46 protein-coding genes (1 of these 46 running past the window's edge) are annotated in these 57,671 nt (G+C 39.8%); 20 read left to right on the forward strand and 26 right to left on the reverse strand.

All coding sequences use genetic code 11. From position 1 onward, the window contains the following. Window positions 1-1,409: 1,409 nt before the first annotated feature. Complete coding sequence (gene nhaA / locus CBW18_RS18500; protein ID WP_088302870.1) at window positions 1,410-2,606, forward strand: Na+/H+ antiporter NhaA; 1,197 nt, start codon at window positions 1,410-1,412, stop codon at window positions 2,604-2,606. Between the two features lie 630 nt (window positions 2,607-3,236). On the opposite strand, the gene CBW18_RS18505 is transcribed toward nhaA, so the two are convergent. Further along, the gene (locus tag CBW18_RS18505) at window positions 3,237-4,541 is read right to left on the reverse strand and encodes a hypothetical protein (RefSeq protein WP_088302871.1); all 1,305 of its coding nucleotides are present in this window, start codon (window positions 4,539-4,541) and stop codon (window positions 3,237-3,239) included. 318 nt (window positions 4,542-4,859) lie between these two features. Between CBW18_RS18505 and CBW18_RS18510 the strand changes: the two genes are divergently transcribed. Next, a complete protein-coding gene (locus CBW18_RS18510) occupies window positions 4,860-5,084 on the forward strand; it encodes a helix-turn-helix domain-containing protein (RefSeq protein ID WP_088302872.1) in 225 nt (74 codons plus the stop codon). A 222-nt stretch (window positions 5,085-5,306) separates the two neighbouring features. Here CBW18_RS18510 and CBW18_RS18515 read toward each other — a convergent pair whose 3' ends face one another. The 3 genes from CBW18_RS18515 to CBW18_RS18525 all read right to left on the reverse strand — a co-directional run bounded on the left by CBW18_RS18515 (window position 5,307) and on the right by CBW18_RS18525 (window position 9,770). Continuing rightward, window positions 5,307-5,708, reverse strand: coding sequence for a protein NO VEIN domain-containing protein (locus CBW18_RS18515; RefSeq protein WP_088302873.1), 402 nt, complete (start codon window positions 5,706-5,708; stop codon window positions 5,307-5,309). A 68-nt stretch (window positions 5,709-5,776) separates the two neighbouring features. Further along, window positions 5,777-9,136, reverse strand: a complete 3,360-nt coding sequence (locus CBW18_RS18520; protein ID WP_088302874.1) for a helicase-related protein — start codon at window positions 9,134-9,136, stop codon at window positions 5,777-5,779. 28 nt (window positions 9,137-9,164) lie between these two features. Further along, on the reverse strand, window positions 9,165-9,770 hold the full coding sequence (locus tag CBW18_RS18525) for a master DNA invertase Mpi family serine-type recombinase (RefSeq protein ID WP_088302875.1): 606 nt from the start codon (window positions 9,768-9,770) through the stop codon (window positions 9,165-9,167). A gap of 289 nt (window positions 9,771-10,059) precedes the next feature. On the opposite strand from CBW18_RS18525, the gene CBW18_RS18530 reads away from it, so the two are divergent. Then, on the forward strand, window positions 10,060-10,695 hold the full coding sequence (locus CBW18_RS18530) for a TaqI-like C-terminal specificity domain-containing protein (protein ID WP_256387672.1): 636 nt from the start codon (window positions 10,060-10,062) through the stop codon (window positions 10,693-10,695). Here the strand turns inward: CBW18_RS18530 and CBW18_RS21595 are convergent. Continuing rightward, window positions 10,670-14,251 (reverse strand): Eco57I restriction-modification methylase domain-containing protein, encoded by a 3,582-nt coding sequence (locus tag CBW18_RS21595; protein WP_216359269.1) that lies wholly within the window; start codon window positions 14,249-14,251, stop codon window positions 10,670-10,672. The two genes, CBW18_RS18530 and CBW18_RS21595, sit on opposite strands and share 26 nt — an antisense overlap. Window positions 14,252-15,110: 859 nt before the next feature. On the opposite strand from CBW18_RS21595, the gene CBW18_RS18545 reads away from it, so the two are divergent. Next, a complete protein-coding gene (locus tag CBW18_RS18545) occupies window positions 15,111-15,854 on the forward strand; it encodes a hypothetical protein (RefSeq protein ID WP_088302877.1) in 744 nt (247 codons plus the stop codon). Between the two features lie 678 nt (window positions 15,855-16,532). Further along, window positions 16,533-17,045 carry a hypothetical protein gene (locus CBW18_RS18550; RefSeq protein WP_088302878.1) on the forward strand — a complete coding sequence of 171 codons (513 nt, stop codon included), beginning with the start codon at window positions 16,533-16,535 and terminating at the stop codon, window positions 17,043-17,045. Window positions 17,046-17,159: 114 nt separating this feature from the next. Here the strand turns inward: CBW18_RS18550 and CBW18_RS18555 are convergent, their stop codons facing one another. The 5 genes from CBW18_RS18555 to CBW18_RS18575 all read right to left on the reverse strand — a co-directional run bounded on the left by CBW18_RS18555 (window position 17,160) and on the right by CBW18_RS18575 (window position 21,447). Beyond that, window positions 17,160-18,746 (reverse strand): hypothetical protein, encoded by a 1,587-nt coding sequence (locus CBW18_RS18555; protein ID WP_088302879.1) that lies wholly within the window; start codon window positions 18,744-18,746, stop codon window positions 17,160-17,162. A gap of 2 nt (window positions 18,747-18,748) precedes the next feature. Then, window positions 18,749-19,405, reverse strand: a complete 657-nt coding sequence (locus CBW18_RS18560) for a suppressor of fused domain protein (RefSeq protein ID WP_088302880.1) — start codon at window positions 19,403-19,405, stop codon at window positions 18,749-18,751. A gap of 98 nt (window positions 19,406-19,503) precedes the next feature. Continuing rightward, entirely contained in the window at window positions 19,504-20,493 is a 990-nt protein-coding gene (locus CBW18_RS21600; RefSeq protein ID WP_216359270.1) for a hypothetical protein, read from the reverse strand. Window positions 20,494-20,538: 45 nt separating this feature from the next. Continuing rightward, the gene (locus CBW18_RS18570) at window positions 20,539-21,084 is read right to left on the reverse strand and encodes a hypothetical protein (RefSeq protein ID WP_088302881.1); all 546 of its coding nucleotides are present in this window, start codon (window positions 21,082-21,084) and stop codon (window positions 20,539-20,541) included. A 12-nt stretch (window positions 21,085-21,096) separates the two neighbouring features. After that, the gene (locus CBW18_RS18575) at window positions 21,097-21,447 is read right to left on the reverse strand and encodes an import component protein (RefSeq protein ID WP_088302882.1); all 351 of its coding nucleotides are present in this window, start codon (window positions 21,445-21,447) and stop codon (window positions 21,097-21,099) included. A gap of 203 nt (window positions 21,448-21,650) precedes the next feature. Here CBW18_RS18575 and CBW18_RS18580 point away from each other — a divergent pair, with 203 nt between their 5' ends. Then, entirely contained in the window at window positions 21,651-23,513 is a 1,863-nt protein-coding gene (locus CBW18_RS18580) for a LuxR C-terminal-related transcriptional regulator (RefSeq protein WP_088302883.1), read from the forward strand. A 232-nt stretch (window positions 23,514-23,745) separates the two neighbouring features. On the opposite strand, the gene CBW18_RS18585 is transcribed toward CBW18_RS18580, so the two are convergent. Genes CBW18_RS18585 through CBW18_RS18605 form a run of 5 tightly spaced genes read right to left on the reverse strand, consistent with a single transcriptional unit; the run spans window position 23,746 to window position 30,850 of the window. Beyond that, window positions 23,746-25,308 (reverse strand): malate:quinone oxidoreductase, encoded by a 1,563-nt coding sequence (locus tag CBW18_RS18585; protein ID WP_088302953.1) that lies wholly within the window; start codon window positions 25,306-25,308, stop codon window positions 23,746-23,748. Between the two features lie 33 nt (window positions 25,309-25,341). After that, the gene (locus tag CBW18_RS18590) at window positions 25,342-26,529 is read right to left on the reverse strand and encodes a cation:dicarboxylate symporter family transporter (RefSeq protein WP_172406577.1); all 1,188 of its coding nucleotides are present in this window, start codon (window positions 26,527-26,529) and stop codon (window positions 25,342-25,344) included. A gap of 34 nt (window positions 26,530-26,563) precedes the next feature. Further along, the gene (gene pckA / locus CBW18_RS18595; RefSeq protein WP_088302885.1) at window positions 26,564-28,156 is read right to left on the reverse strand and encodes a phosphoenolpyruvate carboxykinase (ATP); all 1,593 of its coding nucleotides are present in this window, start codon (window positions 28,154-28,156) and stop codon (window positions 26,564-26,566) included. Between the two features lie 10 nt (window positions 28,157-28,166). Continuing rightward, window positions 28,167-29,462 (reverse strand): cation:dicarboxylate symporter family transporter, encoded by a 1,296-nt coding sequence (locus tag CBW18_RS18600; protein ID WP_088302886.1) that lies wholly within the window; start codon window positions 29,460-29,462, stop codon window positions 28,167-28,169. Between the two features lie 14 nt (window positions 29,463-29,476). Further along, window positions 29,477-30,850 (reverse strand): hypothetical protein, encoded by a 1,374-nt coding sequence (locus tag CBW18_RS18605; protein ID WP_140418712.1) that lies wholly within the window; start codon window positions 30,848-30,850, stop codon window positions 29,477-29,479. A gap of 152 nt (window positions 30,851-31,002) precedes the next feature. On the opposite strand from CBW18_RS18605, the gene CBW18_RS18610 reads away from it, so the two are divergent. The 3 genes from CBW18_RS18610 (at window position 31,003) to CBW18_RS18620 (ending at window position 34,171) form a co-directional block, all read left to right on the forward strand. Beyond that, window positions 31,003-32,097: a sensor histidine kinase gene (locus CBW18_RS18610; RefSeq protein WP_088302888.1), complete on the forward strand. Its 1,095-nt coding sequence runs from the start codon at window positions 31,003-31,005 to the stop codon at window positions 32,095-32,097. Beyond that, window positions 32,094-32,771 carry a LytTR family DNA-binding domain-containing protein gene (locus CBW18_RS18615; protein ID WP_088302889.1) on the forward strand — a complete coding sequence of 226 codons (678 nt, stop codon included), beginning with the start codon at window positions 32,094-32,096 and terminating at the stop codon, window positions 32,769-32,771. Before CBW18_RS18610 ends, CBW18_RS18615 begins: the two co-directional genes overlap by 4 nt. A gap of 287 nt (window positions 32,772-33,058) precedes the next feature. Beyond that, window positions 33,059-34,171, forward strand: coding sequence for a polysaccharide lyase family 1 protein (locus CBW18_RS18620; protein WP_088302890.1), 1,113 nt, complete (start codon window positions 33,059-33,061; stop codon window positions 34,169-34,171). A gap of 107 nt (window positions 34,172-34,278) precedes the next feature. On the opposite strand, the gene holA is transcribed toward CBW18_RS18620, so the two are convergent. Further along, window positions 34,279-35,301: a DNA polymerase III subunit delta gene (gene holA / locus CBW18_RS18625; protein ID WP_088302891.1), complete on the reverse strand. Its 1,023-nt coding sequence runs from the start codon at window positions 35,299-35,301 to the stop codon at window positions 34,279-34,281. Between the two features lie 190 nt (window positions 35,302-35,491). On the opposite strand from holA, the gene CBW18_RS18630 reads away from it, so the two are divergent. Beyond that, a complete protein-coding gene (locus tag CBW18_RS18630) occupies window positions 35,492-35,950 on the forward strand; it encodes a type I restriction enzyme HsdR N-terminal domain-containing protein (protein ID WP_088302892.1) in 459 nt (152 codons plus the stop codon). A gap of 201 nt (window positions 35,951-36,151) precedes the next feature. Here the strand turns inward: CBW18_RS18630 and CBW18_RS18635 are convergent, their stop codons facing one another. From CBW18_RS18635 to CBW18_RS18655, 5 genes are all read right to left on the reverse strand, one after another. Then, entirely contained in the window at window positions 36,152-37,351 is a 1,200-nt protein-coding gene (locus CBW18_RS18635; RefSeq protein WP_088302893.1) for a Gfo/Idh/MocA family protein, read from the reverse strand. Further along, window positions 37,351-38,715 (reverse strand): DUF1080 domain-containing protein, encoded by a 1,365-nt coding sequence (locus CBW18_RS18640; RefSeq protein ID WP_088302894.1) that lies wholly within the window; start codon window positions 38,713-38,715, stop codon window positions 37,351-37,353. Before CBW18_RS18640 ends, CBW18_RS18635 begins: the two co-directional genes overlap by 1 nt. A gap of 100 nt (window positions 38,716-38,815) precedes the next feature. After that, window positions 38,816-40,171, reverse strand: a complete 1,356-nt coding sequence (locus CBW18_RS18645; protein ID WP_088302895.1) for a Gfo/Idh/MocA family protein — start codon at window positions 40,169-40,171, stop codon at window positions 38,816-38,818. 31 nt (window positions 40,172-40,202) lie between these two features. Continuing rightward, a complete protein-coding gene (locus CBW18_RS18650; RefSeq protein ID WP_172406578.1) occupies window positions 40,203-41,066 on the reverse strand; it encodes a sugar phosphate isomerase/epimerase in 864 nt (287 codons plus the stop codon). A gap of 274 nt (window positions 41,067-41,340) precedes the next feature. Continuing rightward, window positions 41,341-44,031 (reverse strand): valine--tRNA ligase, encoded by a 2,691-nt coding sequence (locus tag CBW18_RS18655; RefSeq protein ID WP_088302897.1) that lies wholly within the window; start codon window positions 44,029-44,031, stop codon window positions 41,341-41,343. Window positions 44,032-44,265: 234 nt separating this feature from the next. Here CBW18_RS18655 and CBW18_RS18660 point away from each other — a divergent pair, with 234 nt between their 5' ends. Further along, window positions 44,266-44,475, forward strand: a complete 210-nt coding sequence (locus tag CBW18_RS18660; RefSeq protein ID WP_088302898.1) for a DUF6434 domain-containing protein — start codon at window positions 44,266-44,268, stop codon at window positions 44,473-44,475. A 69-nt stretch (window positions 44,476-44,544) separates the two neighbouring features. On the opposite strand, the gene CBW18_RS18665 is transcribed toward CBW18_RS18660, so the two are convergent. From CBW18_RS18665 to CBW18_RS18675, 3 genes are all read right to left on the reverse strand, one after another. Further along, a complete protein-coding gene (locus CBW18_RS18665) occupies window positions 44,545-45,177 on the reverse strand; it encodes a Uma2 family endonuclease (RefSeq protein ID WP_088302899.1) in 633 nt (210 codons plus the stop codon). Window positions 45,178-45,257: 80 nt separating this feature from the next. After that, window positions 45,258-45,890 carry a Uma2 family endonuclease gene (locus CBW18_RS18670; RefSeq protein WP_088302900.1) on the reverse strand — a complete coding sequence of 211 codons (633 nt, stop codon included), beginning with the start codon at window positions 45,888-45,890 and terminating at the stop codon, window positions 45,258-45,260. Between the two features lie 28 nt (window positions 45,891-45,918). Further along, the gene (locus CBW18_RS18675) at window positions 45,919-47,901 is read right to left on the reverse strand and encodes a heavy metal translocating P-type ATPase (protein ID WP_172406579.1); all 1,983 of its coding nucleotides are present in this window, start codon (window positions 47,899-47,901) and stop codon (window positions 45,919-45,921) included. Window positions 47,902-48,279: 378 nt separating this feature from the next. On the opposite strand from CBW18_RS18675, the gene CBW18_RS18680 reads away from it, so the two are divergent. Then, window positions 48,280-50,316 (forward strand): M13 family metallopeptidase, encoded by a 2,037-nt coding sequence (locus CBW18_RS18680; RefSeq protein WP_088302901.1) that lies wholly within the window; start codon window positions 48,280-48,282, stop codon window positions 50,314-50,316. A gap of 210 nt (window positions 50,317-50,526) precedes the next feature. Continuing rightward, window positions 50,527-51,318 carry a DUF2625 family protein gene (locus tag CBW18_RS18685; protein WP_172406580.1) on the forward strand — a complete coding sequence of 264 codons (792 nt, stop codon included), beginning with the start codon at window positions 50,527-50,529 and terminating at the stop codon, window positions 51,316-51,318. Between the two features lie 118 nt (window positions 51,319-51,436). Here the strand turns inward: CBW18_RS18685 and CBW18_RS18690 are convergent, their stop codons facing one another. Beyond that, a complete protein-coding gene (locus CBW18_RS18690) occupies window positions 51,437-51,775 on the reverse strand; it encodes an MmcQ/YjbR family DNA-binding protein (protein WP_088302902.1) in 339 nt (112 codons plus the stop codon). A gap of 178 nt (window positions 51,776-51,953) precedes the next feature. Here CBW18_RS18690 and mnmD point away from each other — a divergent pair, with 178 nt between their 5' ends. The 7 genes from mnmD (at window position 51,954) to CBW18_RS18725 (ending at window position 57,353) form a co-directional block, all read left to right on the forward strand. Next, complete coding sequence (gene mnmD, locus CBW18_RS18695; RefSeq protein WP_088302903.1) at window positions 51,954-52,616, forward strand: tRNA (5-methylaminomethyl-2-thiouridine)(34)-methyltransferase MnmD; 663 nt, start codon at window positions 51,954-51,956, stop codon at window positions 52,614-52,616. Window positions 52,617-52,681: 65 nt separating this feature from the next. Beyond that, window positions 52,682-53,629 carry an aldo/keto reductase gene (locus CBW18_RS18700; protein ID WP_088302904.1) on the forward strand — a complete coding sequence of 316 codons (948 nt, stop codon included), beginning with the start codon at window positions 52,682-52,684 and terminating at the stop codon, window positions 53,627-53,629. An 81-nt stretch (window positions 53,630-53,710) separates the two neighbouring features. Then, complete coding sequence (locus CBW18_RS18705; protein ID WP_088302905.1) at window positions 53,711-54,820, forward strand: AI-2E family transporter; 1,110 nt, start codon at window positions 53,711-53,713, stop codon at window positions 54,818-54,820. A 17-nt stretch (window positions 54,821-54,837) separates the two neighbouring features. Continuing rightward, window positions 54,838-55,287 carry a hypothetical protein gene (locus CBW18_RS18710; RefSeq protein ID WP_088302906.1) on the forward strand — a complete coding sequence of 150 codons (450 nt, stop codon included), beginning with the start codon at window positions 54,838-54,840 and terminating at the stop codon, window positions 55,285-55,287. Between the two features lie 8 nt (window positions 55,288-55,295). Beyond that, window positions 55,296-56,102, forward strand: a complete 807-nt coding sequence (mazG, locus tag CBW18_RS18715; RefSeq protein WP_088302907.1) for a nucleoside triphosphate pyrophosphohydrolase — start codon at window positions 55,296-55,298, stop codon at window positions 56,100-56,102. A 2-nt stretch (window positions 56,103-56,104) separates the two neighbouring features. Then, window positions 56,105-56,512: a hypothetical protein gene (locus CBW18_RS18720; protein WP_088302908.1), complete on the forward strand. Its 408-nt coding sequence runs from the start codon at window positions 56,105-56,107 to the stop codon at window positions 56,510-56,512. Window positions 56,513-56,540: 28 nt separating this feature from the next. Further along, window positions 56,541-57,353 (forward strand): alpha/beta hydrolase, encoded by an 813-nt coding sequence (locus CBW18_RS18725; RefSeq protein ID WP_088302909.1) that lies wholly within the window; start codon window positions 56,541-56,543, stop codon window positions 57,351-57,353. A gap of 12 nt (window positions 57,354-57,365) precedes the next feature. Here CBW18_RS18725 and CBW18_RS18730 read toward each other — a convergent pair whose 3' ends face one another. Next, window positions 57,366-57,671: the 3' portion of a YchJ family protein gene (locus CBW18_RS18730; protein WP_253249084.1), read on the reverse strand. The gene runs 75 nt beyond the window's last position; 306 of the gene's 381 nt are visible here — the last part of the coding sequence; its start codon lies beyond the right edge, outside the window — the gene reads right to left on this strand; its stop codon occupies window positions 57,366-57,368.

Below are 57,671 nucleotides of genomic sequence, written 5' to 3' on the forward strand. Positions count from 1 at the left end.
TGATTTTGAAGTGAATATCCGGGTAAATATTGGCAAGAAGCCATAATGCGCCAGGCTGCATAAACCCTGAAACAAGTTCAGAATGACGACCGAATAAAGCCGCAGATCTAAGTATCTGTGGCTTTTTGTTTTATATCAATACCACAATATAACCCCTATCCGCACCTTTCTCACCAGAACCAATTATCGCACCTGCAATATGCTCTACACAATCTGCACCCCGCTACCGGCCTGGGAGATGATGGAAGGAGAAGCCGTTGAAATTTTTGCACCTCCGTTCAAATGACCCCACTGCCCAAGGTAGCGCACACGGCTCCCTCGAAATTAATCTTTATGACAAAACAAAATCGAGTCCTTGTGCTACCGCCATTAAAATTTCGACGCGCTAATCCGACATCAGGTCCAAGCCTTGATTGTTTGCTTCTTTGTTATCAAGAACAAAGAAGAAGAGCCCCTCGGCGGCGGTGAGCCGAAGCAAGCCAGAGCTTAGGGCAAAATAAAAAAGTACAGCAGAATAGTGAAAGCATTAAGGTTCCCGCCTGCGTGGGAATGACGGCCGTGTTAGAAATATTTTTAAAGGTTAAGTACAAAGATCTCTCCACTGCGGTCGAGATGACGATTGATCTCAAGTGAAATTAAGGGTAATATCCCTCTGCACCCTGCTATCCGGCCTGGGAGATGATGGAAGGAGAAGCCGTTGAAATTTTTGCACCTCCGTTCAAATGCCCCCACTGCCCAAGGTAGCGCAAACGGCTCCCTCGAAATTAATCTTATGACAAAAAAAATCGAGTCCTTGTGCTACCGCCATTAAAATTTCGACGCGCTAATCCGACATCAGGTCCAAGCCTTGATTGTTTGCTTCTTTGTTATCAAGAACAAAGAAGAAGAGCCCCTCGGCGGCGGTGAGCCGAAGCAAGCCAGAGCATGGGGCAAACTTCTTAGATGATGAGTAAACACGAACAAATGAGAAGCATTAACAAATCCTTCGTACTTCAGTAGGAAAGATTGCTTCGCCGGCTGAAAAAGCCGCCTCGCAATGACGATTAACGAATCATCTGCATCCCGCTATAGTCACCACGCTATCTGCACCCTGCTACCGGCCTGGGAGATTTTCGTAGGAAAAAGCACGAAAATCTATGCACTTCCCCTCATTACCCCACATCCCAAGGCAGAATCAAGCTTGTGCGCTGGGATAAGAAAGGGTAAAAGCCTAGAGGCTGCCGCAATCAAGATTTTCGTAGCTTTTTACAAGAAAGGATCCAAGCCTTGATTTTTTGTTACTTTTTCATCAAGGAAAAAGTAAAAGCCCCTCGGTGGCTAACCGAGGCAAGCCAGAGCATGGGGAAAAATAAAAAAGTACAGCAGCTTAGCAAACGCTTTACTATTATTATTTCACTATTTTTACCCCTATGGCAAAACTCATCAACTTCCAGGCATTTCAGCGTTTCTTCCGCTCCGGACAAGTAGGTGGTTTTTTATTGCTGATCTGCGTCGCCATCTCCTTACTCCTGGCCAATACCAACTCAAAAGAAAGTTTGGAAAGCTTTTTAGCCACCACAATCGGTTTTGGTGCTGTCAACTACAGCATCCTCGCCTGGATTAACGATGCCTTAATGGCCATCTTCTTTTTACTGGTTGGTTTAGAAATCAAACGCGAACTGCTGGAAGGCGAACTTTCTTCCGTGAAAAGTGCAGCATTACCCGTTATTGCCGCCTTAGGCGGCATGCTGGTTCCCGCACTGATTTATACCATCTTTAACACAGGCACCGAAACTGCCGGTGGCTGGGGCATCCCCATGGCAACCGACATTGCCTTTGCCCTCGCCATTATCGCGATACTTGGTAAAAGCATACCCGCCAGTTTAAAAATATTCCTGGCGGCCTTAGCCATTGTGGATGATCTCGGTGCCATCCTGGTCATCGCCATCTTTTACACCAATCAAATCCATTTTGAATACCTCGCCATGGCGGGTGGCGTTTTAATTCTACTCAGTTTAATGAATTATTTCGGCGTGAAGAATCTTTTCTTTTATTTAATCCCAGGGATATTTCTCTGGTATTTCATCCACCACTCCGGCATCCACGCCACCATTGCAGGGGTATTACTGGCTTTTACCATCCCCACTAACGAAACGGATAATGAATCACCGTTGGAGAAACTGGAACATGCTTTAACCGTCCCTGTAAACTACCTCATCATGCCGGTTTTCGCCCTGGCGAATACCAATATCACGTTCCGGAAAGAAATGCTGACCGGACTGGTTTCGCCTCTTGGTCTGGGCATCATCATCGGTTTATTTGCAGGAAAAACCATTGGTGTCACCTTTTTCAGCTGGCTGGCCGTGAAACTGAAATGGGCCGGTTTACCCACCGGCGCCGGCTGGAAACACATCTTAGGTTTGGGTATGCTCGCCGGAATCGGTTTTACCATGTCGATCTTTATTGCCCTGCTGTCTTTTAGCAATGCGCTGCATGTTTCAGAAGCTAAGTTTGCGATATTAACGGCTTCGGTTTTATCAGGTGTGGTAGGTTTTGTGTTTTTGAAATCGGTTAAAGCCCAGGAATTAACTATAGAAGGCAGTTTAACCACAGAGGACACAAAGTAAAACACAGAGAGGCACAGAGCCCTATCCACCTATCGACCCTTTACCCTAAGGGAATAGAAATCAAAGAGAATCTCCTCATAACCACCCCCACCCCTCCTAAATTAGGAGGGGAGTTTCCCTCATAGTTTCAAAGGGATCAATCCATGGATGCTCCCTCTACTCCTCGCAATCTGCACCCTGCTATCCGGCCTCGCAGATTTTCGCCGGAAAAAGCACGGAAAGCTTTGTACTCACCCTCATACCCCACAGCACAAGGCAGGATCAAAGCGGGAGCGGTGGAATAAAGCAAGGGCTAAGAGCCTCGATGCTGCCGCAAATAAGATTTCCGTAGCTTTTTACAAGAATTGCGCAGCAATCTTTTATACCTATAAAAACAATATGACCACATAAAAAACGGATGCAAGCCTTTCAGTTATGCCTTTGTGTTTGTTATTTTTAATGGCAGGCATGCTTTCGCTGCGCTCAGGTTTGTTACTTTTGGATCAAGCCAAAAGTAAGAGCCCCTCGGCGGCGGTGGACCTGTACCGATTTTTCATCGGTAGCCGAGGCAAGCCCGAGTTTGAGCCAAAACACAAGCGCTTTAAGGTTCCCGCCTGCGCGGGAATGACGATAGTATTAGTAATGGCCCCCTTACCCCCTCTTCACCTCATACCACCGCTCCACCCCCTCTACAAACCCCTCAAAAAAATCCTGATAATACCCTTTCAACACCTGCACCCTAAAATTTAACCTGCTAAAAAACCAAACCAGTTTATAATCCATTTCGGCCTCAAGCAAATACCATAAATACGGTTTACCCCTATCGCAAACCAAAAACAAGCTAGGCTGATCGGTATTCAGATGCAGCAATTTCCCTTTCACCTTAAGCTTCAGTTCCAGTTCGTAATAATCGCCCTCGTCTTTTAATACAAAACTTAAAACAGGTACCTCCATCGAAAATTCAACCAGTTTCATATCCCGCATTACCGGTTTGCCCGTAACATTACGCATGCTATAAGTGTAGAGGTAGTGTGTAAAGCGTTGCAGCATCAATAGCGGCAAAGCCTTGTTCCATAATTTTAAAAGCGCCAGCTGGTTAGCATCATTAAGTTTATGGTTTTCGGCTACTTTTTCGGGCAGGTGGGCATTAACGTTAAAGCGGATAGCAGCTAGCTCTTTCATGGCGAAGCAAATGCTGTTCAGCTCCTCCTGTTCTGGCGAGAGGCTTATGCCATCCACATCGTGCGGATTTAACACGAAACGTTTAAAAGATTTAACCGTTTTAAGGTAAGCCGTGGCCGCGAAAACATAGGGAATTAAAAAAGGATAATGGTTGCTGTGGAAATTCCGCAGATCGGTATTGGCAAAACAATAGCCAATGCTAACTGGTGCCAAACGTGCCATAACTTGTTTATTCAATAACCTCTCCCGCGGTACTACCGCACGTTCGGTAACATCCGGCAAATCATCACCAGGCCTAAACAAACCGCTAAACTTTTTCTTCAATACAATGGTAAAACCGCCCGGTTTCTTCACCACATCTACATATCCCGACCGCTTGTTGCCCAAAGCAAAACAGGCCGGCCAGTAATATTCCTGAAAATCGCAGTAACCATTCCGCATCATGGCCCGCAAAGTAAGGTAAGCATAACGCCCCAGGTAGCTTTCATCCGTATCAACACTACAGCTTACCAACAGGTTATCGTATTCTACCGCGATGTAAACCCTTGCTTCTTCCCCTCCCAATTTGCCATGAACGGTTAACAAACCCTGATCAAAAGAAAGCGATGTGCTGGCCAACGGCTCAGGCTTTTTACCTACGCTAAATGTATTATGTAATCTGCTAGCGATCTGCTCCAGCACCGCTAACCTTAACACCCTGCTCCCCTTTTCAAAAGGCAGTTCGTAAAACCGCGAAAGCGGTTTCCCTGAAATGGTAATGGATTTAGCTTTCATACTCGTATGGTTTTACGAGTCTTGTTGGGCAGAACAGCCCTAAACAATAAATGTGGGACTGCTACCATGGTTACAATAAAGCTCTGACCCCTTACGCTAACATGGATTTACAGCAGCCCCACATCTATTTCGATGCACAAATATATACATCTACACATAGATATGGGCATTAATCTGCTGTCTTGCGTTAGCGGGGTCAGAGATGCAACCACAAGACTTTTATTAATACCTAATTACAATACCTAAATATAGAAATTTATTTCTGTTGTTACAAGATCTTATAACAAAAAATGTATTTTATTTTAGTGTATTTATTGAATGAATGAAGAAAGGGATAGAAAACGTTTAAAAACGTTTGGACAGAACTTAAGGACAATAAGAGAAAAACTAAATTTAAGCCAAGATCAGGTAGTGGCGAATTGTGACTTGACGAAAGGAAACCTAAGTAATATAGAGAATGGAAATAAAGATTTTACATTTACAACGCTTTTAGAAATAGCAAAAGGATTAGGAATACCCCCAAAAGAGTTATTGGATTTTTAGCAATTTTAAATGTATTTAATAAAATGATTGAAACAAAAGATCTATTTTATATTATAGGAATCTCGTCGACAATGCTTATTGGCTTGTTCAATTATTTTATCTCAATTAAAAACCGTAGAAATAGCTTAAGAGAGCACGTTTATAGTTCGAAAATTGAGAATAGAATGTTCAAGAAATAAATATAATAATAAATGCCCGATCAGAAATGATTGGGTTTTACTGTTAAAGCATTCTCACCTCATCTTCCGATACAAAATATACTTGTATACCAAGTTTATCCATAGATTTCTTAATGTATAACATCATTGGCTCATGATTCATAGGGAACGCCATTGCGAATTGAGCATCTTGATGCTCTGGTTTATCCATCGATCTTAGCGTTGTAAATAATGCAACTGCTCCGTGAGACCATATTTGATTACCTGTAAAATATTTCCCATAACGTTTAGAATTTTCATTGGCGCTGGTTTCACCTTTAACCTCTACATAAAATTTCTTGCCGTTCGGTGCAATAGCAGTAATATCAAAACCTTTTTGTTTTGTAGTTAATGATGATATTTCTGTGTAATTATTTTTATTTAAATAGGTTACAAATAATTTAGTGATATGATTTTCTGTTAGCATTATTAGGGTTTATAAGTTAAATAGTATTGGATTTCAATTGTATTAAAAAAAATGCAACATAAAAAATCTTATGCGCAATAATTTTCAACAGAAATGATTACTTCATTGTGGTACTTATCTACTCGTTTTAAAATAATCTCTAAATAATCTGCACCTAAATGATTTTTTAACCAATACACCTCATCGGTAAATGCTTTTAACTCTTTTTCAGAAGAACCTTTTGCTAAAGGCTTTCGAGCTAATCTTCCTATCGAGCGAGTAGACAAAGTTCTATATTTTCTTAAGTCTGTCAACAATATCTTTATAAAGTCTATTAGGCTTTCTTCATAACCGTTTAACAATTTTAAAGATATTTTTAAATTGTCTAAAGCTCTTTGCTCTAAAGATATTTGAGTTGTTCTTCCCTTTGCTTGGGGTTTGTGATTTTTTATTTTTTCATAATTCATCCAAAACTGACCCGACAGATTTAACCGTGGCTCTTCAAATTCGCAAACAACATTTCTTAATAAATCTTCAAATATAATATCCTGAATTTCACTATTTACATCCTCTTTAGTCTCAATAATTTGAGCAAATAAACTCAAACCTTTTTTTCTTAGTACGTTGAGTTGATAACTATCGAATTGCTTCGCAGATTTAACACGAGCAGGTAGCTGGTCTATCTTAGTAATAATTTCTGGGTATTTTTCAGCAATGTCTCTATATTGATTTCTAACTAAAGTTGCAACATTTAATTCTCCCTCGTCATCTGGATTTTGATTAATCTTTTTGAATAAACCAGAGGCATTTGGCTCTTCAAATTCATCGAACATTTTGGCATCTTCACCCAAAGAGTTGTGAATTAGAAACATTTTTTGTTCTGCAATTTCTCTCGACTTCACAATATCTGCCCCGGTTATAGTTGGAAAAAAGTTATAGATATATAATTTATCAAATACTTTTGTACCAATACGATTAATACGTCCAACTCGCTGAATAACTCTTGTTGGGTTCCAAGGAATGTCATAATTGATAATTACACCTGCTCTATTTAAGTTAAACCCCTCTGATAATTTATCTGAAGTAATGATTAGATCAAAGTTATTAGTTTGTTTGGCTTTGTACTGGGCATTAAAGTCTGAATTCAAATTGGTAGCTAATTCTTTCGAAACTTTACCGTCGCAGACCAACATTCTATTACCAAACTCTTTCCTGAAATACGGCTCTAAATGTTTAATGGTATCCACATATTCAGAGAATAGTATCACTTTTCTATTTGGATCTTTTGCTAAAATTTCTTTTATTTCTCTAGTAACTTCCGATCTTTTTGGATCATGCTCTACAATGTTTAAAACCTCTAGTTTGGCTTTTATTTCTTCAAAAATGACAATGTCGCTATCTATATCCGCAAAGAACTCGTCTTTAAGTTCAAATTCATCAATTTGATAGACAGTTGTATTTTTTGGAGTTTTCTTTCTTAAATCGCCGATAGCAAATTTCGTTAAATGCGCTTCAATCTCCTCTTCAGTATATTTGTAAATATCTTCGATAAAAGCTCTATCTAAAATGTATTGATTTCCTGATTTATTGATAAAATCCCTAACCAAAATATGAACATTTAAAAATCTATCAATTGATTTACTGAATGCGCCAAAGGAGCTTTCGAAACGCTTAACCAACAAACGTCTCATAAAATCGAATAAATTTCGCTGTTGTTGGTAAGCCCTATTTCCCTTTTCATCGAGCTTTTCTTCGTCGTCAACTTGTTTCTCGTAAGCAAATGGCTGATAAATTGCACCCTTAAATCTACCTTCCTCTGCAAAATACTCGCTAACAACAGCATCATAAAAAGTATTTTGAGCTGGTGAAAGTTCATAGAATAATTCTATCGGATCTTCTACCTTAGAAAGTTCCCTAACTTCTTCTGCATAAATATAATCCTGTTTTAAATCTAATCTATTACGTCTAATCACTACAGATGATATGATTTGCTTAATCTGATTAGCTAAGGTTTTTGTGGCATTACGTACTTTCTGAATATCAATAGGCAAATGTTCATCAATAATCACTTTGTAAAGGAGTTCCGCCTTACGTCTTTTTTCTGGGTTAACAGAATTGTAATTTTTTGTAATAATAGAAAACTGCTTAAAACGATAATTGAAATTACTAAATAGTGCTTCTAAATTATCTTCAACCGTAATGCCCGATTTACCTGGGATTATGAATAATTTCAATAAAGAGAATATATCTGCAGGCGAGTTATTAAATGGTGTTGCAGTCAATAGAATAACAATTCTATTACGGCATATGTTCAGCAATGCCTCATAATCTGCAGTATCTTGATTTCTAAAATAATGTGCCTCATCTATAATTAGCACGTCGATACCGTTGTTATCTATCGTTTCAGCAATTTCTTCTAAACGACCTCTACTTTGAACATCCCAGTCGTACAGCTTAAATTTCTCTATATATTCCCACCATCCTGTATGGTAAATTTTATCTCCGATTAAACCTGGAGGGCAAATAACCATTCCTCTTTTACCAATATTTTTTGCAATTAACGATGCAATAACAGATTTACCTAAGCCTACCACATCGGCTACTATAACACCATTGTATTCTTGAATGATGGTTAAAGCTTGGTTTACGGCATCTGTTTGATAAGCATAATTTTTAAAGCCAATATTTTCCAACAGATTTTCTATCTCTGGCTTAATCTGCTTTTGCAATTGCAAATCGAGGTAAGTTTTCAAGATTAATACATAAGCTTCGAAAGGTGTAACCGGTGCTACTTGGGTTTTGTGCTTAACAAACTCAATTAAAAAAGTTTTGCGTTCTTCCTCTTCAGAGATTGGAACTGCCTTTTCCCATAATTCATCGAAATAGGTTTCAGCTTCTATAAAACCATAATCTTTAATTTCTACATTAAATTCTTCTTGGCCTGATAGACCTGCCCTAGTTAAATTGCTACTACCGGTAACAAATTGCCCGTCCATATCTTGCAGTTCTGCTTGGTCTTGATTTAAACGGAACAAGTATAATTTTGCGTGATTAGGATTTTGAGTTTTTTTAATAATTAACCTACCCCCATCAATCATTTGCAAAAAGAACTCTACCTGTGTGTAAAGCTCTTCACTATCCATTTCTTCATTATTTAAAGCAAAGCCTAATGAAGTGATGAAATTTTGAAATTGTTCATCGCCAGATAATTGTTCATCATCATCAGCAAACTCCAATGCTTTATGTAAATGCTGGCATACTTGTAAACCCACCAAAAGTTTTAGTGTAAGTTTATTGTTTTTCCTTAAACTTTCGAAAAGCTCTTTCCACCCAGAAAAATAAAAAAAACCTACCAAAAATTTAAGCTCTTCACTAATGCCAATTAGTGTATTCAAACGACCTTTTAGTGTTTTTTGCCCCTTATTATTGGTTATAAAATTGTTTGCCATATTTAAATTAGTTACTAAGCTAAAACTTTTAAATCGCGATTTTTAATTTACTATCAACAAAACTTTTAACCGTAAGGCGATGGACATTCAAAATGCGTCCTATTGCACTAAAGGAAACCTTTTTATTTAGCAATTCTTGTATTTTTTTCTCATGTCCCGTTAGCTTAGTCTTAATGGACTTTCGGCCTTTTGGGCGACCAAGAATGACTCCTTCTGCTTTTTTTCTAGCTAAAGCTTCTTTGGTACGTTGAGAAATTAAATTACGTTCTATTTCGGCTGAAAGACCAAAAGCAAATGCGAGAACTTTTGAACTTATATCACTACCTAGGCGATAATTGTCTTTTATTGTCCAAACCTGAATATCCCTATTCATGCATTCATTAAGGACTCCCATAATCATCAATAGATTCCTGCCTAAGCGAGATAGCTCAGAGCAGATTAGCACATCATCATTTTTCATTTTTTTAAGAAGTTTACCAAGTTTCCGATCTTCAACATTTTTAGATCCTGAGATGGTTTCCTCTATCCATTTATTAACGACGATCGCTTGTTTATTGCAAAATTGATTGATTTCGTAACGTTGGTTTTCAACTGTTTGCTTGTCTGTACTTACTCTAATGTAACCGTAAATCATGTTATTTCCTTTTAAATTATTCTTCAGTTTCTTAATGGATCGGGTAAGTCGTATGAGTTAAACTTTATCGTAGATTTAGCTGTAAAGTCAACTATAATTTTGAATAAAATTCAATATTTTTAATTTAAAAATTCAAAAGGCTATTATTCCAATAAAAAAATAAAAAGTGCAGCACTTCATTTCTAAGTACTTTACTAAAAAGTAGGTTATCCATTATATTTTTTACAATTAATTATTCATGTAAAAGTAAGTAGATTACGGCCTAAAATATGACTAAAAAATACGACCTATTTTACGTGGCAGAGACATTAAAAGATATGGTTATGATTTCGATGATTTATGGTTAATTAATGCTCACAATGGTGTTAAAGAAAAGAACTTAAAACGCATAGAGATAACTAATTACCCATCTATTAAGAAACATTTAGATTTATATTACAAGCAGTTGGAAAAACGTGCAGATAAAGGAGATACTTTATATAATTTACGCAATTGTGCTTATATGGAGGATTTTTCTAAACAAAAAATTATGTATCCAAATATGACAAAATTTTTGCCGTTTTATTTAGATAATAAAGGCTTTGTACAGAATGACAAAGCCTTTATGATAACGGGAAAAAATATAGCGTATCTTACAGCATTCTTAAATTCATCCCTTTTTAAATATTGTTTCTTAGATAATTTCCCTGAATTACAGGGTGGAACTAGGGAAGTAAGGAAAATATTTCTAGATAAGATTCCAGTTATTCAAGTTTCAGAAAAAGTCAATTTTGAGTACGAAAAGTTAGTTTTGACAGTACAACAATTGAAAAAGAAACAATTGCCTACAAGAGAAATTGAAATTGAGATTGATAAAAAAATTTTCGAATTATATTCTTTGACTGAAGAAGAAAAAAACACTATTGGGTTCGTTGAGATTCAATAAAAGAACATTCGTCAGTATCAAGATTGTATAAATTATAAACTATTCGATCAATTTCTAAAACTAAATCGGAAGAAATATCATCGCTATTATTCAATAAAGTATCAACAATTTGGTTAATCAAGTTTTCATCAATAGAATTAGGAATAGGTATTTTTAGAGGCTCAATTGCTTGAACACTTATCAGTAGATCTCCTGTTCCTGTTTGAGGAGCATCTTTCATTAAATATCTTCCCATTTTAGAGTTTAATACAGCAACTAAGTATTTGATGTGTTTTCCTGTAGCGAAACATGTACTATCTAAAGCCATTATGCCTGTGTCATCGTAGGAAAAACGTAAAATGGAACCGATTCGTTTCCATACGATTTTTTGTTTAGAAAAATCCTCCCAATAACTTATCGAATCTTGCGTTTCAAACCATTGATTATTAGTCTTTTTTCTTGCACCTTTATCCCCAGTTTGCTTTAGTCTATCATATCCAAAACTTATAAGATGTTGCCTTACAGCGGGATAAAGTTCAATGTTTATTTTTAAGCTTGGAAATGTCGTAATAAGGTACAAATTGTCAAATTCGTGGGAATATCGTTTAATATCACGCCCTCTTAATAATGGTCGTATAATTTCAGCAGATTTTGGATCTTCTGCAATCAATTCGTCTTTCTTCTTTCCATTAATAATGAAAGCCTCATTATAACCTGTTAATATTCCACGGTAAATGTTAATGTCCCAGTTTTTCAATGGGACTCCCACAGCTTCGATTTTTGCCTTAATCTTCTGTTCAATACCACTTAGGATTACCCAACTATCACTACTGGAAAAATCGCACAATGTTGAGTTTTGTCGAAAATAAACACTTAAATTATTTAAAACTTTTTCTCTGATTACGCACGCTCTTGTTTGTTGTTTATTTTTTTCCTTCGAAAACAGAAGAATGTTAGTATCAACTGTTGCCGACTCGAATATCTTTTGTCCTGCAAAATCAACTAAGAGAATAGGGTTTGTATTGTTGGCGAAAAATTCACGTGTACTCTCTCCATATCCTGCACGCATCCATTTGTTAGAAGTAATAAAACATAGAAATCCTTTATTTCTTAATAGTTGCCAACCTCTCTCATAAAAAATTGAATAAATATCTCCCGTTTTTACAAAGGTTTTATATCCCAAATTTTCTAACATTTTAGACAATTTCCCTTCATTCTTTTGTAGTTGTACATACGGAGGATTACCAATAACTAAATCAAATCCATTGTCCAGTCCAAACATCCATTCTAAATCGAAAAATGGTGAGCTGGAGTTTTGGTCATAGGGGTTCCATTTGGCAATGGTTTCAATTTCCTTTTCAGCAACAACATTTACAGCTTTATTCTGCTCTTTGACTATTTGTGCTTGTAGGATTTTAATATCAGCATCAATCTTGTTTCGTTCTTGTAAATTTTTATCAACCTTAAAAATACTAGGATTTTTAAGGTTGCTATCAAACAATCCTACTTGACTATGCTTGGTTGTATCATCTACCCAAAGTTCGCCTTCAAAATTTTTGCGTTTATTTTGTAATTGCACAATTTGAATCTCTATCTGTGTAATTAAAACGGCATTCCGCTTACCTGCATTTCCAGAGACATAGTTTTTAATTTCGTCTCTCAACTTTTCATCAGCAACTCGAAGTGCCTTCTTATCTTTAGCAGATTTAGCATAAAAATGGTCTTTCCTAACCTCCCAAAGTTTGGTTTTCATCGCCTCTAGAACACTATCGTTTAGACTTAGCAAATTTTTGTTGTCAGTTGCCAAACCAATTAACGTGTTTGCCGATACAAATTTGGTTTCTAAATTGGGCAGGGTAAGAATACCATAATTATCTGCCCTTCTAGTTAAGTCAATCTCTCCTTCCTCAACGATAAGCGATATAAAGAAGCGCAGTTTGCTAATTTGTACGGCAATAGTTTGTATATCTACACCGTAAATACATTCTTCTATTAAATGAAGTTTTAAATCGTAAACAGATTTTTCTTTATGGCAGGCCAATTTCTCCAGCACTTCTACCATGCGGTTTAAAATACCCATTGGGAAAGCACCAGAACCACAGGCGGGATCTAATATTTTTATCTCTTTTAGTTTTGAAGAGATTTCTTCGCAAAGCGAACTGTTTTGGAAAAAATGGGTTGGTATTTCCTCTTCGGTAAATAATCCCCTTATAACCTCATCCTTTAAATTAGGGAATGCATCGAGCAGGTAAGATATTAGGCTTTCATCAACCATATAGCTCACAATTTCTCTTGGCGTATAAAATGAACCTGATTGTTTGCGAGCGGTTTCCTTTGTTTCAGGGTTAAATGCGCCTAATAAATTTTCGAAAACGTTACCTAGTAATTCTGGTTCTAAAGCTACCTGTACTTCATTTGGTGCATTTTCTTCTACGGTAAAGTTATAACGTTCTAAAAGTGGGATGATACCTTTACTTTCATCAAAAAAAACACAATTTGGTATAAATGCCCTATGCTTAAAATTGCCATTAGCAGATCTTGTTGCGTTCTTACTAAAGCCGTCTAACACTTGGTTAATACCATTCATTTTTACGGTTTTATCCAAGCACTCAAATAAACCACCGTTAAGAAAAGGGACTTCATTAAAAAGTGCTAGCACCTGGTTTTCAGAAATGCTAAACATTTCAGCATAACGGTACAAAGTTTTGATGTCACGCTCTTTTTCAAGTTTTGAGAAAGCCCTTCCATCAATTTCTTTATTTAATGTTGCAAAAAACAGGTTTTGTAAAATGGCATTGTAGTAATTTCCAACCGTTTTACTGTTGGGATCAAAATCTGTTAAGTATGTTTTTAATTTTTCGTAGTCAAATAAGTTGTTTGGAACAAGTTTTTTCTGTTTGATGAACCACACAAATAACAGACGGGTAATTAGGCGAATAATTTGCTCTTCAAGTTTAATACGGTCATCATCGCTAGTTTCTGTATTGTTAGGAAATGTTATCCCAATTTCTTCAGATAAAGTCCATTGATACCATGCAAATAGTTCTTTATAGAAATCTTCTGTTAGCTTTTCAACACTAAATGCCTTTTGTAATGTATCGAGCGAAGAAAAATCTGTATTGCTAATGCGGTCTTTAAAGGTTTTGTTTGTTTTGTCCTTTTCTACATAATAAGTATAACGTTTCCAAGATGTAAGTTTTTGTTCTTTATTACCGTAGTTTTTACGAATAAATGAAAACCTAAAATTGCCTGCTTCATCATAAAAGATAAAGATTGCCCCGTCTTTATCATCATTGACTAAAGTTCTCCTAGCAATTTCAAACTGCTTCTTTTTTGAGCTACGTTCAGTTAATGTTTGTTTAGCTTTACAACAGAACACTAACAGTTCATCGCTGTCTTTAAATGGAATTTCTCCTATTTTTGATAAACTTTCGAAGCTATTTTGGTTGTTATTGTCTAATTCAAATTCTTCAGTAATCGGTTTAAAAGCAGAAGATTTTTGTTTAAAAAAATCACTAATTGTCGAAGAAGATATGTCGTTAATTAAATTTTCGAGAGAGCTATTGATATATTGCATTTATGTTAATTGGAATATTTCGGAAAGATATTAATAAACTACCTTATTAAAAAGGATGTTCTATGTTACAACTACAAAATTACGATTTTCTAATACGGATGATAATACAATCAACCTTAAACTTATTACTTCCCATATTGCAAGCAGTATCCACTTCCATGCTCGCTTCTTTTACAATGGCTTCCTTTTTAATTAGCGTCTTAAATTGGCCAACATAATTTAGAGTTTTACTACTTTTAGGGCTAGAACTAAATGTAAATATGTATTAAACTGCTGAGCAGACAAAAAGCAACACCAACTAAAAATATTCAACCTTTAGTAAGCAAGACTACGGTGAACTGTAAGGTTCGATGTAAACAATGCTTAAATTGGAATTCATAATCTTAATTTTTCTTTTAAACATAAAAATGCCCCATGAATGCCAAACTTTTTTTGGGGGGCAGTGCAAAGGGAAGCTCAACCATCTACTACTAATACAATTAAGTAGTGTGGCACGGTTCTGAACACCAATAACATCTATTAATCCGCTTATAAGCATGTTTCCTCTTTGCTTCTACTACTCGGTCCACAAGAACTGAATAAGCCTAAGTCATCATAATTTTGCTTAGGATAATGATCGCAACCAAATGCGTGAACCTTATAATCGCCATTGGCTTATTGGTTCATATTTAATCTGTAACTGGCCATAAATTCTGGTTTTAAAGTTGTAATTCCCAAACCTCTCTAATTCAAAACCTCATTCCTTACGGTTTCCCCTATTATTTCAAAAAAAATCTCCCCACTCCTTTTAGTTGTAAAGAAAATAATCTTAACTTAATGCCAATTAATCTAATTTATTTACTTTTTTAAACTACAATTTATGTCTAAAACAAATGAAACCGGCCACGCCAAAAACGTAGCCAACTTCGAAACCCTGTTGAGTTATGTAACCGGTTATGGCGCGGTGTACAACCCCAGCAATGCCAACATCCAGCTAAGCAGTTTAACCGAAAAGGCCACGGCAGCCAAAACCATTAACGAGCAGGTGCACGATGCTGCCGCTAAAAACAGCAACGCCATAGCCCTGCGCGATCTGGCTTTTGCGCCCTTAAAAAAGTTGAGTACCCGCGTGCTGAGTGCCGTTAAGGCCAACAGTGTAGCCCAACAGGTATTGGATAATGCCGTAAGCCACCACCGCAAAATACAGGGGCAAAGGGCAACTGCCAAACTCACCCCCGAAGAAAAGAATAACCTGGCCGCCAGCGGAACGGTGGTTAACCAGGTTTCGGCCTCGCAACAGAGTTACGATAACCTGCTCGATACGCTGGATAAACAGACTAAACTCTTAGCCACCATACCGCAGTACGCCCCTAACGAAGTAGATTTGCAGCTGGCCAGCCTCACCACTTTATATAACGATTTATTACAGAAAAACCGCGATGTGGTAGCCAATACCTCGCAGTTGAGTACCCTACGCATTAACCGTAATCACGCGCTGTACGATGCAGAAACGGGTATAGTTGCTCTGGCTCAGGATGTGAAAAACTATGTGAGATCTGTTTTTGGCTCAACCAGCCCCCAATACAAACAGATTTCGGGTATTCTGTTCCGAACGCTAAACTAACAACCCAATAATACCCTAAAAAATCATCCCTAATTTATTTCCTCATTCCACTTAACAGATACCAAACCGGGTGGCTGTTTCTCTTTCAGGCAATGCTTAGCGGTAAAATGGCGCATTGCCTCTTCTCCACGATCTCCTATAACCGCTAAACTACCTGCTGCAACATCTGAACTATCGACTGCAACGTCTGAACTATCGACCGCAACGCCTGAACTATCGACTGCAACGTCTGAACTATCGACTGCAATGTCTGAACTATCGACCGCAACGCCTGAACTATCGACTGCAACGTCTGAACTATCAACCGCAACGTCTGAACTGCCGACCGCAACGTCTGAACTAACGACTGTAACGTCTGAACTACCGACTGCAAAGTCTGAACTATCGACTGCAACGGCTGAACTGTCGATTGTAACGGTTGAACTGTCGATTGCAAGTATAAAACCGCCCTCATTTATGGTCCATTCTTCAAAAAGATTTCGTGAATGATTTTATTGTATTTATCTTAGCGATGCAGATTAATAAATAACATATTTTTTCACCTAAAAAGAGAGATCAATTTCAACAATTAAATTTTAAAAATATTCCTGGACGAGCGTTTTAGAAACGCATTTTCTAATTTCTCTGAAAAGAGTTATTTGTTAGTCTGCAGCGTCCAGGAACTTTAATTTCAATGTTATGCAGACTAACAATTGTAAAAACCCAAACACACAGCTCCCAGATCAGGTAGCAGCTGTAAACGAGTTCCGGAAACTGATTGGCACTTATTTCGAGATGAATAATTTATCAAATGTGAATCAGCTTCTTGCCGAAATGCTCAGTTCGTCTATCGGGCCCGATCCACGCTCTGGTAAACATATGCCCATCAGCATTGCCAACGCCCTTTATGATGTAAACAATATCATCCATCTGATCACCAAAACAAAACCTTTGGCCAATGAAGAAGCTTTTCAGCATTACACCAAAAACCTGGGTTATCACCTGCAGGCGGTGGGCCAATTTGAAGTGGAGCAACATACTGATCTCTTATATCATGGATTAAATGCTTACATCTTTCAGGAAGATGATTTTGAAGGCGCAACCCTAAACTTTTCTGCCGAAATTACCGCATCCTATAAAATGATTTATGATTGGCTGTCAGACTGTAATGACTGGTATACTGCTTTTAAACAAAGAATTCAAATCAATTAATTTGAGTAGCCTCGCTAGCCCTAGCTAGCGCACGCGTGCCGCGTGTGAAAATATAAATTGCTCCAAATGCACACGCGGCACGCATGCGCCAGCAAATAACGATACCGCCGGAGATTACTTTTTTTCTCTAAGTGATTTCACCAGGTAAAGCTGCCAGACGGGCGGAAATATAATCACTTTATTTTCCTGCCAAACGCGCACTAAAGGATCAATCACCACTTCTTGCTGAAGTGCCGATACCTCACTTGTTGTGGCCATCTCCATGATCTGATCCATTATTTTTGCGGCCTGTTGTTCATCTTTTTTTTCTGCCGCCCATTTGGCAAAAGCAATTAAAGACGTGACTTTGCTATCAAACAATACATATTTGGGAATAATGCCCGTGCCATCTTCCCCCTCATCCAACAGGTATAAAATTCTTTGCGGGTCCTGCGCTAAAAATTTTTCAGGAAACTCTGCCATTACGAAATCAAAATAGCTGTTCTGTTTTAGTCCTGCAATCAGGTTTTCCAGATGGCTTTTCAGTACTTTTTCCGATTGTTTCAGATCGAATTTCCAGCTTCCCCAGCTGCTTAAATGTCTGTTTTTTTCGGTAAAATCGTCGTTAAGCCAGCCAGACAACTCATGATAAAAATGCCAGTTCTCCGGCAAAAGTGAAGGTTGCTTTTCCTGCCATTTTAAAATCAGGCTGTGCTGCAGCGCAAGTTGGCAGAACAAGGTATTTTCTTCCCTGTCCAGCTGAAGCTGAATAAAGCAGCGGTGTCCCGGGCCACCAAACTGATCATCTTCCAGATCCTGGTACCAGCGCCAGGTTTTTTCAGGGGCGATCTCCACGTATGTCCAGTTCAAAGGAGCCAGATATCCATCAATGGTGGGTAGTATCATGGCTGTTTTCGCTGGTCCTGCTTCCATTGCACCCTGGTCTTTACGGTATGCAGCTTCTAGCTGAAGGGTATCTTTAGAAAAATCAAGCAGGTAACGGATCTTGTAGCTTTCCTCCAGGCTTTCAGTGCCCGTCAGATTAGTTTTCACCCCGGGGAACGATAAATAATCTCCACTGGCCTGGCTCACTTTCTGCCGGTCCAGCTGGTTGCGTACCGCGATAGCCCGAAGTTCGGATAAATGGGGATCGTTCAAGATACCTTCAAAAGAATCGGGGATGCCTTCGCTTGCGCCGAAATCGCCCGCTAAAACAGCATTGGCAAATAAATTATACCACTCCTTTAACACATCCGTTTGCTGTTGCTTTTCAGCTTCCAGCATAACGATTTTCACGAGTTGAGGGATCGAAAACTGTTGCGGAGGCCGTTGATCTGCTTTGGGCAGGATATCAAGTTCACATAAACGTTTCCAGAATACTTCGCCGGCATCAACATACAGGTACATGGCCCCATTTTCGCTTTGTGCATAGGCTAACGCATTTTGATCCTCATCACAAACCCAATCGCCATCCTCATCCGCCGGCAGCTGTGCTTCGGTTATGCCCAGCTGGGGATATTCTGCCACCGGGATCCGGTAAACGAACCGGTTTTTTAACAGGATATCTATTACCCTGAAGTGAGTATAGCTGGTATCGAAAAATGCTTCGAATTGGTACAGGTTAAATAAAATATCCCTTTTAGCCATTAAATCATGATCGGAAGACTGGTCTACCAGATGAGTGGTTTCTTCCACCAGATCTTCAATTTCGTGCATGGACATGGCTACTTCCGGTTTAGGTCAGTAATCAATAATGGATTGTCCTTTTTTAAATGGTCAATCAGTTCTTTTACGGCGTCTGTAGTTGGATTTTGTTTGAGTTTTTCTACTTCTGTATTGGTAATGCCCACCATTTGCAGAAAGCTCACTTCCCCATGTGGGGTCTGGATTTTGCCCAGTTCAGGATCAAGCGCAAAAACAAAGCCGGTGATTTCGGTTTCTGTATCCAGGCGGATGGGTCCGTTGGCCGGCACAAAATGGTTCTCTTCAAACCACTTCCCACTTGTAAATACGTAACGTGCCAGGTTATTCATTACCTGTATGGCCCAGATGGGATCATGCTGATCATCCTGAAAAGGCAGCAGCCGGAAGGTCAACTCAAAACCCCATTTGCTAAATTCGCCACCAGCCTTTTCTTCATCGTAATACAGCTCACTCAGGCCATAACTTACAATATGGCGGTGAAACTCCTGGTGGTTGCTGTCGTAAATACTGGCACCATCTATCGGATCGCTACCACCTGCCGCATAATGCAGCCCGCACAAAGGTGGGTAATGGCGGGGTTCTGTATCGCCGTAAATCTGATCCAGTTGATCATCAATGGCCAGCCAGCCGGGGCTATCTTCTGTTGTAAATTGTTGTTGATATGTTGCTTTATCCATGGCATTTGCTTTTATCTTCCGCAAAAGGGAAGTATGTTTTGAATGAATGCTTATGAAACGGATCGGTAGCCACATGGGTAGCCCGTCCGCTCCTGTTATTAGTCGGTAATCATGCCGTGGCCCTGCCAGCCCATGATGTGTCCATCATCGTCACTTACCCTTACCAGCTTACCTTTTTGATTAAATACCAGTTGCAGGCCATGTTCCTGTTCCCACTCACACCTGAAAATTAAACGGAGGTATACGCCCTGATCTTCATAAGGCTCACGGGTCACATAAATTTCCAATGGCGTTACATAATTCCATATGTCGCGGGGGGCTTTAATATCCCACAGTGCCTGGTCAGCTTCATCATAACCTACGGCATCTAAGAAATCCATACAGTTTTGATAAACATAGGTGCTCATGGCTTCCCGGTCCTGTGGTGTTTTGGCTAAAAAATTACGGATGGTTTCGTCGGCTGCTTCCATCATCTTTTCATCTTCATTTGGATTGTAATCAGTAATGGTAAAGGTCATTTCCTCCTGATCCAGAAAGGCTATTTTCTGCGGCGCTGATACCCACCAGTCATCAAAGTCGGCATTTTTCAATACGCCAATCACGGTAGATTCCACTTCCGTCTGGGTAATGGGTACTTTTTTCTTTTGCGGTGGAATTTCATTGCTGAGGCTTTCAAAAGCGGCTTCTTTTTCTGCATCCGTTTTAGGGGCATAACTTTCCAGCCTGGCGAACAATTCCTTCACGTTGGTTACCCGGGTCATTTCCCTGCTGGAAATCGTAATGGCTATATCCTGGATATGCTGATCGTACCTCACCGATAACATGTTATAATGCAAATGGGTAGGCAGCTCAAAAAAGAAGTATGAGCTATAGGTATAGTAAGCCAGGCACATCCTGTAAGCTTCAGAAGGGTTTACAGGATCATCCGGCGAACAGTTTAATGTGGGATGGTATTGGCGGATGATGAACAGCGTTTGCCCGTCAGGGCTGAGTGCCGATAAGGGATAGTTCTTCAAAAACGCCCTCAGATTTTTATCATTACCGTATAAAAGATATTCTCCTGGATTTTCTATTTCCCAACCTGTCATGTCCATGTGTTTTAAGTGAATAATTTATTAATCAGGTTTTAAAATTTACCTTTTAGCATTTGCTGCGCCAGTAAATACCGGAACGCCATCTACCGACAAGGTTTTGACATATACACTGAGATGAGGCCACCAGATGGCTTCATTGGTGCTGTAAAAACTTTCAGATGCCGAGGCCACCTCCCAATCGGTAAAGGTGATGATGCGCGGCTTATCTGCGGCTTTCACGGCTACAATGCTGATTTCTCCCTTTACACCCTTTACTGTTCCGGCCACCCATTTCAGCAGAAATTCATCTGCATTTTGTGCCAGTTCCAAAATCAGGGTACAATTACCATCGTTTGCAAACTTTCCTTCTTTTTGCAGGGCGAAGGGTTTTCTGACAGAATAGCTGCTTCCCAAAAGCTTGTAATAATGGGTCGTGTTGGAAGCCTGATCAGTAATTTTCAAATCTATTTTTACGCCTGGTGTCTGGCCATCTTCAGGGCTTTGTGCCTGTGCGCCAGATCCCAGAAACAGCAATAAAAATACTATGGCCTGGCCATAGTATTTGAGCGCCGTACAAACATGTACTGTTCTGAATATCCGGTTCATCGCTGTTTTCTTTTAAATGTTTCCTGGTTTCTCTGAAGCAAAATTGAATCTTCCTTCAAATATTTTTCCAATAATCGGAACAGGTTTCTCCATCTCATTGTTTGCGGCAATAACGCCCAGTAATAACAACAGGAATGGAATCAATAAAACAATATAAAAGATAAAACCCAGTGAAGGAATAATCGCCAGAATGATGCTGCTGGCAATACTGAGCACAAAGGAAGTAATAATGATGCCCAGCGATTGGCCCAGATGATAATTCACCAGTCTGCTTTTTTCAGGAGATTTTTTAAACTCCAGATAAGAAATGATCCACCCGATGAGGGTAATGTAGGCTACTATGGCCATGGTCTTGTTTTTCATGATGTGGTGTTTTTAAGTAAATGAATAGGACAAAATTAGGCCGGAGTGCTTCCTGTACCAAGAAAACAGTGTCTACTCCCCGACTACGGTCAATAAAACAAGCGTCTACAATTCGTCTACAACTTTCTTTAAACCACTTGAATTCAAGCGTTTGCCGGAATATGATTTTTTCCGGAATTATTTCTTTTTTCTATTTTTGAGGCATGCAGATTCCCGTAAAATCATTATGCTTAATAATATCCTTTTTCTTTATTGTCATTACCCATGCATCAGGACAGAAAATATATCTGGATTCGCTAAACCATTTACTCAACCAGGAAGATCTCGCTCCGGCCAGGCGTGTAAATATTTTATGTAAGCTGGCGAAAGCCAATTTTGAACAGCAGCTGCCCCTTTCTTTTAAGCAGGCCAATGAAGCCCTGAAGATTAGCCGGACTTTGCCTGACGGGCAAGGAAAAGCCATGGCCTTCGCTACACTGGTGCATTTATATGTGTGGAAAAAGGAGCTGAAAAATGCCTATGCCAGTCGTGATAGTGCCATGTATTATGCCCGCAAAACAAAAGATCGGGTAACACTGGGTTTTGTATGGTTCAGAAACGGCTGGTTAGACCTCGTTAATGATCAGAATGACCAGGCCGCCAGTAAACTACTGAAAGCCATTGATTATTTTAAAGGACAAGATGCTGCAGAATATGAAAGCACGGCTTACCACTACCTGGCCAGCATATATAGCTATGGTAACAACCCGGCCAGGCAACAAAAATATGCCGGTTTATGCTACCAGGCCGCACTGTCGAGCCAACAGGTAGACCAATTGAACAATGCTTATTTTACCATCGGGCAGACTTATTTTGACCGGTTTAAACAGCAGCCTGCTCAACGCAACCTACTCGATTCTGCCTTAACCATTTATAAAAAATCATTGCTGCTTGCCCAAAAGCAGGAAGGACGCCTGGTTTTAAGAAGTAACACGGCTGCCATTGCCCTGAATACGGCCAACATTTATTTTCAATACTTTCCAGACCGGTACCGCGACAGCGCAGAGCAATATGTGAACCTGGCCATTGAAATTGCCACCAAAACCAATTTGCAGGAGGTATTACTTAATTGCTATGGCTTAAAAAGCGAATATGCCATGCGCGACGGGCATTATGACGAGGCTGAAAAGATTTTATTGAGCGGACTAAATGCCACAGCAAATGAAGTAGTGAGCATGCCTCTTACTAAAGCCCGGATCTTCCAGGGCCTCTCAGGCATTGCCGAAAAAAAGGGAGATGCCAAACTTGCACTAAATTACCTGAAACAGTATTTCGAGTTTTATAAAAAGGCCTTTAATGAAGAAAAGATCAACAGCATTACCCGGGTAGAGGCACAATATCAAACGGCAAAAAATGAACAGGAAATTGCTTATCTGCATCAGGAGGCCTTATTTGCTAAAAAACGGACCACCTTTTATGTGCTGCTGGGCATTATGGGGATAGCCGTTTTGCTGTTTCTGCTGCGCGCATACAATTTTAAGTTAAAGGCATCCATCAGAAAGCAGGAGTTGATAGATAAGGAGAAAACGGCCGCCGAATTAAGGGCACAGCTCAAAGAGGCAGAGGCCATGCAATTGCAAACCGAACAGGTTTTGCTTAAAGAGCGCCAGGATAGGTTACAAAAGGAAGTGCTGGCAGGAACCTTGCAGATTGAAGAGAAGAATGAATTGCTGGAACAGCTCTCCGGAAAGGTTGATGCAGCGAATCACCTTTCTTTTGATGCGCAAATGAAACGGATTCTGAACCAGCAAAAGAAAATGGATAAGGATTTCGAAGCCCAGAAAACAGATTTTTTTGAAACCAATCCTGCTTTTTTTGAACGCCTGCAACAACAGGCCAACCAAAGCCTCACCAGGCTTGATTTAAAATATTGCGCCTACATGCTGATGGGGTTATCAAATAAGGAGGTATCTGCACGTTTGGGCATTGAACCTAAAAGTGTACGCATGAGCCGCTACCGGATTAAACAAAAGCTCGGGCTTGGAAAAGATGATGACCTGAATGTATTTCTACAGAACCAAAGTTAAAAAGTACAGATATATGACGCAGATGTTACTGCCCCTCTTTTGCGGAAACTGCTGTCATCATCGGGAAAATATAGCAACAAGCAGCGCTCTTGTAAGCTGTTAAGCTAAAAGGTACTGAACCTAATTCAGCATGACAAATCAATTGGAGAATCTCCTCAAAAGTTACTAACGCTATTTAAAAATAAAATAATAAGAGTTAGTAACTTTAAAAATTTATCTGCAAAGAAAACCACTAATCTATCGTAAAATACCGCAGCCCAAGCGTAGTGCTGTTTGCCTTTCTCACTTTATTTGCCAGGTCTTTATCTTCTGAAAGTTTCTTTTCATAGGATGGAATCATCTCTTTCATTCTTGATTGCCACTCTGGCGTAGCCATTTGCTGGGGGAAGCATTTTTTCAACAGCGTAATCATGATGTCAACAGAGGTTGATGCACCTGGAGAAGCGCCTAATAAGGCTGCCAAACTACCATCTTCTGCACTGACCACTTCTGTTCCAAATTGCAGTAAACCACCTTTTTTTTCATCCTTTTTAATAATCTGAACCCGTTGTCCGGCAGTTTCAAGTTTCCAATCGGAAGCCTTTGCTGCTGGAAAATATTCCTTCAGGGCGTTTAAACGCTCCTCATCGGATTGTGTAACCTGACCAATTAAATATTTAGTCAGCGGGATGTTATCTGCTCCGGCCGACATCATTGGCCAGATGTTTTTTAAGGTAATGGAGCGGGTTAAATCTAAATAAGATCCCTGTTTTAAAAATTTGGAAGAAAAGCCTGCATAAGGGCCAAAAAGTAATGCTTTTTTACCATTAATAATTCGTGTATCCAGATGTGGCACCGACATAGGTGGTGCCCCTACTCCTGCTTTGCCATAAACCTTTGAAATGTGTTTCGCTATAACCTCCTGATTGTTGCAAACCATCCATTCACCACTTACCGGAAAGCCACCAAAGCCCTTCCCTTCCGGAATTTTAGATTTCTGCAACAGCCTTAAAGCACCACCACCGGCACCGATAAATACAAATTTTGCCTTGATATTGCGCTCCTTCTCTGTTTTATTATCCAATACGGTAACCAGCCAGGTACCATCGTCCAGGCGTTTAAGATTTTTCACCTCATGATTCAGCGCTACCTTTACCCCGTTTTCCTTTTTCAATGAGGCCACCAGGCCCCTTGTTAAGCTTCCGAAATTAACATCGGTACCAATGGCCATATAGGTTGCAGCAACCTTTTGTTTTCTGTTTCTTCCCGTCATAACCAAGGGCATCCACTTGGCAAGGGTATCAAAATTTTCAGAATATTGCATGCCTTTAAACAGCAGTTGCCTGCTCAACACATCATATCTTTTCTTCAGGTATGCTACATTTTTATTTCCCCAGACAAAACTCATGTGCGGCACATTATTGATGAAAGATTTGGGTTCAGGCAGCTTACCCTTAGTGACCATATACGCCCAGAACTGTTTTGAAATTTCAAATTGTTCATTGATGGAAATGGCTTTGTTAAATTCTATGGTTCCATCCGGACGTTGTGGTGTATAGTTCAGTTCACAAAAGGCAGAATGGCCTGTTCCGGCATTATTCCAGGCATCTGAGCTTTCTGCAGCCACCAGGTCCAACCGCTCATAAATATTGATTTTCAATTTAGGATTCAATGTTTTCATCATTGCGCCAAGTGTTGCACTCATTACACCGGCACCAACCAATACCACATCGGTTTCTTCATCAGCACTTTTATTTTTGCAGCCTACACTAAAACCTGTTAACAGGATCAGCAGGTATGTGATTAATTTTTTCATCTTTTTATTCATTTTTATTTTTAAACGCGTACGTTAAGATTCACTTTTTGAAATAATTAGCGCGGCAATGGCATGTCCAACTGTATTGGTAATGGCCCTTGCTTCACTCATAAACCGATCAATGCTCAATAAAATAGCTAAACCTTCTACCGGAATTTGATGTATGCTGCCTACCGTAGTTACCAGGGCTAAAAATCCTGTTCCGGGAATACCCGATGCACCTTTGGAGGTGAGTAAAATAATGACCACAATACCCGCGAGCTCCGTTAAGGAAAAACTTACATTGTAAAGCTGTGCGAGAAAGATGACCGACATCCCCAGGTAAATACAGGTTCCATTCAGATTGAGCGAATTTCCGGTAACGGTAACCAACCTCACCACCGGCGTTTTCAAGCCTATTTTCTCCAGTTTTTCGAGAAGCAACGGAATAACGGAACTGGAAGATGATGTTCCCAGGGCATATAGCAATTCATTTTTGATCAACCCTAAAAAAGTATAAAGATTTACCTTCAAACCTGCCAGTAAAGATCCTAAAATCAGTGCGATGAACAAGAACATTGTAATGTAGGTTCCGGCCAGCAGCTTACCGATAGGCACCAGGGTATCCAGTCCAAAACGCCCTACGGTATAGGCAATACCACTAAATGTAATGACAGGCGCCAATAGAAAAAGGTATCGTAATACCCGAAGTACCGTAGATTTAAGGTGTTCAAAAATGTTGACCACCGCATCACGATTTGCTAAACGGTTGATTAAAATACCAATGGCAACGGCCAAAACAAATAACAGCAGCATACCATTTTGCATCACAAATTTAAGCCAGCCTTCATAATAAGTGGTCATTACCTTTGCAGGTTCAATAGATTCCACTAAACTACGGTCTATCTTTCCCGGGTGAATAATCAATGCACTGCACATTCCAAAAATAATGGCCAGTGTACTCACCACTGCAAAATAAAGAATCGCTTTTGCAGTAATCCTTCCGGCCAGCTTAAGGTTTTCCAAACTTCCGAACACGCTTACAATGCTTAGAAATATAACAGGCGGTACAAAAGGCTCAATCACCAGCACAAATAAACTTCCCACCCACTGCAACCTGACCGCAAAATGCGGAAAGCAGACACCAGCCAGGGCACCCAATATAATGGCTATAAATATTTGTAAGCTAAGGGTTTTGTTTAGCTTATCAATAACCAGGTCTGTTTTGTCTATTAGCCTCAAATGATTTCGATTGATCTTCAATATAGCAATATTTCTATACAAATGATGGGGCCGCATCTTTCATTACCTTACTGGCCAATTCGGCATAGCCAGAGAAATGATGTTCAAACAATAGCGCCAGATCCATTGCTTTCCGGTCATATTCATGCACATCTTCCCAAAGGTTTCTGGGGTTAAGGATATCTGCCGGAACTGCCGGACAATCCTGAGGTACAGCAAATTTGAAGACCGGATGATTTTCGTATCGAACATGTTGCAGATCTCCCTTCATGGCTGCGGTAATAAGTGCTCTGGTATATTTCAGACTGATTCTGTTTCCGGTTCCGTAAGCGCCTCCAATCCATCCGGTGTTGACCAGCCACACCTTAATATCAGGATTAGCATCCAGTTTGCGACCTAACAATTCAGCATATTTAAGCGGATGAAGGGGAAGAAAAACTCTCCCAAAACAAGCTGAAAAAGTAGATTGCGGTGTGGAAACGCCCATTTCTGTACCGGCTACCTTTGAGGTGTATCCTGATATAAAATGATACATGGCCTGCCCCTTATCCAGCCGGCTGATGGGAGGTAAAATACCAAAGGCATCGCAGGTCAGGAAGAAAATGTTCCTGGGTGTTCCGCCTGACGATCCCTTTTTGGCATTGTGAATAAAATCAATGGGATAGGCCACTCTGGTATTTTCGGTTTTAGTGGTATCAGAAAAATCGATCACCCCGTTGGATGGGTTTATCACCAGATTTTCTAAAAGTGCGCCGGGTTTAATGGCTCCAAAAATTTCAGGTTCTTTTTCAGGATTAAGATCTATTGCCTTGGCATAACAGCCACCTTCAAAATTAAAAATTCCTTCGTCAGACCAACCATGTTCATCATCGCCGATTAATGCACGACCAGCATCTGCACTTAATGTTGTTTTGCCTGTTCCTGATAAACCAAAAAACAATGATACATCGCCATCCATCCCTTCATTTGCAGAACAATGCATGCTGAGTACGCCTTTTTCTTCCGGCAAAATATAATTCAGCACGCTGAAAATCCCTTTTTTCATCTCTCCCGTATAAGCTGTTCCACCTATCAGAATAATTTTACGGGTAAAGTTCACTACCGTAAAGTTTTTAGAACGTGTACCATCTTGTTCAGGATCGGCTTCAAAACCGGGGGCCTGCAAAATCAGCCAGTCCGTTTCACCAGCTGTCTTCTGCTGTATTTCTGGCCTTAAGAACAAGTTATGGCAAAACAGATTTGCCCAGGGTGTTTCATTGACCACCCTAATGCTTAAGGCATATCTCGGGTCGGCGCAGGCATAAGCATCTCTCACCCAAACTTCCCTTTCAGCCAGGTAGGCCCGCATTTTGCTATACAACCCATAAAAGTGAGCCTGAGCAATAGGCCTGTTCACGTCGCCCCAATCGATGGTTTCTCTTGTCGTATCGTCAATTACCGTAAATTTATCCTTAGGAGAACGGCCTGTAAAAGTGCCTGTATCCACACAAAGTGCACCACGGTTACTCAAACAACCTTGCCCGCGTTCCAGCGTTTGGCTGATCAGTTCTTCTGCACTTAACTGGTAATGCACCTGCTTGCCATACATGCTGAACCTTAATTCATTGAATGTTTCTGAAGTATTCATTTGATTGGATTTAGTATACAAATTCTTGTTTTGCCAGTTTATCCTCCGATTGAATCGCGGCTTCTGCTACAACAGGATGAAACTCATTTTCGCTCTTTGAAATCACGATCGTAGCTACACCGTTACCGATAATATTGGTTAAAGCACGTGCTTCACTCATAAACTTATCTACACCAAGCAAAAAGGCAAGCCCCTCAATCGGAATTTTATGAATAGCGGCGAGTGTAGAGGCCAGCACAATAAAGCCACTTCCTGTAACGCCCGCCGCGCCTTTGGAAGTCACCATTAAGATGCCGATGATGCTCAGCATTTCCCACACTGAAAGTTGAACGCCATATAACTGGGCCAGAAAGATAACGGACATAGAAAGATAGATGGACGTTCCGTCCAGGTTAAATGAATAACCGGTTGGAATAACCAAACCCACAACAGATTTACTACAGCCCATTTTTTCCAGCTTGAGCATGATGGATGGCAATGCAGATTCTGAAGATGAGGTTCCAAGCACCAGTAAAAGCTCTTCCTTAATGTATTTGATAAAATTCCAGATGCTCATCTTATAGTATTTCATAATACTGCCAAGAATCAGGAAAATAAAAAGGCCCATCGTCAGATATACCGTACCCATTAACTTAGCCAAAGGGACTAATGTATGCAAGCCAAATTTTCCGATGGTGTAAGCCATTCCGCCAAATGCGCCAAGTGGTGCCAGGTACATCACGTACTTCAAGCCTTTAAAAACAATTTTAGAAGCATAACTTAAACCCCTTACTGCTTTTTCACGGTATCTGGAATAGTTTAAAATGATGCCAGCTATAATGGCAACCACTAAAACCTGAATGGTAAGGTTACTCATGAAAAAATTGATCCAGTCAAAGCCCCCGGCCGGTGCTGAAGTATACCTGGAAGCATTCTGGATTTGCAGATGAGATTTATCAATATTTCCAGGCTTAATTAAGACGGCCATCAGGATACCGATCGCCAGGGAAATGGTTGATACCACTTCAAAATAAATCAGTGATTTAAGTCCGATCCTACCTACCTTTTTTAAATCGCCCATACCACTGATGCCCAGCACAATGGTTAAAAAGATAATGGGTGCAATAAAAAGCTTGATGATGTCGATAAAAGTTTTACCTATAATTTCCATCCTGACGGCTGTTGCGGGGGCATAACTACCCAGTATGGCACCGGCAATAATGGCGATGAGCACCCAAAAGGTAAGGTTGGAGAAAATTCGCATCCAAATGCTTCCGGCAAGCCTGGTTTGCTGAGCTGCGGGTTGAGGATTTTTGTTCACTAACATATTACGCTGTTTTATTAATCTATATTGATATGGTACATCAGAACGAACATCATTTTCCGCTCAGAAACCTTGAGTTCACTTCCCTGAAGGGTATAAATTGGCCGGCTTTGGGCATTGAATACAAATTTTGAGGCGTGATCCCGGAGTAAAAGATTCAAACCGAGGTCATAGGTAAACATGGGATCGGCTAACCGCTCAAACCGGGAATACTGAATACCGATAGCAGGCATTAACCTGGCTTTCTTTTTCTGCTGATTAAAATAAGGAAGGGAAAAACCAGTCTGAAAAATAAAACTGTTTCCCGTTCCCACTACCGGATAGGCATTGCCTGCACCGTTAAAGGAAGCTGTACTGGCATCAAGCCCGTTGGCGATAGTATTGACTCCTAAATTACGAACGTAACCAGGACCATAATCATGGTGAAAAACGGCAGCATAAACATTGAAGGAAGTACCTTTTTCTACGTTTACCGGCGTATCATAAAATACATCTGCACTATACAGCTTCATATCATTCAGTACCGTATCCGCTCCGGCCAGGTGCCACATTAAATCTTTTTGAACTTCTGCCCCGATTCCTACGGCAAGCACCTTTTTCTTCCCCAGATAACTCCCCACAGCAGTTGCACCTGCATTACTTTCCGACTCAAAAAATTGCCATTTCACATAAGCAGATAGATTGGGTTTAACGCTTAAATTATTAAAACCGGAAATATGCTGGATAGGTTTTGTCGGGGCCGATATATAAGGCTTTGCCAGAATGATGCGGTAATCCAGTTTACCTAACTGACCTTTTGCAAAAATATTCAGGTTTCGCAAGGTTAAATCCGTTCGGTTTACATTGCCCAAATCCAGAAACGGAACATCGTAAAGCAGGGTCGATGTAGGGCCTGAAGCAAAACGGGTAAGCCCTTTCCAATTGGAACGGCCGGCACCAATGCTCAGTTTATTGCTAAATTTATATTCCCCGAAAGCATCGAGCAGATCAAAAGCACTTTCGCTATCATCCAGATAAGTGAGGTTGGTGGTACCACCCTGAAAAATTAAAGTTAGATGATCAATCAGGTTAACCGTCATTTTCATCCTTAACCTTCTTAAAGACAAGTCTGCAGTACTTTTGCGGAGACTCTCATTTACTTTACTTCCCGGATTTAGCGCCGTGTACCTCGCCCATAATTGTGCATAGCCGGAAAATTTTACAAAATGGGTCTTATCATCATTCAAATAAGCCACAAGTGGTTTATTTGGCTTTTTTTCCTGAGCAGATGCAGGATGGAAAAAAGCATTGCATAGGCCAAGAATAACCATAAAGGGCAAAATATGGATTAGCACAATTTTTTTATTGAAGAAAATAGATTGATCAGCCATCATTGATTGTTGCCTATTCATTGAAATAGTAAATCCTATGTTTATATTTGGTTAATTCAGCCATGAAAAAGACATAACTGAAAATTAAAGATGGGTATAAGTAGTGCTGAAAAACATTTATATCAATAAACGACGTAAATTATAAACGAACTACAGAAACAAAACCAAATACCATGATCCTTTTGATCAATCTTGTTTTCCTGATGCTGATTCTTCGTCTTTCGTTTGATAAAAAAGTGATGGATTTCTTATTAAATGGCAAATGGCCCGGCGTCATTACCGTGCAGCATTTGCTCTTCTGGATGGCATTTATTGGGATCAGCAGTTACATTTACGTAAGTTTCTTTAATCTTGCCGAGGCGGCATTAGCCATGTTGTTCATGCTGTCCATTAACATTCCGGTATACCTCCTGTGCTTTAAAAAACTCGTTCCTGAATTTTATCAAAAGGCCAGATATGGTGAATATGTTCGTTATACTGCGGCATTATTTGTCATCTCCAGCCTGATGAGAATATTGGTTGAACCTGAGCTTTTCAGGGCATTTAAGTCTGCTGACAGTAAATACCTGTTTATGGTCTATCTCATGCAGGCCGTCATTATTCTGGTTCCATCTGTACAGGGTATTTCCAAATACAAACTCATTGCTGAGCGCGAATTATCGGCATTAAGCCTGCGAAAGAAAGAGGCCGATATGGAACTGGTGAAATCTAAAATCAACCCGCATTTCCTTTTCAATACCCTCAATAATATCTATTCTCATAGTTACGCTACAGATGGAAGTTCAGCCGATTTGATTAAACAACTTAGCCTTCTGATGCAGTATACTACCTACGAAATGGAAAAGAAAACCATTCCTATTGAACGCGAACTGCAAATGATTGCCGCCTTAAGTAAACTTTATCAACTGAAAAGTAACCGGAAATTAAATCTGGTCATGAATTTTGAATCCAGCGAACTCACTGCTATTGTTGAAATACCCCCTACCATTTACCTGACCCTTTTTGAAAATGCAGTTAAATATTCAGCTATGGGCAGAGATGAAAATGCACAGATTACGGCTTCATTATTGTTTAAAGAAGCTGAAGTTGAGTTTAATCTCTTCAACACCATATCCGAAAAGAAGATAACAGATAATGCCTCAAACTATCGTGGCGCAGGACTTAAGGTATTAAAAATGATGTTAGACCGTGAGTATGGAGAAAAATATGAAATGAAGACAGACCAAAATGACACCTCTTATTCATCTAAACTGATCATACGCATATGAAACCAATAAAGGCAATTTATGTTGATGATGAGGCTCCGGCGCTGGATTTGATTCGCAAGTATTGTGAAACCATTGATGAAATTGATCTTTTAGCCTGTTTCCAGAATCCCGCGGAAGCGATTATTTATGAGCAGATGGATGAAGTGGAATTGCTGATTCTGGATATTGAAATGCCCGGAATATCAGGTACGGAAATGGTAGAAATGGTGCCCAGTGGCAAACTGTGCATTTTTATTACTGCTGATCCCACCCATGCTGCTCAGGCTTACGAACTGGATGTAATTGATTATCTGGTAAAACCCGTATTTCCGGAACGTTTTGTAAAAGCTGTGCAAAAGGCTGCAGACTACCTGAAATTTACCGGAATAGAGCAGGAAAATGATTTCCTGGTGTTTAAATCTGATTATATGGTGAATAAATTGCCTTTAAAAGATATTTTATGGATTGAGGGATTTGGAGAATACCTGAAAATCATCACCAGATTTAAACAATACATGGTTTTACAGCGCCTGTCAGATTTTATCGATAAAAATGAAAAACTGGGATTCGTCAGAATTCATAAATCGTATATCGTACACGTTAAACAGGTGAAGTCGCACAATTCTCAATTTGTTTTTTTGGCAGATGACAAACAGTTGCCAATCGGGCGAAAATTTAAAGATTGCCTGAAATAAGCTATCATAACGAAAACCTCCCGCCTAGGTTCACTTGAATCTTTAATAAATTTTCCATACTTCCTAAAAGATGCCTCCGATAAGGAGGTTTGAAAATAGCTACCTGATTTTATCATGGTGTCCGCAATCGATCCCGTGAACGATTGCACAAATATACTCAACACAAAAAGACAATTATATGCTCATTAGATGTAATTTAACAAATACATACCGATTGACATATTCCGATACACTGAGAAAGCACGCCTGATTTCAATACAATTTATCTAACCAAATTTAAATTCAACATGAGAAACAAGTATTTATTAACCTGCCTGATGGCTGTGGCCATGGCATTTTCTTTGCCCGCGTGCAAAAAAAGTAATCAATCTGAAAGCAGCGAGATCACGAACAAAAACGTTACTTCACCAATGGCTGTTACCGAAGCGGTTTGCCCAGCAAAAGGCTGGGCGTCACAAAACGGCGGAACAACCGGTGGCGGCGAAGTAACGGCCACAGTAGTAACCACCTATGCGGCATTGAAGTCAGCCATTCAGAATACCAGCGTCAAGGTGATCCAGGTTAACGGAACCATCACCATTCCATCCGGCGGACGGATTTCCTTTCAGGACCAGAATGGAAAAACAATTTTCGGTTCATCAGGTGCTAAATTAGTTTCGGCTGACCAAACCAAGGATAATTCAGGGATTATGTATGTTAAAAGATGCAATAACATCATCATCAGAAATATCATTTTTGAGGGCCCTGGTGCTTATGATGTTGACGGACAAGACAATGTAACCGTTGATGCCTGCAATAACATCTGGGTTGATCACTGCGAGTTCAGGGATGGCGTGGATGGCAATTTTGACATCAAAAATATTTCAGATTATATCACGGTATCTTATTGCAAATTTTCTTATCTCAAACCACCAAAATCAGGCGGTTCGGGCGGATCAGATGATCACCGCTTCTCAAATCTGATCGGATCAAGCGATGGTGCCACTGCAGACAGAGGCCGCTTTCGGATCACATTTGTACGTTGCTGGTGGGCACAGGGCGCTGTAGCCAGGATGCCTCGTGTAAGATTTGGCAAAGTGCATATTGTAAATAATTTATTTAACAGTACGGTAAGTAAAAGCTGTATTCAGGCGGGATTTGAAGCCAATATTTTAGTGGAAGCAAACGCTTTTGAGAATGTGAAAAACCCAATTGATCTGATGGATAATACCTCAACAGCGGTTCAGGCAAAAAACAACCTTTTCACAGCTGTCACCGGAAATACTTCAGGTAATGGTGTAAATGCATTTACGCCACCTTACAGCCTGACTATACTAAATGCCTCCAGCGTAAAATCTAACGTAACGGCATCAAACGGCGCAGGGGCAACACTTACAGGCAATGTGTGTTCATCGCTGTAAAAAAATAATTAGGGCGAGGCTGCTATTGGAAGCCATTCGGTGAATGTAAAGTCATCCGATGAATACCGGGTTTACCGCTATTTATCGGATGATTTTTTAGCTTCATGCTAATGAATAATCTTAAAAACCAGTTCTTTTAATAATTCTCCGTCACTTACGTTTCCCGAACTGTCTAAACCCTTACTTTTTAAATCGTAAGCCCGCAACAGACCAATCACCTGAAAAACTTTTCCGGTATTATAATTTCTGGCAGCCACTTCATAATCCTTTACAAAAAATGGCGGAACTCCCAGTGCTGATGCAGCCTCAGCTTTATTGGGGATGTAATGGTATTTGAGCAGTTTGGTAAAATAACCACCCAGGTTGGCCAACACCATCACCGTTGGATTGGCTTTTGGATTACTGGCGAAATAGCTGATGATCTTATTGCATTTCAGCACATCACGTACGGCCAGTGCTTTTTGCAATTCGAAAACGTTGTATTCTTTGCTGATGCCTATATTTTTCTGAACCAGATCCGTATTAATGGTCACCTCTTTAGCAACATTCAGCATCAGCTTTTCAATCTCATTGGCAATCTTGGAGAGATCTGTACCCAAATATTCTGCCATTAAAACTGACGCCTGCTGGTCTATCTTATAGCCTTTATCTTTAATAAATTCCTCAATCCAGGGTACCAGTTTATAGTCACGAACAAGATCTGACTGAAAAATTAAACCCGATTTATGTATAGCCTTGTAAATCTTTTTCCGCTTATCAAAATTAGCATATTTAAATGCCAGTACGAGGATAGTACTAGGCAGTGGTTTTTCAAAATAGTTGAGTACAAATTCTGCCTCCTTGCTGTTTGCATCTTCTTTACCCCATTTTAAGTCCTGTGCTTCCTTTACAATCACCACCTGAAAGTCTGACATCATTGGGTAACGCTTTGCCGCACCTAAAACAGTAGCCATATCGGTATCTTTCCCATACAAAACCGTCTGGTTAAATCCTTTTTCAGCATCATTTAAAAGCTTGTCCTCAATATAATCCGTAATCTGATCAATATAATAGGATTCCTCACCATGCAATAAATACACAGGTTTAAATTTTCGGGCTTTTAAATCCTTGATAATTTCGGCAGCAGTCATGAGCCGTAAAATTACAACTTAGGATTTAGGAAACAGATAAATGTTTATAAATTAAAGATGTGAGATTTGAGACATTATACCATAGCCCAAAATTAACTAACTTTGAAGCTGCAATAATTGAATTGTTTTATTGTTGCATTGTTAAGAAACATACAACTGTTAACTGCAGACCAAAAATTGCCAACCGAAAATGTTCACGCCTACCCCGCTTAACCTCCCGTCTTATCCTTTTAAAATTACCAGGAAAGATGATGTCGTGTATATTTTTGATGAGCTGAGAAAGAAACACCTGGTATTAACCCCGGAAGAATGGGTTCGCCAGCATTTTATACAACAGCTGATCGCGGAGAAAAAATTTCCGAAGACACTGATCCAGATTGAAGGTGGTTTGATGTTAAATCAATTGCAAAAACGGAGTGATATTTTAGTGTATAACACGGCCGGTGAAAAACTGATGCTGATTGAATGCAAAGCCCCGAAAGTAAAAATTACGCAAGCAGTTTTTGAACAAGCATCGCGTTATAATTCTATTCATCAGGCAAAATGGATAGTTCTCACAAATGGTTTACAGCATGTTCATGCTAAAATGGATCTGAAGAAGGGCAGCTTTGCCTTCACACCAGAGATGCCGGATTACCAGGATTTGTAAGATAATTTAAAGCTTTCCTTAGCATGATTATTATGGCGGGGCGGAACGACAGCCCGCCCCCACTATTAGGGAAGCAACCTCCTTTTTGTAGATGCTTCGAAGGAGATTGCTTCAGCAGATGAAGAATCAGTTTCTCCATGACGGATTTTTTATTAAGATTACGCTAATCAAATTCAGGAAGACGATTTAACAAAAAAACCATTAAACAGCATATTCCTTTTTCCAAATTTGTTTGTTTCCGGAATAAATAGCCTCATTACACATGGCAACACAAATAGATGCCTGGGTACCAGTTTTTACATTAGATGCCGGCAGTTTACCGGTAATAACCGACTCATAAAATTCTTCCAAAGCATAATTGGTACCATCTATTGTTGGCTGATCTAAAATCGGGATTCCGCCATCAGTATTCACCACAATTTTTGATGCGCCGGTAACCCCGTCTACAATGCCCAATTCTTTTTTTGTTTCCGGTTCAGGATAAAAAATACCCGTATTGGTGAGTAAAGAAACCGAACCCTTGGTACCTTTGATTTTAAAAAGATAACCATCATGTGCATTCCCGCAGGTTGCCCCGAAATTTCCGATCATGCCGGCTTGCTGATAACGAAGCGTTGCCTGGATATTATCATAAGTTTCCCGCCCGTCTTTAAAAACATCAATTCCACCGGTTCCGGTAATTTCATCAGGCTGGGTTTCGAAAGCCCAGTTGATAAAATCAATCTGGTGTGAAAGCAGTTCAGCCGCCAGCCCGCCTGAATATTCCTTATACATACGCCAGTTAATCTGTCTCTCCAGTTTAGGATCATTTACTTTTCTCCGCCAGTTCCCGTTTCTGTCCCAACGGCAATCGACCTGTGATACCTTACCCAGATAACCGCTCCGGATCATATCCTTTACCCTGAAATACAAGGGCGAATACCGGTATTGATAACCTACCTGATAAACCTGTTTAGGATATTTTAACACCAGGTTCCGCAGTTCCAATGCCTGGGCAATGTTGTAGGTCATGGTTTTTTCAACATATACATGCTTTCCGGCCAGTACCGCATCTTTGGCAATTTTGAAATGCTCACTCAATGGTGTGGCAATAAAAACGGCTTCAATCTTTTGATTATCCAGAATCTGTCTGTAATCCTTAACAGCCTTTGCAGAGGAAGGCACATATTTTTTTGTTTCTTCCAAACGAAAATCAAGTACATCACAATAAGCTGCAATGTTAAATTTTAAAGGCATCGATTTAATAACAGATAGTACACCTTTGCCCCGGTCGCCACAACCAATCATGGCCACATTAATAATTTTATCGCGGTTCAGTGTCAGGCCGGCCAATACTTTTTCCGATCCCAGCACACCTGATCCCACCAATACCGACTTTTTTAAGAATGACCTGCGATGCATTACAACGTTTTGATTTTAATGGTCCTGAAATCCACTTTATTTCCATGATCCTGAAGCAGGATATGCCCTTTAGGTGCCTCTCCGAAATTTTCCCAGTCCTTATATTTACTGATGGCAACCAGCTTCCTAAATTCTTCTGAGCCACGCACATATTCTAAAACCTTTACGCCATTTAAATAATGTTCTACCTTTTTATCCGGATAAACCACTAACCTGGCATTGTTCCAGCTGCCAATCGGACGTAAATACCGGGCTTCTTTTTTAGCAGTAATCAAATCATATAAGGATGCTAAAGTTCTGTTTCCATCTCTTCCTAATTTTGCGTCAGGATGGAGTTCATCATCCAAAACCTGATATTCCAGACCAATAGCAGAGCCTTTACTTTTTTCATTTAAAGTCACAAAATACTTCAGTCCACTATTTGCACCAGGTGTAAGCCTGAATTCAAAAGACAGATCAAATGCCGCATATTCTGCTTTGGTGACGATATCACCACCATTGGTAGACTCTGCCCCACCTGATGGCTCCACACTGATAATGCCGTTTTCGATTTTCCATCCCTTTTCAGGAAAAGTAGTTTGATGTGCACCCACCCAGCCATTACTGCTTTTTCCGTCAAAAAGTAACTGATAACCTTCTGATTTTTCATAGGCCGATAAACTGTTGGGATTTAAATTAACGGTATAAATTCCTTTTGGAAAAGCTTTCGGTTTTAAGTTCTCTGTTTGAATGTTAATATTTTTGAAATAAACCTTTTTTCCATCATTTTCCAGATTATTGCCAATACTGTGCACCTGCAGACCAATAAAACCCGACTGATCCAATGTATCAATTACATAAGCAACCGGTTTGCCGTTAATCCAGGTTTTCGTTTCGTTACCAATGCATTCGATCCGGTAATGGTTAAATTCATTCTTTTTATACAGCGATCTGGCTGCCGGGTTCAGCTCCAGTGGATAAAGCCATAGTCTTCTGGCCTCATCATAAATACCGCCGGTCCAGGCACGTGCTGTAGGGTCTATTTCCACCTGCCTGCCATAAACCAATCCTTTGCCCCTGTTTCCTTCTGGTTTGATGTGGCTTCTGGTCTGGATGCCCGAATTGGTATTATCGCCTTCCAGCTTGACATCAAGTTCCAGAATAAAGTCACCAAATTCCTTTTCGGTGATCAGGAAAGAATTGGGGGTATCTTTGGTCATGATGCCTACAATCATCCCGTTCTCTGCCTTATAAGGCGCTGCACCGGCAACGGCCTTCCAGCCGGTTAAAGTTTTTCCATCAAACAAGGGTTTGTTTTTTTGCGCAGCGGCTGATAAACTGATAAAGGAAAGGGCTAAAATGCTGTATTTTTTAAGTGTTAACATGGTTGATTCAGGGGTTTTATCTTAGTGTCATTGCGAAGAATAATAATGAAGTGATCTTTCTTGCTGAAGAGATGACTTTGTTATTCGCCACGACTATATTTTAATATTTAAATACTTTTCCGTTTGCCATTACCTCTTGGCTGCCTTCATCAAAAACTGATTTTGCCCCGGTTCTAACCGCCGCGTTGGTCATGATGTTGGCAATGGAGTGTGAATAACCGGCTTCTACAGGCGCATTTGGTGTTTTACGGCTTCGTACGCACTCCATCCAATTCCGCATATGTCCTGATGTTAAGCTATCGCCACCCATATTGGCACCGGTTGCGGCTTTAATTTCAGTTTTAGACAAGTCGAATTCAGGTAAAAGATTGGCTTTCATTCCCATTGCTGCGGCTTCCTGTTTCCTTAGCCCACCCTTTGGTGATACTTTATTGGTCATGAGGTTTAACTCGCCTCCATTTGAATAGTAGACTTCACCCACATCGCCCACGCTATTTTGCATTCGTGAAGTAAACGTAACCTGAAAACCATCTTCTGAATCGGGTTGGCCATAATCAAACACCGCCACCATTGAATCCCAGTTTCTGCGGCCGTCTTTCCAGGTGTAAATGCCACCATTTGCCACCACGCTGCGTGGATGTTTTAAATTGGTAAACCAGTGCACGGTATCAATCTGGTGCGACATCCATTGCCCCGGCATTCCGGATGAATAAGGCCAGAATAACCGATACTCCAGGTATTTTCTTGGGTCAAAAGCTTCAGCAGGACGATTCAATAAAAAGCGTTTCCAGTCGGTATCTTCCTGTTTAAGCCTCGATACCAGATCAGGCCTTCTCCACCTGCCGGGCTGATTCACATTCCACACCAAATCCACCGCAGTGATAGGCCCGAATTTTCCATCCTGGATATACTTGGCTGCATTGGCATAATTTTCTCCGCTCCTGCGCTGAGAGCCCATCTGAACGATCCTGTCTGTTGCCTTTACCGCTTTAAGTGCAGCTTTCGCGTCATCCATGGTTTCAGCAAAGGGCTTTTCAACATAGGCATCGCAATTGGCTTTCACTGCCTCTATGGTATGCAAGGCATGTTGAAAATCGGCTGTACTGATGATCACCGCATCCAAATCCTTCATCGCATAAAGCTCATCATTATTGCGGCAAGCTTTAATATCATGCCCGAATTTTTCTTTTAAATGCGCAATTCCTAAATCCCTGCGGTAATTCCAGAGATCGGAAAGCCCGACCATATCGAAGTTTAATTCTTGGTGATGATTTAGGAAACAAGGCAGTAAAGTATCTTTAAAACGGTCAGAGAAACCAACCACACCCACACGAACACGATCGTTGGCACCAATAATTCGTCCGTAACTTTTAGCGCTCATCCCCATCGTGCCGGCATAGGTAGCCGCAGCAAAAATGGCCGATTGCCTGATAAATTTTCTTCTGGAGTTTTCCATACAATGTTAAATATTTAGCAAGTGTGTGTGATTAATGGGTATAAACGTCTTCAATTTGTTTGGTTAAATACTGAAAGCAAAATGCCATTTGCGCTGCAGAATAATTATTCCCTGCTTCAACGAATATGGGGCCTTTGTAATTTGCGGTTTTTAAGGCCCGCAAATAAGGCCTGAAATCATCGCCCTTGATGCCGGGTAAGGTACGCTCCGCCACTTCTGCTATTTCACAATGAACCAGTAAGTCTTTGGCGTCAACAATGCTTTGCGGTGATTCACCTTCCCGCTTCATATGGAAAATATCTGCATTGAGTCTAAAATTTGGATGATTAACCCGTCTGACTACTTCCGCAGCAGATTTTACGCTGGTCAGAAAATTGGTTTCTTTGCTTTGCAAGTTTTCAAGCGCGATTTTAATGTTATATTTTTTAGCGGTTGCTGCAATTTTTTTCCCTAATAAAACAAATTCTTTCTTTGCTTTATCAATATCATAATCATCGGGCAGCCTGCGTGCGGCACCACTCCCTAAAACAATTACGCTCACTTTTGCCTGCTGTGCCCTGAAAAATAAACTATCTACATAGCCCAATACCACCTGCTCCTGAACATCCGGACCAGCTATTTTCATTTTTCCTGGAAACATGACATTACACATATAGAGCTTACATTTGGCTTTTTTGATGAGTTCGAGATTTTGCTTAAATTTTTCTTCGGATAAGGACGGAGAGATCATTCTGCCCACCGATTCACCAAACAATTTAAAACCGGAGGCCGATGTTACACTATCCTTTTCTATGGGGGCCACAAGACCTAGTGGAATGAATGTTTGGTTAGCCGATTGAAAACTGAATATGACAGGCGCAAGAAAAAACAACAGGATTAAGTTTTTCAATCTCATTTTTGTTAAATTGATCATTCTGCTAACAAAATAATATAAAATTGCAGGTACTGATTTAAATTTGGTTAGAAAGCTAAAGCCTTTTAATGACCCCAATTTAAGACTTTTATAGCAGAGATTGGGAAAGCTTTTGGTAACATTTTAGAAACGGGCATTAAAGTAAGCATCTGCTCTGCTCCGGCTGCTGATTTTAGTTGGGCATTTTAGTAAAACGAAAAGCCCTTTAGAAATGATTTTCTAAAGGGCATATCTAAACCTGAGCGGTTTATTTTATCTATCCCAGCATGGCCAGGCTTTCTTCAATGATTTTAATTTTTGCTTCCGCATCAGCTTTTTTATTACGTTCATTCGCAATAATTTCTGGTTTCGCATTTTGTACGAAGCGTTCGTTGCTTAACTTCGCATCAACTGATTTTAGGAAACCCTGCAGATAAATCAAATCAGCATTTAGCCGGATGCGTTCTGCCGCTACATCAATATTTTCCGAAAGCGGAATAAAAAACTCATCCTTCCCCGCCATAAATGCTGTTGCGCCGGCAATTTTATCATTTACAATTTCAGCTTCAGCAACATTTCCAAGTTTGAAAACAATATTTAGCCATTTCTCATAGTCGATATCCGAATTCACTTTTAAACACAATGGCAATGCTTCTTTCGGAGAGATTTGTTTCTGGTTGCGTACATTTCTGATTTCGGCAATCACCGTTTTAATCACTTCCGCATCTTTCAGCAATTTCTCATCAATATGGCCACCTTTTGGATATTCAGCAACGATGCAGCAATCCAGTTCACCGCGTTCAGCAAACAAATCATCATGCCACAGTTCTTCGGTAATGAAAGGCATATTTGGGTGCAGTAATTTGATAATCTGTTCAAAGAAGGCAACAGTAGCCTGATAACTCTCCGCGTCTATGGGTTGCTGATAAGCCGGCTTAACCATTTCTAAATACCAGGCACAGAAATCATCCCAAACCAGTTTATAGGTGATCATTAAAGCTTCCGATAAACGGTATTGCTTAAAGTTGGCTTCTATCTCTACCAAAGCTTCGTTGAAACGATTTTCGAACCAGGAAATCGCCTGTGTATTGGGATTTTCTAAATTTTCATCCACTTCCCAGCCCTTTACCAGGCGGAAGGCATTCCATATTTTAGAGGCAAAATTGCGCCCCTGTTCGCAGTAGCTTTCATCAAACATTAAATCGTTACCTGCCGGTGATGACATTAACATCCCTACACGAACGGCATCGGCACCATATTTTTCAATCAGCCCAATCGGATCAGGAGAGTTACCTAATGATTTAGACATTTTGCGACCTAACTTATCGCGAACGATCCCCGTTAAGTACACATTGGTAAATGGTTTTTTACCCATAAACTCATGTCCGGCCATGATCATCCGGGCCACCCAAAAGAACAAAATTTCCGGGGCGGTAACCAGGTCATTGGTAGGATAATAGTAATTGATATCTTTATTTTCAGGATTTTTAAACCCGTCAAATACAGAAATCGGCCATAACCAGGAAGAAAACCAGGTATCCATGACATCTTCATCCTGTTTAATAAACGGCTCCAGCTGATGTTTAAAACCAGCCTTATCTGCTTCCACACCACCATCATCTAAATGCTTTTTCTTCCAGAACTCTTCTAAAGCTTCGTCTTTGGTTTTGGCAACCACCCAGTTTCCTTTGTCATCATACCAGGCCGGAATTTGTTGTCCCCACCAAAGCTGACGGGAAATATTCCAGTCGCGAACATTTTCCATCCAGTGGCGGTACGTATTTTCAAATTTATTCGGAATCAGGTTAACTTCGCCATTTAAAACATCATCCAATGCCGGCTGCGCCATTTCTTTCATCTTTACAAACCACTGCATGGAAAGTTTAGGCTCAATGGCAGCATCAGTACGCTCAGAAAAGCCTACCTGCGATTTATAATCTTCAACCTTATCCAGATGCCCTGCCTCTTCCAGCATTTTGGCAATCTTTTTACGGGCTACAAACCGGTCTTCACCTACCAGGATCACGGCCAGTTCATTTAAGGTACCATCATCATTTAAAATATCGGTAACCGGCAAATGGTGTTTTACACCCAGTTCGTAATCGTTTAAATCATGTGCCGGAGTAACTTTTAAGCAACCAGTACCAAATTCAATATCTACATAATCATCTTCAATTACTGGAATTTCATGATTAACCAGTGGAACAAAAACTTTTTTCCCTTTTAAATGTGTAAAACGCTCATCGTTAGGATTAATACAAATGGCCGCATCAGCCATAATCGTCTCCGGACGCGTAGTGGCAACAATCAGATAGTCGGGAGTCGACAGTCCTGAGTCTGAAGTCTTGTCATCAACAATGGTATAGCGAATGTAATACAGCTTTTGATTAACCTCCTTACGGATCACTTCCTCATCAGATACGGCAGTTTTACCAGCAGGATCCCAGTTAACCATACGGATGCCACGATAAATCCAGCCTTTTTTGTACAGATGGATAAACGAATCAATTACAGCCTCAGAAAGATCTTCTTCCATGGTAAAGCGTGTACGGTCCCAGTCGCAGCTTGCACCAAGTTTTTTCAGTTGCTCCAGGATAATGCCTCCGTATTTTTCTTTCCATTCCCAGGCATATTTTAAGAATTCCTCGCGTGAAAGGTCTTTTTTATCAATACCCTGTTCCCTTAACATGGCCACAACTTTCGCCTCGGTAGCAATAGATGCATGATCTGTTCCAGGAACCCAGCAGGCATTTTTGCCCTGCATACGTGCTTTACGAATCAGTACATCCTGAATCGTATTGTTCAGCATATGCCCCATGTGCAATACTCCAGTCACATTTGGTGGCGGAATGACGATGGTATAAGGCTCGCGTTCATCAGGCTCTGAATGAAAAAATTTTTTCGATAGCCAGTAGCTATACCATTTATCTTCTGTTTCTGCAGGATTATACTTAGTGGAAATGCTCATGAAAAATTAATATAAAAGCCCAAAAATAGCTAATTAAGCGCAAAGCTAAAAGATTAAAGCGGAAAGATAAATGCAGAAACTGAGTTACAGCGCATGATCTTCATTAAAAAATATTTCTTTACAAGTGAAATCGTTTAAAACAAGAATTGAAAACTTCATATTTAAATTCATTTTCTACTAGTTCAAATCATTATAACCTGCTTAAAATCTCAATAAAAATTAGAAATTTTGTAAATGAGTAAATTCAACTGGCATTCCGAAACCTTAACTGATCAAACGATAATTACGAAAGATTTTAAAAATACACAAAACGTAAGGCGTTATTTCCAGTCACATTTTGGAGAAAACTGGAAAAACAATCGAATCTTTATGAATTGGTTTAAAGAGAACGAAGGAAAGACATTAAAAGAAGCAGTTGATGAATTTAGAAAGCGAAATAATTAATTCTTATCGGATGAAAGGAAAATTAAGTGATTGCAATACAACATTACGATTAAATCTTTAGACTTCGGATTAATCCAAATCACTAAAAACATCATCCAATGCCAGTTCAAAGCCTGGTAAAACTGTTGAAGATACTTTTTCGCTCAGAGAATATATTTTTGAGGGTTGAAATTTGCCAAACTCATTTAAGGTATAGATCAAAATACTTTGATCACTTTGGCTCACCACCCAGTATTCTTTTACACCAAACTCCTGGTAAACCTGATATTTGTGTAATAACTCTACCTTGGTATTTCCTGGAGAAAGGATTTCTACAATTAAATCAGGTGCACCAACACAACCCCGCTCATCCAGTTTACTTTTATCGCAGACCACACAAATATCTGGCTGCAATACGGTAAGCACGTCTTTATCTTCTTTACTTTCCTTTGGAAATCGGACGTCGAAAGGTGCAGCATAAACTTTACACGATTTACTTTTTAAAAAATTAGCAATCGGATTGAAAATATTTCCGGAAATTTCCTGATGAACCCTTGAAGGCGCAGGACTCATCTTAAAGATCTTACCTCTAATGAGCTCTACCCGATCATGAAAAAGCCAGTTTAAATAATTCGCGTAGCTGTATGTTAATGATGCATCAATATCATTGAGTTCATGAACAGGCTCTTCATGTAAATCTGGATATGGAACAGGCTTATTCATAACCAAATATACTAAAATTTGTAGTATGCAAAAAAATAATGAAAGTGCTTTTCAGTTTTCTCCTGTTGTTTTTTAATGGGTTAATCCAGGTCGTGGAACACATCATCCAATTCGAGTTCAAAGCCTGGTAAAACTGTTGAAGTGACTCTTTCGCTTAAAGTAAATAGCTTAGAAGGTTCAAATTTACCTAAATCATTAAGGGTATAGATCAAAATACTTTGATCACTTTGGCTCACCACCCAGTATTCTTTTACACCAAACTCCTGGTAAACCTGATATTTATGCAATAACTCTACCTTGGTATTTCCGGGAGAAAGGATTTCTACAATCAAATCAGGTGCACCGATACAACCCCGATCGTCCAGCTTACTTTTATCGCAGACCACACAAATATCTGGCTGCAATACGGTAAAAACATCTTTATCTTGTTTACTTTCCTTTGGAAATCGGACGTCGAAAGGTGCAGCATAAACCTCACAAGATTTATTTTTTAAAAAATTCACCAATGGATTAGAAATCCTGATTGATATTTTTTGATGTATGCGTGATGGCGCAGGACTCATCTTAAAGATTTTACCTTTAATGAGCTCTACCCGATCATGAAAAAGCCAGTTTAAATAATTTGCATAACTATACGTTAATGATGCATCAATATCATTGAGTTCATGGACAGGCTCATCATGTAAATCCGGATATGGAACTGGCTTATTCATAACCAAATATACTAATTTTTATAGTAAATTAAAACTTCATTTTCTGAATCCTGACGGCATTTAAAATGGCCAGCAAAGCTACTCCAACATCCGCAAAAACAGCTTCCCACATGGTTGCAATACCACCTGCACCTAAAATTAACACCAATGCCTTAACTGCAAATGCCAATGTAATATTCTGAACAACTACATTTTTGGTTGCCTTACCAATTTTTATAGCAGTTACAATTTTTGAAGGCTGATCAGTCTGAATCACTACATCAGCCGTTTCAATAGCCGCATCACTACCCATTGCCCCCATAGCAATACCAATATCACTAATGGCCAAAACAGGTGTATCATTGATTCCATCGCCTACAAACGCCACTGTTCTGGTTTTATCTTTTTTAATTTCTTCCAGCCTGGCTACCTTATCTTCAGGAAGCAGATCACCATAAAAAGATTTTATACCTAAAAGGCCTGCTACATTTTTTACAATTGAAATTTTATCACCACTCAGCATCACCACCTGGTTTACGCCATTGGCGTAAAGTTGTTTGATCGCTTCGGCGGCATCTTCCTTAATTTCATCTGCAATCACAACATAGCCGGCATATTTTCCATCTACGGCCATCAGTACAATACTTTCTTCAATGGCTTTTATTTCCAAATCAAAAGCGATGTGATACTTCTCTAACAACCTAACATTCCCGGCCAAAACTTCACTTCCGTTTACCCGTCCTTTTAATCCCATTCCGGCAATTTCCTCAATGCTTTCTGCAGGGCGAATTTCTTTTGCACCGGCATAAGCTACTATTGCTTTAGCAATGGGATGCGTAGATTTTGCTTCCAGCGCCACTAAATAACTCAAAAAGTCTTCCTCAGCAAGGCTTGATTTTATTTTCTGAACCTGAAAAATCCCCTTAGTGAGGGTTCCGGTTTTATCCATCACCACCGTGTTTAATTTTGTAATCAGGTCCAGAAAATTAGAGCCTTTAAACAAAATCCCATGAGATGAGGCGGCACCAATACCACCGAAATAACCAAGCGGAATAGAAATAACCAATGCACAGGGACAGGAAATAACCAGAAAAACCAATGCACGATATAGCCAGGTCTGAAAATGATATTCGTTCCCTAAAATTAAAATAGGAATAAGCACCAAAGCAAGGGCTAAGAAGAAAACAATTGGGGTATAAACTTTCGCAAATTTTCTGATGAATAATTCGGTTTTTGCTTTGCGGGCGGTGGCATTCTGCACCATCTCTAAAATCCGTGAAAGTGCACTGTCAGCAAAAATTTTGGTAACGGTGATCTCAATTACCATGTCCAGATTCAGCATGCCGGCCAAAACGCTTTCCCCTTTATAAATGGTTTTTGGTTTGCTCTCCCCGGTTAATGCCGCCGTATTAAAGCTGCTTTTTTCGGTCAGCATTTTTCCATCCAAAGGAATCTTCTCCCCTGCTTTAATCTGAATGGTTTCGCCAACCAACACCTCCTCAGGATCAATGCTTTCATATTTTCCATTCCGAAACACATGTGCAATATCGGCACGAACATCCAGCAGGGCAGAAATATTTCTTTTTGCACGGTTTACCGCAGCCATTTGAAACAACTCACCTATGGTGTAGAAAAGCATAACGGTAACACCCTCGGGATATTCACCAATGGCAAAGGCACCGATGGTGGCGATAGACATGAGTGAAAACTCTGTAAAAAAATCCCCGGCTTTAAATGTTTCCCAAACCTCCCGTAAAACAGGAATGCCTACGGGCAAATAAGCCACGATGTACCAGTAAGGACGAATGATCTGAAAAGCCTCTACTTTAAAAAGGTTATCGAAAGCAATGCCGCTAAGCAACATCACCAGCGTAACAATAGCTGGCAGATAAGTCTTAAATGCAGAGGCATCGCCACCATGGTTATGGTCATGATCATCACCATCTTCAGGCAAGTGATCATGATCGTGGCGGGGTTTAGACTTGGCTTTACTACTACAGCAACTATCTTCATGATCGTGGATATGACTCATTATTATTCTATCTTGATGTTAATGCCTGCAAAAAAGATATGGGTAACAACAAACGATAATGTCTCGTAACCTCCATTTCATATCTTTCAACAACCGGCAACCAAATTTAGAGAAAATTAAATGCTTTATACTGAATCATTCTAGATAGTGTTTTTTTTGACAAGCACACAATAAATAATGTTAAAAAATGTTAATACTGTATTAAAGATTGAAAATCATGAAATCTATTAAAATCACATTTTCAGCATCCGAAATTATCCGACGTCTGGGTCTGGCAAAAATTTATTATTGGTTCAACAAGTAATATTCTTGGTATATTGTTTCAGGATTAATTAGTATTTCATAAATTTCGCAGTAATAACTAACTGATTAAAGCGAATGAAATACCAAAATCTGAAAACATATTTTGCCGCCCTGGGTATAGTTGCTGCCGGCCTTTCTGCCAATGCACAAACCACCAGAAAATTTATTGATCCGGCAAATATGGATTTATCTGTAAAACCAGGCGATGATTTTTACACCTATGCGAGTGGCAACTGGATTAAAAACAACCCTGTTCCGGCCAAAGAAACGAGATGGGGTTCTTTTAATGAACTTCGCGATTTCAATATCAATGCCGTAAAAACTTTAGTAGAAGATGCAGCCGCTGATAAATCTGCACCTGCGGGTTCAGTTAAACGCCGCGTGGGCGATTTTTTTGCCGCTGCTATGGATACTGTAGCCATTGAAAAGCTGGGCTATACGCCTATCAAGGCAGATCTGGAGAAAATCAACCAGATCAAAGATATTCAGGGCGTTCTTGACCAAGTGGCTTACATGCGGGTAAGTGGCATTGCTAGTCCGATGTTTGGTGTAGGCGTAGGGCAGGATCGCAAAAACGTGAGCAAATATATGGTAAACATCGGTCAGGGCGGTACCACTTTGCCAGATCGTGATTACTATCTGAAAGATGACACTAGAAGTGTTAAAATCCGTGAGGCTTACAACACTTATATGACTACCCTGTTTAGCTTAACCGGAAGTGATGTAGAAGCGGCAAAACAAAAGGCTGCTACCGTTTTCAAAATTGAAAAACAACTGGCAGAAGCACAAATGAGCCGGATGGAAATGCGTGATCCATATGCTACTTATAATAAACTTACCGTAAGCGACCTTAATAAAAAAACACCAGATATTAACTGGTCTGCCTTTTTACCAAAATTTCAAATTAAAGCGCAGGATACCGTTTTAGTCTCGTCACCTAAATTTTTAACCAGTTTAGATGGAATGCTTAAATCGGTTCCATTGGCAGATTGGAAAACTTATTTACAGTGGAATGTATTGAAAAATTCAGCAGGCAGCTTAAGTTCTCCATTTGTAAAAGCCAGTTTCGCATTTACACAGGCACAAACTGGACAGAAAGTACAGACCCCACGCTGGCAGCGCATGTCATCTCTAACAGATGGCACCATTGGTGAGCTTTTAGGTCAGCTTTATGTAGCGAAATATTTTAAACCGGAGGCAAAAGCCCGCATGGATGCCATGATTGTGAACCTGCGCAAGGCCTTCGAAATCAGAATTAACGGACTGGAATGGATGAGCGCAGAAACCAAGCAAAAAGCTTTGGAAAAACTTGCGGCATTTAAACCAAAAGTAGGTTATACCACCAAGTGGGAAACTTATACCGGCTTAGATATTAAAAGAGATACTTATTTCCAGAATTTACGCAATGCAAGCATCTGGAGTTATAATGAAAATATCAACAGATTAGGGAAGCCAGTTGACCGTAACCGTTTCGGGATGACACCTCCTACAGTTAATGCTTCCTATAGCCCTACCATGAATGATATTACTTTCCCGGCAGGAATTTTACAGTTTCCATTTTTCGATCCTAATGCTGACGATGCTGTAAATTATGGTGGAATTGGTGCCGTAATCGGACACGAGATGAGCCACGGTTTTGATGATAGCGGAAGCCAGTATGATGCTCAGGGTAACCTGAAAAACTGGTGGACTGCTGAAGACAAGGCTAAATTTGATGCAAAAACCAAAGCATTGGGCGAGCAGTTTGATGCTTATACGGTTTTAGACACTGTTCATGTAATCGGTAAATTAACCATGGGTGAAAACATTGGCGATTTAGGCGGCTTGAACGCTGCTTATACAGCCTTTAAAATGACCAAACAAGGTCAGGGCAATGAGAAAATTGATGGGTTTACGCCAGATCAGCGTTTCTTCCTTTCATGGGCGCAGGTTTGGAGAGGTAACATCTTACCTGAAACTGCAGCACAGCTGATCAAAACAGACCCGCATTCACCTGGTCCTTACCGTACCATTGGTGCACCAGTTAACATGGATGCCTGGTACACGGCGTTTGACGTAAAACCTGGTGATAAATTATATAAAAAACCAGAAGACAGAATCAGAATGTGGTAAATTCAGGTGAAGAGCTGAAAGGTAGAAAACCTAAGGCTATCCCTCATTTGAACTAAAACGATCCACACTATTCATTCATATATTATTGCGAACGCTCCTACAATTATGGGAGCGTTTCGCTTTATTATTCATGGAGATTTAATTTAGGTAAAACTAAAATCCATGAGAATCATTATATCTTTGATAAAATAAATGCATCCATCTTCAACCATGAAAGGTAAAATCAAATTAGTTTCATTAATCGCTTTAAGCCTGTTCTCATTTAATCTTTCCGCTCAAAATAAATTGATCAGTTTAGACAAACTCATTAATAAAACTGACCCTGCCTGGCCATTGGTTCAAAAGTGGATTGATTCTGCTAAAAATAAAGTGGAAGTTTTGCCTGTTGATTCATCCAAAGCGAAAGAAGTATTGTATAATGCACAGATGACGACATATGCTACGCTCGGATCAGTCATTTACAACACTGGCGGTATTATGGTAGATAATGGCTGGATCAGGATCATGGGTTCAGGCAGCGAAAGGTTAACACGCAACATTGCCGAATGGAATAAAGGGAAAACCATTAAAGAATACGGAGACAACGTTCCCTATCTGTTAATTGCAGATGATGCCGTAGGTGGTTTCTTCGCTATTAATTATGGTGGCTTAGGCCCTGATGTTAAAAACGTATATTACCTGGAACCCAATACGCTAACCTGGCAGCCACTTGGTGCCGGCTACGGTGAATTTCTGATTTTTTGCTTCGATAGTGACCTTTCTAAATTTTATAAAGGTTTACGCTGGAGCTCCTGGGATCAGTTTATTGGCAACTTAGCCGATACCAAAACTTACAGCTTCAGGCCTTATCTGTGGGAACAAGGCACGGATATTGAAAAGTGCACCAGAAAACTCGTAGGAATTGAAGAAATGTACAATTTCAATATTATGAAATCTAAAGAGTTGAATGCAGATAAAGGAATAAAGAAAGACGAAACGAAGAAAGACGCAGCGAAGCAATAAACTTGATCCCTATTGCGATGAAATAAAATTAAAAACCATTGAACATGCCATCAACTTTATCCTTTTCAAGAAGGCATGCACACTGGTTACATCAGGGCACTTAAAAAGCGGGTTTAAGTTAACTATATTTTGCCTGCGTTTTCTTGGGCAGCTTAGCCAAAACCATCGCACGTGAATCGGCAACCCTCGCTTTTAGTTCCTGATCATTAAAAACCTCCAGATTTTCAACCATAATCCACTGTCTTTTTGCCAGATGATAAGCTTGAGCAATTCCATCTCTTGCTGTTAATTCATCGAAATCTTCGGGGTTGCATTTAATCGAAAACCGGCATCCCTCATCAATGGCAATGATGATGTAGATTTTTTCTTCGATCATAAAACACAAATGATCCCATTTCATTCCCTCAGTTGTACCAGGCAAACTTAAGCAGTATTCTCTAAAAGATTCAATGTTCATGGGGTGATTAGGTGATTAGGTGATTAGGTGATTAGGTGATTAGGTGATTAGGTGATTAGGTGATTAGGTGAAACTAGAATAGAAAGTACTATGTTTGCATGATCATAAATTTTTGATTTACGAAAATAATAAATTTTGAACTATTATCTTAAACTCGTTAATCCACATCATCCAAACCATGAATATTATCACCCCAACTGCCGACGGTTCAAACACCCTCTACAATGAAACCATCGGCGAACATTACCATAGCAAACATGGCGCTTTGCAAGAAAGTAAACATGTTTTTATTGATGCCGGATTAAGATTTGCTTCAGCAGGAAAATCAGCTATTTCCATTCTGGAAGTTGGTTTTGGAACAGGTTTAAACTTTATCTTAAGTTATGATTATTGCACGCAGCACAATATTGATTTAGGTTACACGAGTATTGAAGCTTTTCCACTTACCAGTGACGTCATTAATCAGACGGGTTATTCGGCATTTGTTCCATCAGAAATCTGGGATAGCTTTATTAAAAGTTATGATGAGGCATTAGAAACACCAAAAATTCTATCTGAATACTGTATGCTTGAAATTCCACATACAACACTGGATAACTTTACCACAGAAAAAAGATTTGACCTGATTTATTATGATGCCTTCTCCGTACAGCACCAGCCAGAAATGTGGACAAATGAAATCATTGCGCATGCCTGTAATTTCTTAAAGCCTGGCGGTGTTTTCGTTACCTATGCCATTACAGGAAACCTGAAACGTGCGGTTAAAGCAGCTGGTTTCAATATCGAAAAACTTCCTGGTGCACCCGGTAAACGTGAAATGCTTCGGGCAATAAAAATCTGACAAAAAGGAGATGGCATGCCAAAACCTCCTTTCTATTCGTTTGTTAATTTATAAAAACAAATATCATGGAAAAAAGAATATTAGGTAAAACAGATTTAAATATTGCGCCCATTGTATTTGGAGGAAACGTTTTTGGCTGGACCATCAACGAACAGCAATCATTTGAGATACTGGATCATTTTGTAGATAACGGCTTCAACTTTATCGACACGGCTGATGTATATTCACGCTGGGTACCTGAAAATAAAGGAGGAGAATCAGAGACAATTATAGGCAACTGGCTGAAAAAACGCAATCAACGCCATGATGTAGTTATTGCCACAAAAGTAGGTTCAGACATGGGGCAAGGCAAGTCTTTAAGAAAAGATTATATCATCAATGAAGTTGAACATTCGCTTTCCCGACTGCAAACGGATTATATTGATTTATACTTTTCACATTTTGATGATGAAAGCACACCTGTTGAAGAAACGCTGAGTGCTTACGAAACCTTAATCAGGGATGGAAAAGTACGTTGGATTGGCGCATCTAACTTTTCTGCAGAAAGGTTGAAAGAATCCCTGCTTTTCTCTGCGCAACATCATCTTCCACGTTACGAAGTTTATCAGCCCGGATATAATTTATTTGACCGGGCAGAATTTGAACGCGATCATGAAAAGATCTGCCTGGAAAATGACTTAGGTGTTATCACTTACTATTCTTTGGCCAGTGGTTTCCTCACCGGAAAGTACCGCGATGAAGAAGACTTAAAGAAAAGCCAGCGTGGTGGCGGCGTCAGGAAATTCTTAAATGAAAGAGGCTTTAAAATTCTGGATGCATTGGATCAGGTAGCAGATAAATACCACACAGAGCAGGCATCCGTGGCTTTGGCCTGGCTTATCCATCATCCTTCCATCACTGCACCTATTGCCAGTGTAACGGATCTGAATCAGTTAAAATCTTTTACCTCAGCAGCCAATCTGAAGTTGATGCCTGAGGATATTTCCCTGCTGAACAAGGCAAGTGTTTATTAATAAATAATCCTTTATATTTAAATGCCCGATTAATCAAAACAATTAATCGGGCATTTTGTATTAAACTGAATTTAAAACACGATGAAAGAAAAACTTACCTTTCTGCCTAAGCTGGCCCTGGTACTCTTTTGCCTGATCAGCCTAACCTATATTGCGATTTTGGGACAATCGCTTCTGGCACCTCTACTTTTTTCTTTCCTGATGGCTATCCTCCTGCTTCCGGTTGGTCATTTTTTAGAACATAAGTTCAGGCTTAAAAGAGGTTTGGCTACTGTAGTGGCCGTAATTCTGATGATTGCCGTTATTAGCGGGATTATTTATTTCTTTGGAAATCAATTAAGTGATTTGTGGGCAGACTGGCCTTTACTTAAACAAAAGGCCAATGTTTCTTTTCATGAATTGCAGCATTGGATTTCCACCACTTTTCACGTGAATACAGAAAAGCAACTGGCTTATCTGAATGACAGTACAGAAAAAGCACTGGCCACCAGCGCAACGATTGTAGCCACTACACTGGCTACTTTATCTTCTACCCTGCTCTTTTTAGGCTTTACCTTATTATTTACCTTTTTCATTTTAAATTACCGCAGGGTATTGTTTACTTTTCTGACCTCGGTTTTTAAAGAAGAACACAAGGAAAAAGTAACTGAAATTGTAAGTCAGATTCAATACATCATCAAAAAATACATCATTGGTTTGTTTTTGCAAATGCTTATTGTAACCGTTTTGATGATTGCCATTTTAAGTTTATTAGGCGTTAAATATGCAGTTCTATTGGGCTTAGTGGCAGGCATATTCAATGTTGTTCCCTATTTGGGCATCTTTTTTGCCTTGCTGGTCAGCTGTTTAATCACCTTCGCCACAGCAGGTGCAGGTAAAGTTTTACTGGTTTTAATTGCATTTATCGGCGTCCATGCCATCGATGGTAACATCCTGATGCCATTGGTTGTAGGATCCAAAGTAAAAATCAATGCCCTTTTTGCTTTTCTTGGTATCATTGTGGGCGAGATGATCTGGGGTATCTCCGGCATGTTTTTATGTATTCCATACCTGGCCATGTTAAAGATTATATTTGACCGGGTAGACAACCTCAAGGCCTGGGGAATTTTAATGGGTGAAGAGCATAAGCCTGAAAAGAAAAAGCGCGTGTATCAAATCACAAAAAAGATTAAGCTAGAGGAAAAAGATTAATTGTCAAACTTACTTGAATGAAACCCTTATTTGTTTTAATAGTGGTATACGTGGCCATATTAGCATTTAATGGCCATGCCACCTTCGATAAAGGAAATATTTTTGCAGGAAATATCGCTATGTCGGTCATGCTGCTCTTTACGGCTATCGGGCATTTTAAATTTAAAACGGCTATGGCCGCCATGATTCCGCTATTTATCCCGAAAAAAGTAGAAATCGTGATATTTACAGGCGTGCTGGAAATTTTATTTGCCATTGGTTTAAGTGTAGAAAGTACCCGCCATTACACAGGCATCGCACTAGTCATATTTTTGTTCACCATTCTGCCAGCCAATATTTATGCAGCTAAAAACCGGATTAATTACGAAAATTTATTTAAGTCTGGCCCAGGGATTAAATATTTATGGTTTAGAATTCCATTTCAATTTTTCTTAATCGCCTGGGTTTGGTACTTTAGCATCAGATAAAAACCAATATGCCAAATCATCCCATTCCTGCAACGGCTAATACACCGGCCGATGCCTTCGACAGATTACTTACCGTACTGGATACACTGCGTACACAATGCCCCTGGGATAAGAAACAGACCATGGAAACCTTACGTCATTTAACAATAGAAGAAACCTATGAATTAAGTGATGCCATTTTAGAAGGTGACCTGGATGAAATTAAAAAAGAGCTGGGTGATGTGATGATGCACCTGGTTTTCTATTCACGTATTGCATCAGAAACCGGTGCCTTTAACATTACTGACGTTTTAAATGGGGTTTGTGATAAATTGGTGAATCGCCATCCGCATATTTATGGTGATGTTGAGGTACAGAATGAGGAGGATGTAAAACGCAATTGGGAACAAATTAAGCTGAAAGAGGGAAATAAATCTGTCCTCGCGGGTGTTCCGGCTTCACTTCCTGCTTTGGTAAAAGCTTCACGTATTCAGGAAAAAGCACGCGGAGTAGGTTTTGACTGGGAAGATAAAAACCAGGTATGGGAAAAAGTAGAAGAAGAACTTCAGGAATTTAAGGCAGAATTTAATGTAACCGATCACACGGCAATAGATATTGAAAAGGCTGAATCAGAATTTGGTGATGTACTTTTTTCCCTCATTAATTATGCCCGGTTTATAAACATCAATCCGGAAAATGCCCTGGAGAAAACCAATAAAAAATTCATTAAACGCTTTCAGTATCTGGAAAATAAAGCCAAAGAAAATGGTAAAGCTTTGGCCGAAATGACACTTGCTGAGATGGACATTTATTGGAATGAAGCGAAGAAATTATAGATATGAATCCTGAATTTAATGATCATCCAACACCTGGAAACCTGGTGAATATTATCACTTTCAATGTTACAGATACGAAAAGCCTAGATGGTGGCATTGTTCCATGGGTGAATATATTGCGTGCAAATGAGGAGATTCTGAACCTGGCAGATGCGGATGAAATTGTAATTCCTGAACATGATATTGCAATTTCTATAGATTATCCGCTTCAACATCCTGAGACTTTTCATTTGTACTCATCCATCGGTTTTTCCAGAAAATTATTGTTAATCGAAATCCGTGAGAAGTTTCTGGAACTTTCAGATCAGGAAAATGAATCTTTCAAGGGCCATAATGTAGATCTGGTGGCTTTAGACGTTTACAAAACAGCTACCGGAAAAATTGAAATTACTTTAGATATAGACGCTTAAATATTCAGCATTACGCTTATCAATAAAGATGAAATTTTTCTACTACACCTTTCTGATCATCATTTTACCGATCAGCCATGTTAAAGCTTCGTTGCTCCAAGACTCCGTTCCCATCCATGATACTTTCACCATAACAGCAGAGAAGATTGGAGAAACCAGAACCATTAATGTTTGGGTTCCTGAAAGCTATACTAAAAAAAAGGATTACCTCCCGGTGATGTACATGGCAGACGGTGGTATAAAGGAAGATTTTCTGCATATAGCGGAAACATTTGCCAAACTGATCAAAGCCAAAAGTATACCCCCAACTATTCTTGTTGGGATTGAAAACACACAGAGAAGAAGAGACCTGACCGGTTTTACAGAGGTTGCAGAAGATAAAACGATTGCACCTGTCGTAGGTGGTGCTGAAAAATTCAGGGCCTTTATTCAGGATGAGCTTTTTCCTGAAATCGCTAAACGATATCGCATATCCCGCAAAAGAGGAATAATGGGTGAATCGCTTGCCGGCTTATTTGTGATGGAAACATTAATGCTTAAACCTGAAATGTTTGATAACTATATTGCCTTTGATCCTTCATTCTGGTGGAATAACCAATACCTGATCAGGATGGCAGACAGTCGTTTAAGCAAATTAACACGGCCTGAAAAAAGGTTATGGTTTGCAGGCTCAAGCACGAAAGGCATTGCTGAAAATACGCGAAAGTTGGCGGTTTTGTTAAAGGCTGAAAATTACAGGCACCTGAAATGGCATTATGCTGATGAACCCGATGAACAGCATGATAGCATTTTTAAAGCAACCAAATCGCAGGCTATTCAATGGACATTAGGAGAAAAATAACTGAAGATCTATTTAATAGAAAATTCCATCAACATAATACCATTTCCCATCTTCTAATTTGAAGCTTGATTTTTCATGAAGCACGGCTGTTTGAAACCTTTTATTGAGATAGAAAGCTTTAAATTCTACAGTAGTAGAATCAGCTGCAATAATTTCCAGTTTCACCCATTTGGTATTTTTTGCACTTTTCAGATAGGAATCTCTTAAATTCCCTTTACGTTTACTGAAGTGTGTCGTTTCAAAAAGATAATCTGCATCAGCCAATACAAAAGCAGCATATCTCGAACGCATTAAAGCCGTTACGGTGGGTGCCGCAAC

It is taken from the genome of Pedobacter sp. AJM, assembly GCF_002197755.1.
GTDB lineage: Bacteria > Bacteroidota > Bacteroidia > Sphingobacteriales > Sphingobacteriaceae > Pedobacter.

Bases quoted from the DNA above. Each gene is read 5' to 3' on its own strand.
- nhaA (WP_088302870.1), top strand. From the start codon at position 1,410: ATGGCAAAACTCATCAACTTCCAGGCATTTCAGCGTTTCTTCCGCTCC.
- CBW18_RS18505 (WP_088302871.1), bottom strand. From the start codon at position 4,541: ATGAAAGCTAAATCCATTACCATTTCAGGGAAACCGCTTTCGCGGTTT.
- CBW18_RS18510 (WP_088302872.1), top strand. From the start codon at position 4,860: ATGAATGAAGAAAGGGATAGAAAACGTTTAAAAACGTTTGGACAGAAC.
- CBW18_RS18515 (WP_088302873.1), bottom strand. From the start codon at position 5,708: ATGCTAACAGAAAATCATATCACTAAATTATTTGTAACCTATTTAAAT.
- CBW18_RS18520 (WP_088302874.1), bottom strand. From the start codon at position 9,136: ATGGCAAACAATTTTATAACCAATAATAAGGGGCAAAAAACACTAAAA.
- CBW18_RS18525 (WP_088302875.1), bottom strand. From the start codon at position 9,770: ATGATTTACGGTTACATTAGAGTAAGTACAGACAAGCAAACAGTTGAA.
- CBW18_RS21595 (WP_216359269.1), bottom strand. From the start codon at position 14,251: ATGCAATATATCAATAGCTCTCTCGAAAATTTAATTAACGACATATCT.
- CBW18_RS18545 (WP_088302877.1), top strand. From the start codon at position 15,111: ATGTCTAAAACAAATGAAACCGGCCACGCCAAAAACGTAGCCAACTTC.
- CBW18_RS18550 (WP_088302878.1), top strand. From the start codon at position 16,533: ATGCAGACTAACAATTGTAAAAACCCAAACACACAGCTCCCAGATCAG.
- CBW18_RS18555 (WP_088302879.1), bottom strand. From the start codon at position 18,746: ATGTCCATGCACGAAATTGAAGATCTGGTGGAAGAAACCACTCATCTG.
- CBW18_RS18560 (WP_088302880.1), bottom strand. From the start codon at position 19,405: ATGGATAAAGCAACATATCAACAACAATTTACAACAGAAGATAGCCCC.
- CBW18_RS21600 (WP_216359270.1), bottom strand. From the start codon at position 20,493: ATGACAGGTTGGGAAATAGAAAATCCAGGAGAATATCTTTTATACGGT.
- CBW18_RS18570 (WP_088302881.1), bottom strand. From the start codon at position 21,084: ATGAACCGGATATTCAGAACAGTACATGTTTGTACGGCGCTCAAATAC.
- CBW18_RS18575 (WP_088302882.1), bottom strand. From the start codon at position 21,447: ATGAAAAACAAGACCATGGCCATAGTAGCCTACATTACCCTCATCGGG.
- CBW18_RS18580 (WP_088302883.1), top strand. From the start codon at position 21,651: ATGCAGATTCCCGTAAAATCATTATGCTTAATAATATCCTTTTTCTTT.
- CBW18_RS18585 (WP_088302953.1), bottom strand. From the start codon at position 25,308: ATGAAAAAATTAATCACATACCTGCTGATCCTGTTAACAGGTTTTAGT.
- pckA (WP_088302885.1), bottom strand. From the start codon at position 28,156: ATGAATACTTCAGAAACATTCAATGAATTAAGGTTCAGCATGTATGGC.
- CBW18_RS18600 (WP_088302886.1), bottom strand. From the start codon at position 29,462: ATGTTAGTGAACAAAAATCCTCAACCCGCAGCTCAGCAAACCAGGCTT.
- CBW18_RS18605 (WP_140418712.1), bottom strand. From the start codon at position 30,850: ATGAATAGGCAACAATCAATGATGGCTGATCAATCTATTTTCTTCAAT.
- CBW18_RS18610 (WP_088302888.1), top strand. From the start codon at position 31,003: ATGATCCTTTTGATCAATCTTGTTTTCCTGATGCTGATTCTTCGTCTT.
- CBW18_RS18615 (WP_088302889.1), top strand. From the start codon at position 32,094: ATGAAACCAATAAAGGCAATTTATGTTGATGATGAGGCTCCGGCGCTG.
- CBW18_RS18620 (WP_088302890.1), top strand. From the start codon at position 33,059: ATGAGAAACAAGTATTTATTAACCTGCCTGATGGCTGTGGCCATGGCA.
- holA (WP_088302891.1), bottom strand. From the start codon at position 35,301: ATGACTGCTGCCGAAATTATCAAGGATTTAAAAGCCCGAAAATTTAAA.
- CBW18_RS18630 (WP_088302892.1), top strand. From the start codon at position 35,492: ATGTTCACGCCTACCCCGCTTAACCTCCCGTCTTATCCTTTTAAAATT.
- CBW18_RS18635 (WP_088302893.1), bottom strand. From the start codon at position 37,351: ATGCATCGCAGGTCATTCTTAAAAAAGTCGGTATTGGTGGGATCAGGT.
- CBW18_RS18640 (WP_088302894.1), bottom strand. From the start codon at position 38,715: ATGTTAACACTTAAAAAATACAGCATTTTAGCCCTTTCCTTTATCAGT.
- CBW18_RS18645 (WP_088302895.1), bottom strand. From the start codon at position 40,171: ATGGAAAACTCCAGAAGAAAATTTATCAGGCAATCGGCCATTTTTGCT.
- CBW18_RS18650 (WP_172406578.1), bottom strand. From the start codon at position 41,066: ATGAGATTGAAAAACTTAATCCTGTTGTTTTTTCTTGCGCCTGTCATA.
- CBW18_RS18655 (WP_088302897.1), bottom strand. From the start codon at position 44,031: ATGAGCATTTCCACTAAGTATAATCCTGCAGAAACAGAAGATAAATGG.
- CBW18_RS18660 (WP_088302898.1), top strand. From the start codon at position 44,266: ATGAGTAAATTCAACTGGCATTCCGAAACCTTAACTGATCAAACGATA.
- CBW18_RS18665 (WP_088302899.1), bottom strand. From the start codon at position 45,177: ATGAATAAGCCTGTTCCATATCCAGATTTACATGAAGAGCCTGTTCAT.
- CBW18_RS18670 (WP_088302900.1), bottom strand. From the start codon at position 45,890: ATGAATAAGCCAGTTCCATATCCGGATTTACATGATGAGCCTGTCCAT.
- CBW18_RS18675 (WP_172406579.1), bottom strand. From the start codon at position 47,901: ATGAGTCATATCCACGATCATGAAGATAGTTGCTGTAGTAGTAAAGCC.
- CBW18_RS18680 (WP_088302901.1), top strand. From the start codon at position 48,280: ATGAAATACCAAAATCTGAAAACATATTTTGCCGCCCTGGGTATAGTT.
- CBW18_RS18685 (WP_172406580.1), top strand. From the start codon at position 50,527: ATGAAAGGTAAAATCAAATTAGTTTCATTAATCGCTTTAAGCCTGTTC.
- CBW18_RS18690 (WP_088302902.1), bottom strand. From the start codon at position 51,775: ATGAACATTGAATCTTTTAGAGAATACTGCTTAAGTTTGCCTGGTACA.
- mnmD (WP_088302903.1), top strand. From the start codon at position 51,954: ATGAATATTATCACCCCAACTGCCGACGGTTCAAACACCCTCTACAAT.
- CBW18_RS18700 (WP_088302904.1), top strand. From the start codon at position 52,682: ATGGAAAAAAGAATATTAGGTAAAACAGATTTAAATATTGCGCCCATT.
- CBW18_RS18705 (WP_088302905.1), top strand. From the start codon at position 53,711: ATGAAAGAAAAACTTACCTTTCTGCCTAAGCTGGCCCTGGTACTCTTT.
- CBW18_RS18710 (WP_088302906.1), top strand. From the start codon at position 54,838: ATGAAACCCTTATTTGTTTTAATAGTGGTATACGTGGCCATATTAGCA.
- mazG (WP_088302907.1), top strand. From the start codon at position 55,296: ATGCCAAATCATCCCATTCCTGCAACGGCTAATACACCGGCCGATGCC.
- CBW18_RS18720 (WP_088302908.1), top strand. From the start codon at position 56,105: ATGAATCCTGAATTTAATGATCATCCAACACCTGGAAACCTGGTGAAT.
- CBW18_RS18725 (WP_088302909.1), top strand. From the start codon at position 56,541: ATGAAATTTTTCTACTACACCTTTCTGATCATCATTTTACCGATCAGC.